At 45.0% G+C, this 57671-nt stretch carries 47 protein-coding genes and 1 CRISPR repeat array (1 of these 48 running past the window's edge); of the genes, 29 read left to right on the forward strand and 18 right to left on the reverse strand.

Features of this window, described 5'->3' with window-relative positions; all coding sequences use genetic code 11:
* From G3R49_RS11490 to hemC, 5 genes are all read right to left on the reverse strand, one after another.
* Positions 1–2444 (reverse strand): retention module-containing protein (locus G3R49_RS11490; protein ID WP_167869757.1); only part of this gene is annotated, 2444 nt, incomplete at its 3' end.
* A gap of 306 nt (positions 2445–2750) precedes the next feature.
* Entirely contained in the window at positions 2751–3917 is a 1167-nt protein-coding gene (locus G3R49_RS11495) for a heme biosynthesis HemY N-terminal domain-containing protein (protein ID WP_167869758.1), read from the reverse strand.
* Complete coding sequence (locus G3R49_RS11500) at positions 3914–5212, reverse strand: uroporphyrinogen-III C-methyltransferase (protein ID WP_167869759.1); 1299 nt, start codon at positions 5210–5212, stop codon at positions 3914–3916. Before G3R49_RS11500 ends, G3R49_RS11495 begins: the two co-directional genes overlap by 4 nt.
* A gap of 60 nt (positions 5213–5272) precedes the next feature.
* Complete coding sequence (locus G3R49_RS11505; protein WP_167869760.1) at positions 5273–5980, reverse strand: uroporphyrinogen-III synthase; 708 nt, start codon at positions 5978–5980, stop codon at positions 5273–5275.
* 9 nt (positions 5981–5989) lie between these two features.
* The gene (gene hemC / locus G3R49_RS11510; RefSeq protein ID WP_167869761.1) at positions 5990–6919 is read right to left on the reverse strand and encodes a hydroxymethylbilane synthase; all 930 of its coding nucleotides are present in this window, start codon (positions 6917–6919) and stop codon (positions 5990–5992) included.
* 240 nt (positions 6920–7159) lie between these two features.
* On the opposite strand from hemC, the gene G3R49_RS11515 reads away from it, so the two are divergent.
* Positions 7160–9610 (forward strand): class I adenylate cyclase, encoded by a 2451-nt coding sequence (locus G3R49_RS11515; RefSeq protein WP_245335354.1) that lies wholly within the window; start codon positions 7160–7162, stop codon positions 9608–9610.
* Positions 9611–9647: 37 nt separating this feature from the next.
* On the opposite strand, the gene cyaY is transcribed toward G3R49_RS11515, so the two are convergent.
* A complete protein-coding gene (gene cyaY, locus G3R49_RS11520) occupies positions 9648–9977 on the reverse strand; it encodes an iron donor protein CyaY (protein WP_130600685.1) in 330 nt (109 codons plus the stop codon).
* A gap of 79 nt (positions 9978–10056) precedes the next feature.
* On the opposite strand from cyaY, the gene G3R49_RS11525 reads away from it, so the two are divergent.
* The 6 genes from G3R49_RS11525 (at position 10057) to G3R49_RS11550 (ending at position 15044) form a co-directional block, all read left to right on the forward strand.
* The gene (locus tag G3R49_RS11525; protein WP_210147203.1) at positions 10057–10221 is read left to right on the forward strand and encodes a lipoprotein; all 165 of its coding nucleotides are present in this window, start codon (positions 10057–10059) and stop codon (positions 10219–10221) included.
* Positions 10222–10289: 68 nt separating this feature from the next.
* A complete protein-coding gene (gene lysA / locus G3R49_RS11530; RefSeq protein WP_167869763.1) occupies positions 10290–11534 on the forward strand; it encodes a diaminopimelate decarboxylase in 1245 nt (414 codons plus the stop codon).
* A 102-nt stretch (positions 11535–11636) separates the two neighbouring features.
* Entirely contained in the window at positions 11637–12464 is an 828-nt protein-coding gene (gene dapF / locus G3R49_RS11535; RefSeq protein WP_130600691.1) for a diaminopimelate epimerase, read from the forward strand.
* Positions 12461–13234, forward strand: a complete 774-nt coding sequence (locus G3R49_RS11540) for a DUF484 family protein (RefSeq protein WP_242620206.1) — start codon at positions 12461–12463, stop codon at positions 13232–13234. The genes dapF and G3R49_RS11540 overlap by 4 nt, the downstream gene beginning before the upstream one ends.
* A 120-nt stretch (positions 13235–13354) precedes the next feature.
* Positions 13355–14239, forward strand: a complete 885-nt coding sequence (gene xerC, locus G3R49_RS11545) for a tyrosine recombinase XerC (protein WP_130600693.1) — start codon at positions 13355–13357, stop codon at positions 14237–14239.
* Positions 14240–14321: 82 nt separating this feature from the next.
* Complete coding sequence (locus tag G3R49_RS11550; protein WP_167869764.1) at positions 14322–15044, forward strand: HAD-IA family hydrolase; 723 nt, start codon at positions 14322–14324, stop codon at positions 15042–15044.
* Between the two features lie 193 nt (positions 15045–15237).
* On the opposite strand, the gene G3R49_RS11555 is transcribed toward G3R49_RS11550, so the two are convergent.
* On the reverse strand, positions 15238–15738 hold the full coding sequence (locus G3R49_RS11555) for a hemerythrin domain-containing protein (RefSeq protein ID WP_167869765.1): 501 nt from the start codon (positions 15736–15738) through the stop codon (positions 15238–15240).
* A 124-nt stretch (positions 15739–15862) separates the two neighbouring features.
* The gene (locus G3R49_RS11560; RefSeq protein ID WP_167869766.1) at positions 15863–17077 is read right to left on the reverse strand and encodes a kelch repeat-containing protein; all 1215 of its coding nucleotides are present in this window, start codon (positions 17075–17077) and stop codon (positions 15863–15865) included.
* A 450-nt stretch (positions 17078–17527) separates the two neighbouring features.
* Between G3R49_RS11560 and G3R49_RS11565 the strand changes: the two genes are divergently transcribed.
* Together G3R49_RS11565 and G3R49_RS11570 are read left to right on the forward strand one after the other, a co-directional pair.
* Positions 17528–19183 (forward strand): PepSY-associated TM helix domain-containing protein, encoded by a 1656-nt coding sequence (locus tag G3R49_RS11565; RefSeq protein ID WP_348633929.1) that lies wholly within the window; start codon positions 17528–17530, stop codon positions 19181–19183.
* Entirely contained in the window at positions 19180–20106 is a 927-nt protein-coding gene (locus G3R49_RS11570) for a LysR family transcriptional regulator (RefSeq protein WP_167869768.1), read from the forward strand. Before G3R49_RS11565 ends, G3R49_RS11570 begins: the two co-directional genes overlap by 4 nt.
* A 265-nt stretch (positions 20107–20371) precedes the next feature.
* Here G3R49_RS11570 and G3R49_RS11575 read toward each other — a convergent pair whose 3' ends face one another.
* The 3 genes from G3R49_RS11575 to G3R49_RS11585 form a co-directional block, all read right to left on the reverse strand.
* A complete protein-coding gene (locus tag G3R49_RS11575; protein ID WP_167869769.1) occupies positions 20372–21244 on the reverse strand; it encodes a radical SAM protein in 873 nt (290 codons plus the stop codon).
* Positions 21245–21903: 659 nt separating this feature from the next.
* Entirely contained in the window at positions 21904–22713 is an 810-nt protein-coding gene (locus tag G3R49_RS11580) for an SDR family NAD(P)-dependent oxidoreductase (protein ID WP_130600705.1), read from the reverse strand.
* 67 nt (positions 22714–22780) lie between these two features.
* A complete protein-coding gene (locus tag G3R49_RS11585; RefSeq protein WP_167869770.1) occupies positions 22781–23083 on the reverse strand; it encodes a DUF1330 domain-containing protein in 303 nt (100 codons plus the stop codon).
* A 334-nt stretch (positions 23084–23417) separates the two neighbouring features.
* Here G3R49_RS11585 and G3R49_RS11590 point away from each other — a divergent pair, with 334 nt between their 5' ends.
* The 7 genes from G3R49_RS11590 (at position 23418) to cas6f (ending at position 32677) form a co-directional block, all read left to right on the forward strand.
* Positions 23418–24239, forward strand: coding sequence for a WYL domain-containing protein (locus G3R49_RS11590; RefSeq protein ID WP_167869771.1), 822 nt, complete (start codon positions 23418–23420; stop codon positions 24237–24239).
* A 127-nt stretch (positions 24240–24366) separates the two neighbouring features.
* Positions 24367–25380, forward strand: a complete 1014-nt coding sequence (cas1f, locus tag G3R49_RS11595) for a type I-F CRISPR-associated endonuclease Cas1f (protein WP_167869772.1) — start codon at positions 24367–24369, stop codon at positions 25378–25380.
* A complete protein-coding gene (cas3f, locus tag G3R49_RS11600; protein WP_167869773.1) occupies positions 25377–28778 on the forward strand; it encodes a type I-F CRISPR-associated helicase Cas3f in 3402 nt (1133 codons plus the stop codon). The genes cas1f and cas3f overlap by 4 nt, the downstream gene beginning before the upstream one ends.
* 15 nt (positions 28779–28793) lie before the next feature.
* The gene (gene csy1, locus G3R49_RS11605) at positions 28794–30053 is read left to right on the forward strand and encodes a type I-F CRISPR-associated protein Csy1 (protein WP_167869774.1); all 1260 of its coding nucleotides are present in this window, start codon (positions 28794–28796) and stop codon (positions 30051–30053) included.
* Positions 30050–30943, forward strand: a complete 894-nt coding sequence (gene csy2, locus G3R49_RS11610; protein WP_167869775.1) for a type I-F CRISPR-associated protein Csy2 — start codon at positions 30050–30052, stop codon at positions 30941–30943. The genes csy1 and csy2 overlap by 4 nt, the downstream gene beginning before the upstream one ends.
* A gap of 61 nt (positions 30944–31004) precedes the next feature.
* A complete protein-coding gene (gene csy3, locus G3R49_RS11615; protein WP_167869776.1) occupies positions 31005–32030 on the forward strand; it encodes a type I-F CRISPR-associated protein Csy3 in 1026 nt (341 codons plus the stop codon).
* A gap of 8 nt (positions 32031–32038) precedes the next feature.
* On the forward strand, positions 32039–32677 hold the full coding sequence (gene cas6f, locus G3R49_RS11620) for a type I-F CRISPR-associated endoribonuclease Cas6/Csy4 (protein ID WP_167869777.1): 639 nt from the start codon (positions 32039–32041) through the stop codon (positions 32675–32677).
* A 141-nt stretch (positions 32678–32818) separates the two neighbouring features.
* A CRISPR array of direct repeats spans positions 32819–35431; the repeat unit is 28 nt; unit sequence GTTAGCCGCCACCCAGGCCGCTTAGAAA.
* Between the two features lie 57 nt (positions 35432–35488).
* Here the strand turns inward: cas6f and G3R49_RS11625 are convergent.
* Positions 35489–36256 carry a methyltransferase domain-containing protein gene (locus G3R49_RS11625; protein WP_167869778.1) on the reverse strand — a complete coding sequence of 256 codons (768 nt, stop codon included), beginning with the start codon at positions 36254–36256 and terminating at the stop codon, positions 35489–35491.
* Positions 36257–36563: 307 nt separating this feature from the next.
* Between G3R49_RS11625 and G3R49_RS11630 the strand changes: the two genes are divergently transcribed.
* On the forward strand, positions 36564–37400 hold the full coding sequence (locus G3R49_RS11630) for a MaoC/PaaZ C-terminal domain-containing protein (RefSeq protein WP_210147210.1): 837 nt from the start codon (positions 36564–36566) through the stop codon (positions 37398–37400).
* Between the two features lie 330 nt (positions 37401–37730).
* Positions 37731–39110: a Na+/H+ antiporter NhaC family protein gene (locus G3R49_RS11635; protein WP_130600711.1), complete on the forward strand. Its 1380-nt coding sequence runs from the start codon at positions 37731–37733 to the stop codon at positions 39108–39110.
* An 84-nt stretch (positions 39111–39194) separates the two neighbouring features.
* Here the strand turns inward: G3R49_RS11635 and G3R49_RS11640 are convergent, their stop codons facing one another.
* Positions 39195–40832, reverse strand: coding sequence for a mechanosensitive ion channel family protein (locus G3R49_RS11640; protein WP_167869780.1), 1638 nt, complete (start codon positions 40830–40832; stop codon positions 39195–39197).
* Positions 40833–40992: 160 nt separating this feature from the next.
* Here G3R49_RS11640 and G3R49_RS11645 point away from each other — a divergent pair, with 160 nt between their 5' ends.
* The gene (locus G3R49_RS11645) at positions 40993–41337 is read left to right on the forward strand and encodes a hypothetical protein (RefSeq protein ID WP_167869781.1); all 345 of its coding nucleotides are present in this window, start codon (positions 40993–40995) and stop codon (positions 41335–41337) included.
* A 156-nt stretch (positions 41338–41493) separates the two neighbouring features.
* On the opposite strand, the gene G3R49_RS20240 is transcribed toward G3R49_RS11645, so the two are convergent.
* Positions 41494–41619 carry a hypothetical protein gene (locus tag G3R49_RS20240; RefSeq protein ID WP_278044714.1) on the reverse strand — a complete coding sequence of 42 codons (126 nt, stop codon included), beginning with the start codon at positions 41617–41619 and terminating at the stop codon, positions 41494–41496.
* Between the two features lie 319 nt (positions 41620–41938).
* On the opposite strand from G3R49_RS20240, the gene G3R49_RS11650 reads away from it, so the two are divergent.
* From G3R49_RS11650 to rraB, 6 genes are all read left to right on the forward strand, one after another.
* A complete protein-coding gene (locus tag G3R49_RS11650) occupies positions 41939–42229 on the forward strand; it encodes a hypothetical protein (protein ID WP_167869782.1) in 291 nt (96 codons plus the stop codon).
* Positions 42230–42378: 149 nt separating this feature from the next.
* Positions 42379–43608, forward strand: coding sequence for a hypothetical protein (locus G3R49_RS11655; RefSeq protein ID WP_167869783.1), 1230 nt, complete (start codon positions 42379–42381; stop codon positions 43606–43608).
* Positions 43592–44497 carry a metal ABC transporter solute-binding protein, Zn/Mn family gene (locus G3R49_RS11660; protein WP_167869931.1) on the forward strand — a complete coding sequence of 302 codons (906 nt, stop codon included), beginning with the start codon at positions 43592–43594 and terminating at the stop codon, positions 44495–44497. The genes G3R49_RS11655 and G3R49_RS11660 overlap by 17 nt, the downstream gene beginning before the upstream one ends.
* On the forward strand, positions 44498–45265 hold the full coding sequence (locus tag G3R49_RS11665) for a metal ABC transporter permease (protein WP_167869784.1): 768 nt from the start codon (positions 44498–44500) through the stop codon (positions 45263–45265).
* Positions 45266–45411: 146 nt separating this feature from the next.
* Entirely contained in the window at positions 45412–46200 is a 789-nt protein-coding gene (locus G3R49_RS11670; protein WP_167869785.1) for a 1-acylglycerol-3-phosphate O-acyltransferase, read from the forward strand.
* Between the two features lie 195 nt (positions 46201–46395).
* Positions 46396–46782 (forward strand): ribonuclease E inhibitor RraB, encoded by a 387-nt coding sequence (rraB, locus tag G3R49_RS11675; RefSeq protein WP_130600727.1) that lies wholly within the window; start codon positions 46396–46398, stop codon positions 46780–46782.
* A gap of 77 nt (positions 46783–46859) precedes the next feature.
* On the opposite strand, the gene G3R49_RS11680 is transcribed toward rraB, so the two are convergent.
* Entirely contained in the window at positions 46860–47831 is a 972-nt protein-coding gene (locus tag G3R49_RS11680; RefSeq protein ID WP_167869786.1) for a sensor domain-containing diguanylate cyclase, read from the reverse strand.
* Positions 47832–47846: 15 nt separating this feature from the next.
* Positions 47847–48842 (reverse strand): response regulator, encoded by a 996-nt coding sequence (locus G3R49_RS11685; RefSeq protein ID WP_130600731.1) that lies wholly within the window; start codon positions 48840–48842, stop codon positions 47847–47849.
* Between the two features lie 415 nt (positions 48843–49257).
* Here G3R49_RS11685 and G3R49_RS11690 point away from each other — a divergent pair, with 415 nt between their 5' ends.
* Positions 49258–50064, forward strand: coding sequence for a crotonase/enoyl-CoA hydratase family protein (locus G3R49_RS11690; protein ID WP_167869787.1), 807 nt, complete (start codon positions 49258–49260; stop codon positions 50062–50064).
* 232 nt (positions 50065–50296) lie between these two features.
* Positions 50297–50800 (forward strand): YqhA family protein, encoded by a 504-nt coding sequence (locus tag G3R49_RS11695; RefSeq protein ID WP_130600735.1) that lies wholly within the window; start codon positions 50297–50299, stop codon positions 50798–50800.
* 36 nt (positions 50801–50836) lie between these two features.
* Here the strand turns inward: G3R49_RS11695 and G3R49_RS11700 are convergent, their stop codons facing one another.
* Positions 50837–51724: a DUF3530 family protein gene (locus G3R49_RS11700; protein WP_167869788.1), complete on the reverse strand. Its 888-nt coding sequence runs from the start codon at positions 51722–51724 to the stop codon at positions 50837–50839.
* 238 nt (positions 51725–51962) lie between these two features.
* The gene (gene rapA, locus G3R49_RS11705; RefSeq protein WP_167869789.1) at positions 51963–54866 is read right to left on the reverse strand and encodes an RNA polymerase-associated protein RapA; all 2904 of its coding nucleotides are present in this window, start codon (positions 54864–54866) and stop codon (positions 51963–51965) included.
* A gap of 371 nt (positions 54867–55237) precedes the next feature.
* On the opposite strand from rapA, the gene G3R49_RS11710 reads away from it, so the two are divergent.
* Both G3R49_RS11710 and G3R49_RS11715 read left to right on the forward strand, forming a co-directional pair.
* Positions 55238–56632 (forward strand): PhoH family protein, encoded by a 1395-nt coding sequence (locus G3R49_RS11710; RefSeq protein ID WP_167869790.1) that lies wholly within the window; start codon positions 55238–55240, stop codon positions 56630–56632.
* 457 nt (positions 56633–57089) lie between these two features.
* Positions 57090–57671: the 5' end (the start) of a response regulator gene (locus tag G3R49_RS11715; RefSeq protein ID WP_130600741.1), read on the forward strand. 3126 nt of this gene lie beyond the right edge of the window; only the first 582 of its 3708 coding nucleotides appear in the window; its start codon is at positions 57090–57092; its stop codon lies beyond the right edge, outside the window.

Here is a 57671-nt window from a genome sequence, read left to right on the forward strand (position 1 = left end):
TCAGTGCCGGCTGCGTAACTATTGCCATCCACTTCGAATGACACGACAGACAGATCTGTGTCGATGTCTGAATCATTATCCAGCACATTGCCTGATGCGACTTCGCCTTCAGCGATAATGTTGCTGTCATCAACAAGATTAGCTGGGTCGTCAACTGGGGTGACTTCAATGGTCAGTGTTGCAGTATCACCGGTATTCGTGGTGTAGGTGATAACTGGCAGTGTGCCGTTCCAGTTTTCATTTGGCGTGAAGGTGTAAGAGCCATCTTCGTTGATAACGAGTACGCCACCATCAAGCGTCACTTCAGTGCCCGTGGTGTAGGTTTCGCCGTTGATTTCAAACGACACTACCGATAAATCGTTATCAACATCTGAATCATTATCCAGCACATTGCCTGATGCGACTTCGCCTTCAGCGATAATGTTGCTGTCATCAACAAGATTAGCTGGGTCGTCAACTGGGGTGACTTCAATGGTCAGTGTTGCAGTATCACCGGTATTCGTGGTGTAGGTGATAACTGGCAGTGTGCCGTTCCAGTTTTCATTTGGCGTGAAGGTGTAAGAGCCATCTTCGTTGATAACCAGTACGCCACCGTCAAGGGTCACTTCAGTGCCTGCTGCGTAGGTTTCGCCGTTGATTTCAAACGACACTACCGATAAATCGTTATCAACATCTGAGTCGTTATCTAACACATTGCCTGATGCGACTTCGCCTTCAGCGATAATGTTGCTGTCATCAACAAGATTAGCTGGGTCGTCAACTGGGGTCACTTCGATGGTCAGTGTCGCAGTATCGCCAGTGTTTGTAGTGTAGGTGATAACTGGTAGTGTGCCGTTCCAGTTCTCATTTGGGGTGAAGGTGTAAGAGCCATCTTCGTTGATAACTAGCACGCCGCCGTCAAGGATGACTTCAGTGCCGGCTGCGTAACTATTGCCATCCACTTCGAATGACACGACAGACAGATCTGTGTCGATGTCTGAGTCGTTATCTAACACATTGCCTGATGCGACTTCGCCTTCAGCGATAATGTTGCTGTCATCAACAAGATTAGCTGGGTCGTCAACTGGGGTGACTTCAATGGTCAATGTTGCAGTATCACCTGCGTTAGTGGTGTAGGTGATAACTGGCAGTGTACCGTTCCAGTTTTCATTTGGCGTGAAGGTGTAAGAGCCATCTTCGTTGATAACTAGCACGCCGCCATCAAGGGTGACTTCAGTGCCTGCTGCGTAGGTTTCGCCGTTAATTTCAAACGACACTACTGATAAATCGTTATCAACATCTGAGTCGTTATCTAACACATTGCCTGATGCGACTTCGCCTTCAGCGATAATGTTGCTGTCATCAACAAGATTAGCTGGGTCGTCAACTGGGGTGACTTCAATGGTCAATGTTGCAGTATCACCTGTGTTAGTGGTGTAGGTGATAACCGGCAGTGTGCCGTTCCAGTTTTCATTTGGGGTGAAGGTGTAAGAGCCATCTTCATTGATAACTAGCACGCCGCCGTCAAGGGTCACTTCACTGCCAGCTGCGTAGGTTTCGCCGTTGATTTCAAACGACACTACCGATAAATCGTTATCAACATCTGAGTCGTTATCTAACACATTGCCTGATGCGACTTCGCCTTCAGCGATAATGTTGCTGTCGTTACTAAGCTCTGACGGGTCGTCAACAGGAGTGACAATGATGATCAGTTCACCTGTCGCTCCAGTGTTAGTTTCGTAACCGATAGGTGGCAGTTCCCCGTTGAAATCTTCATTAGGGGTAAAAATAAAACTGCCATCTTCGTTGATGATGATGGTGCCGCCATCAATCTCAACTTCAGTTCCTGCAGGATAGGTTTCACCGTCAATTTCAAAAGAAACGACGGTGAGTTCTGTGTCAGCGTCTGAGTCATTGTCTAACACATTACCGGTTGCGATTTGGTCTTCAGCAATAGTCACGGTGTCATTGCTAACGATGGTTGGGATATCGTTTTCAATGATGGTCGTGTCTGTCGGCTGAGTGAAAGTTTGGTTGGCAATGCCTTGGGTATCAAAACCTGCTTGGGCTAGGGTTTCTTGAGCGTTACGCTCCAGCGGGCTGTAGCTAGTGCCACCTTGGTTACCAGCAGCAGTCTGGCCAGCGGCCGTTTCAGGTAGGTCGAGAGTTGGGTCTTCACCTGAGGCAATTAAAGCTTGTAGCTCGGCGATTTCTTCTAGCGCAGCTAAATCTTCAAGTGGAGCTGCGTCGCCTGCCTGCGCTGGCACTTCATCATCTGGGAAGTTGAACACTGTGCCATCTTCAAAAGAAATGGTGAAAGATTGGCTATCGTCAAAGGCTAAATTCGAACCCGCTGGGATACTATCTCCCGGAGAAAGTTCAATTGTGCCAAACTCAAGGGCGATAGTTACCGCTCCTTCAGCACTTGATAAAACACCTGCTTTAGACGTCGTTACAGATCCCATTTTTGTTGCTCCCAACCGCAATAAAAAATCAATAATGCTTATAAAAAATCAATGAAAACATGCTCGTATTTCAGCAATGTTATATAGGATGTGATTTTGTATAACTTTAATCTTACAATTTTAACTAAAGATCGGCTTTTGGTCAATTTATTGACTATGGGGGTAAGTGCTGTAAGTAGCTGATTGACTTTATTTTTTGATTGATTTTTGCGATACCCATTAGTACTAACTAAAATGGAGTATTTTTTATGTGGGTATAAAAAAACCTGCTTCAAATCAGCAGGTTTTTTTAAAGTTATGGTTTATTTAGCTTTTTGCCGCTTTTCGATAGCAATACATGGCATTTGCATTATCTCCAAGTTGCTCATGGATTTGCGCTAATGACAGCCAAGCATCTTTGTTCGGGGATAATTCACATACTTTTTTCCAATGCACTTTGGCTTGCTTTATATCGCGAGTTTGCGCGGCGAGTATCGCCATACATTGATGGAATAATGGATTAGCATCTTCTGCATCGGCTTGAGTTTGAAGCTGCTTTCTTACGCTGTCATCTTCAGCATTCGCAATCTTTGGAATTGCAGCCAGTAAAGATTCCGATAGTCCTGATTTTATTGCTTTATTGAGCAGCTTTATCGCCTCAGTCTTGCGCTCGTAGCGGCATAAACCCATCAGGTATAGGGTTAATACTTCCGGGATTTTCTTTTCAGCACTCGATAGCCAATGCCAGCATTTATCTAACTCAGCTTCGCTCTCGCGAGCAGCGTCACCAATCAAAGCGCAGTCAGTTTTCCTAGTAAGTTTGGCTAATGCATCTGGTTCAATAAGCTTACGCTTTTTAAGTATTGGCAATAGTAACTTTAACGCCTGCCAATCCTCTTGCTGCAAGTACAAGTCCTTGGCAAGTAGCAATACGGGGGCTTTACTACGACTGGTGGGGCTGAGCATACTCAAGGTTTCGCGAGCACCAACATAGTCACCTTGTTGAATAAGGTAACGAGTGCGACTGGTATTGACAGCAGTTTGCGCATGAGGATCTTTCGCCGCTCTTGCCAAGTATTCATCACGCTGTTGTGGCTTGTGTTGATGCTGAGCTGCGCGCGCAGCAGCAAACAAGTTTAGGGCTGGAATCTCACCTTTGTCGGCCCCTTTTGCCATGGCTTTTTCTGCTGCTGGCCAATCTTCCTCTGCTAGAGCTAATGCGCCTGAAAGAGTATGCTTTTTAGCAGCGTTTTTGCGCCAGCGTTCTGGCAAATAGCGGCTATGTATCAACAAGTTAAGTAATGCGACAATGATCCATTCAGCGAGCTGAAGTAGGCTATAAAATACAATCAAGCCAATAATGGTAACCACTAAGCTAGTTTCAATTTGATAGTCACCGGCGGCAATGTACACATGACCTAAATTCCCTATCAGCAATGGGCTAGCACACAAGCCAATTAGGATGATAATGACGTAAGCAAGGGTTTTTATCATTGCTCTGTCTCCTCATCAGGGAGGATTTCGCCATAGGTAATGAGTTGTTGTAGCAACTTGGTGGAGTGGAACTTATGTTGAGTCGCGGTTTCAATTTTTAGGGTGCTTAGGGCATCTAAAGACGTTAATGCATCTTGAGTGCGGCTGTCTTGCAAATCGAAGTATTGCTTAATCCAGTTGCTGGCAAATGTTATTGATTGACGATAATTAACTTGATCATAGTTGTACACAGCGAGCTGAGCTTGCAGGAGCTTATTACGAACATTTTCAACCAGATACCATTGCTGTTCAGGTGCCAATAGCGGCTCTAAATCAGTGGTGCGTTTGCGAATGATGATAAAGCTTTCAGTGATCTCTTGCCAGGTTTTCGCTAGGTTTGTTTGCCAGTCTGCTAGGTTGTCGCTGATCTCTGACTCTGTATTTACCTGGTAATCTTTCGCACGGTTAAGCGGCAATTGATCGAGCTGAGCGATGATTGAATCCAGGGTATAAACCGTGCCAACCACGTCAGTAGACTTAATCGATTTAGTGGCTTTAATGTCTTTTACCAATGCCTGACGCAGAGGCATTAACGCAGGATCTCGCATAGACTTAATTCGTTCATCAGCGGCTTCTAGTAAGCCTGCAGCAGTCACTGGATCTCGCTCTAGCCATAACTTTCTGCCAGCCATTCTAACTAAATACTCTGCTTCAGATGCCATCCAATGATTAGGACTGCGACGGGCGACAACTGCCACACGCTCTTTCAATGCCTGAGTTTCTGATTCAAGCTCAGCGAGCTGACCATATGCCTTTGAGTCGTTTTGCTGAAGTTTTTGCAATTGACTGAGTTGCTGCTGAGTCGCATTAAGGGCATTGTTAAGCTGCTTTTGACCTTGATTAATCTGCGCCGCTTGTGCACTTACTTGTTGTTGCAGCTGCATGCTAGCTTCATTTTGTTGTTGCAAGCTCATCCACAACCAAGCTGATAATCCGCCAGCAGCAACTGCAATAATTAGCAGTAAAAATAGACTGAACTTCACGCCAATATGGGTCTTAGCTGCGCTATTTGTCGTCTCTGCTGCAGGGGCACCAGATTCACTTGTTTGAACTGTTTCAGCTTGCGATGGCTGTGGTTCACTTTGCTGAAAAGTTTCCACTTGTTGAGAAGCCTCTTTAGTAGTAGAAGCCTCTGGGCCAGTATCTTTGGTTGAAGATTGAGAAGCAGCTTGCTCTAACTCTGATGCTTGAGCGTTAGATTCAAGTGCTTCGCTCTTGTCATCTTTGGCAGTAGAGTGGGGCTTGTTGTTATCCATGAACTGTCCTTGAAGCAAAATAAGTAATTTGCGGCACAAATAGAACGTCGAGGAGTTTTATTATATATGAGCTAGTATCGCTTGGGTGCTTGCGCCATTAGCATTGGAAATATTGTCTAACCCAAGTTGAAGAGCTTGTTCTTTTACTCGCGTACTTGGAACAATGATATGACATGAGCGCAGCCATGCAAACTGTTCTTTTGTTAATAGATTCACTAAGTTTGCTAAGATCTCGCCACTGGTCACCACGACAGTATCAATCCCAAAGTCAATCCATGCCTTGGCAACTGTAGGTTTCTTATGGTCAATTGCTTTGCGCACGTAGCTTTCCCAGTAGTCAACTTTAGCGCCTCTATGCTTTAACTGCTCTGCCAAGGTTTCACGCCCGCCATTACCGCGAACGATGATGACTGATTTACCCTCAATACTCGCAAGTGAGCTCAAGCTTAGCAGGCCTTCGCTGTCTTGTGCGTCTATCGGTGCTTGTTCAGCTTGGATACCTAAAGCGCTAAGTGCATCAAAGGTTGCCTGACCAACGGCATAATACTGGCAATGGGTGGGAAGTTTACAAAGGTTAGCAGCGTGACTAACAGCGTTGGTGCTGATAAAAATCATTATATCAGCGTGATTGAGGCTTGCTTCAGACGGCACGATGTTTGAGCTAACCACCTCAATAATAGGCGTTACAAGGTGAGCAATACCGCGTTGGGTTAATTGCTCAACCATGGCTTGATTGCGCCCCTCAGGGCGCGTTAGCAAGACTTTCATCTATGGCGATTACTTGTTGTAAACCGCATCTAGAATAGTTTTAGCACCGCGGCTTAGTAGATCATCAGCTAGCTGCTCACCAAGCTCGATAGCTTTGGTTTTATCACCTGCTACGCTGCCTTCTATTACCTGACTACCATCAGGATTACCCACTAAACCACGCAGGGTTAGGGTGTCACCTGAAATTTCAGCGTAAGCACCAATCGGTACCTGACAACCACCCTCAAGGCGAGTATTCATCGCACGCTCTGATAGCACGCGGTAGCGCGTTTCGAGATGCTCAAGTGGTGCAAGTAGCGCTTTAACACGCTCGTCATCGGTGCGACACTCAATTCCGACAGCGCCTTGACCATTAGCTGGAAGAGACTCTTCAGCAGAAATAAAGCTAGCGATACGCTCTTCAAGCTCTAGACGGATAAGGCCGGCAGCAGCAAGAATAATTGCGTCATAGTCGCCGCTGTCTAGCTTAGCTAAGCGAGTACCCACATTGCCACGAAGATCTTTAATTACGAGATCTGGGCGCGATGCGCGAATTTGGCATTGGCGACGTAGGCTAGATGTACCGACTACAGCACCTTGTGGTAACTCATCAATTGATTTGTAAGCATTTGATACAAAAGCGTCACGTGGATCTTCACGCTCACAAATGACTTCAAGACCTAAACCTTCAGGAAACTCAACTGGCACGTCTTTCATAGAGTGAACCGCAATATCGGCGCGGTTTTCAAGCATAGCGACTTCAAGCTCTTTAACGAATAGTCCTTTACCGCCAACTTTTGCTAAAGGTGTGTCAAGAATGACATCACCTTTAGTGCTCATTGGTAATAATTCAACTACAAGGCCTGGGTGAATACGCTCTAGTTCAGCTTTAACAAATTCGGCTTGCCACATAGCTAGCGGGCTCTTGCGGGTCGCAATACGGATCAGGTTTTCAGACATACCAATACATTCCATCAAAATCGGGTAATTTCAATAATGCTAACATTGCCTTAGGCTTCCTGTCACAGGCGCGCAGCAAATGTTTGAAGTCGATGCTGGATAAAAGTGTGATCTTTGTCTCAATTACTGGCGTAATCAAAAATAACTGTTAGGATGATCACAGTTCATTAATATTGTTGATGTAGATCATATTTTGAGCGCTTGTTACTGGCGACTGCAGTTGATAGAAGGAAGCAACAATTGTCCAAGCCTTTGATGTGGGAAAGTTATTCTGACATTGCAGAGCAACTTAATCAGACTCGTTTATCTCGGGTCGAACAAGTTTTGCCTGAACAACAAGCGCGCCTTCTTAAGCTCATCCCGCATTTATTTCAGTATAACCAGGCTTACCTTCCCGGTTTTCATAGTCCAACTACGCCTTTGGGTGTCGCCAATTATTGCCATAGCCAAGAAGCAAGTGACTTGTTTGCGCAATTTAACTGGCCACGAGTATATCAGTCTAGCAAACAGCCCTGGGCGTTTGAGGGAATCTACGCTATGGGCAGCACTGCGAGCTTTGGGCAAAACCCCCAAAGTGATGTGGATGTTTGGTTGGTGCATGCGCAAGAGCTTAGTGAGCTAGATTTAGCCTCAATAGATTACAAAGCAAGGCTTATCAGTCAGTGGTTTGCCGATGCTGGTTTTGAAGTTAACTTTTATTTAGTGCATCCAAAGCAGTTTATAGACGAGCAATATAGCAGCGCGACCCATTCTCTTGGCATTGAGCACAGTGGTTCAAGTCAGCATTGGTTACTGCTTGAAGAGTTTTATCGCACTCACATTCGTTTGGCTGGTAAAACTGTGGCGTGGTGGCAAGATGCTTGTGCAATCAATCAGCCGACAGAACATTTGCTGTTTTTAGGTGAAGTGCTTGCTTTACCTGCTAGCGAGTATTTTGGTGCCTCGCTATGGCAGCTTTATAAGAGTTTGAAAAAGCCGCATAAGGCGCTGCTAAAAGTACTTTTGCTTGAAACCTACACTGCTGATTATCCCAATAACTTTCTTATTACACAGGAAATCTGGCAGCGCTGCCTCGGAGGCGATTTTTCTAGTAATAACGATGCATACCTTTTGCTTTATTTGCGAATTGAAACGTATTTACTTAACAAGCGAGATATCCGACGCCTTGAAATTGTCAGGCGCTGTTTTTATTTAAAGTGTGGTATTCGATTATCAGACAATACTCAAGGTGAGCAGGATTGGCGTAGACAAACAATGCGGTTGATGGTTGATGGTTGGAACTGGCCAGACAGCTTGCTTATTACGTTAGATGACAGTGCCAATTGGCACTCAGGTCAGTTAAAGTGGTTTAATCAGCAGCTTAATGAATTGCTGTTGACTAGCTATAGAACCTTGTTGCAGTTTGCTTCAAAACATGAGCTGAGTGACACCTTGCGTGTAGAAGAATTAGGTTTGCTTGCTCGTAAACTACACGCATTTTTTAGCGAAGATGAACATCAGTTGTTGCCGCTCAATCCATTGTGGAGCCAACAGGTACAAGAGAAGCAATTAACCATAGTCAAGTCTGCTAAACAAAATCAGTATTACTTGTACCGAGAGCATGTTAGCAAATACAGCTTTATGAATGATTCTGCGCTCGCGAAAGCGGATAATGTATGCGCGCTGATGGCATGGGCTGCAATGAATGGTATTGCTACTGAGGATACACGTTGGCTTGAGTTTGAACGCAGTAAAAAGCGCAAAGATAAACTGGGTCAATTATCAAAACAGCTCATTGTACCTATGTCGCTTAAACCAAAAGTCTCTAAGCGTGATTTATGCCAGCCGTGTTACTTTAAAAAAGTGATTGTGGTGGCCAATTTAGAGCAAGACCCAACAGATGCTTGGCGCGGCCAGGAAGTCATGCTTGATTATATGAATGCCACGCCGTTGGCACTTGGGCCGGCAAAAAACAATATGCTAGGTGACGTAAACATCATTTGTCTCAACAGTTGGGGCGAATGGCAAAGTCATCAGTTCGCCCAGGGTGAAGATTTGCTTGAAGCGATTTCTTACGTTGCTCTCGGTATAAAAAGTGCGCCAGAGGACGTTAAGCTAACGGTTATATCCTGTGCCAGTAAGCTCAATAGCCATATTAAATCGCAGCTATCTCAAGTGTTTAATGATTGTCAGTCGTTAATTAAGCAAGTGGGCGTCACCAATACCATGATGTATCCGTTGCAGTTAGGTAAGTCACGCTATGGCTTGTACTTTAATTCACGAGGCATGGTTTATAAAAAACTAGAAGATCAGCCGCTTGCTAAATTCCACAATTACTCTCAGCCAGCTTGCCCTGAATCTGTACTGTTGCCACGCCCGGACCTTGGTGATGATCCTCTATCTAGCTTACCAAGTGTAGTGCTGCAATACATTACTCTTGGTGCAGAGCAGTTCTTCCTGCGCCAACGCGGCGATATTTTGGATGTGTTTTTAGTCGATGAGCACAATCAGCTAATTCATAGTGAGCACTCAGAGCAGTCCATGTCGCAACTAGTGATAGAAAAGAGCCGCGAATATGTGTTTCAGGCACAATCAACTATTGATAAGCACTACTTTAATATGCCGCAGTTTTTCCAGTTAAAACGGGTTGAGGGTGATTTACGAGTGGTGCCATTTGGCATTAGTGAGGAAGATTTGGGCAGCGCATTTTAGTGGGCTGCCCATTTTTAGTCTATTGCTGTTTGCAAGCCTAAAGCGAGAGCACAATACCACTTTGCTTAGTGATTGAATCTAACACAAATGGCATAAACTCTAAGTTATTACGGGTATCTAGCCATTTGCCATCTTCAAAGCCGAAGTGGTAACCGCCAAACTTAGTCGCAATCCAAATTTCATGTAATGGCTCTTGTTTGTTGATCACGATTTGTGAGCGGTCTTCAAACGTTAATTGCAGAACATTACCACTGGCATCAATATCAACATCGGCGTCATCTTCGTCGATGGCATTCTCGATGGCCGTCTCTAAACTTTCGAACATTTCATCAGCGAGTTGATGAAATTCAGTATCTGTCATAGCCATGCATTTCTATCCTTTGCTTTCTGCGTGATGAATGCGATTATAAGGCTATTATGTACTTGATGAACAGATGTTGAGAAAAATGAAACTGCTTTTTGCGATATTGCTTGCTAGTGTGTTGATGACGGCCTGCGGACAAAAAGGTGATTTGTATATTCCTGCAGCACCGGAGGCTAATCAACAAGCTCAGTCAGATGCCGATACGGCTAAAAAAGCGCAAGAAAAATCAGAGCAAACCGAGCAATAAGGTTTATCTTACGCCCGCCAAATTCCACTGTGATGTACCAATAAATAACAACGAGAAGGAGTTGTACCTTGGATTATTTTAGTTACCAACAAAATGCCCTATTTGCTGAAGACTGTCCGGTGGCAGAGCTAGCTAAAAAACATGGTACACCCTTATATATTTATTCTCGCGCAACGTTAGAGCGACACTGGCATGCGTTTGATAGCGCAGTAAAAGATCATCCACACCTCATTTGTTATGCGGTTAAAGCGAACTCCAATATTGCGGTACTTAACGTACTCGCGCGCCTTGGCAGTGGCTTTGATATTGTGTCAGGTGGTGAGTTATCTCGCGTGTTACAAGCGGGTGGTGACCCAGCCAAGGTGGTGTTTTCTGGTGTTGGTAAAACGGTCGCCGAGATGGAACAAGCGCTTAACGTTGGCATTTACTGCTTTAACGTAGAGTCAGCTGCCGAGCTTGAGCAGCTTGACCTAGTTGCAGGGCGTTTAGGTAAAGTCGCGCCTGTGTCACTAAGGGTTAACCCAGATGTAGATGCCGGAACGCACCCCTATATTTCTACCGGACTGAAAGAGAATAAGTTTGGTATTTCAATGGATGAAGCTGAGCAAGTATTTGCTCGCGCAGCCGAGCTTAGCAACCTTGAGGTGAAAGGTGTTGATTGCCATATCGGCTCACAGCTTACTGAAATTCAGCCTTTCCTTGATGCTATGGATAGAATGCTGGCATTGATTGACCGTTTAGCCGAGCAAGGTATTGAGATTAAACACTTTGATGTTGGTGGTGGCTTAGGTGTCACTTATGATGATGAAACGCCGCCGCACCCAGACAAATACGCCGCAGCGCTATTAGAGCGCCTAAATGGCCGACCACTTAAGCTCATCTTTGAGCCAGGGCGAGCCATTGCAGCTAATGCCGGCATTTTTGTTACTCAAGTGCTGTATTTAAAAGAAAATAGCGACAAGCGCTTTGCAATTGTTGATGGCGCAATGAATGACTTAATTCGCCCATCTTTATATAGCGCTTGGCAAAATATTATTGCTGTTGAGCGCAGCGATGCACCAACCTTGACCTATGACGTGGTTGGCCCAGTGTGTGAAACGGGTGACTTCATTGGTAAGCAGCGTGAGTTAGCTGTGCAATCAGGTGATTATTTAGCGGTGCGCTCAAGTGGCGCCTATGGCTTTACCATGGCATCTAATTACAACTCACGCCCACGCGCTGCTGAAGTCATGGTCGATAAAGATAAGCATTATGTTATTCGTGCACGGGAAAATGTAGAGCAGCTATGGCAAGGTGAGCAACTGTTACCATAGCGCCAAGGCAAGCTAAGCGCTAATATGCGTTAATGGCGTAAGCTGAAAGCAGCCGTTAACGCTAACAGCTAAAGAAATCAGTAAATATAAAAGGAAGGCAGATTGATCCACTTTACAAAAATGCACGGTTTGGGTAACGACTTCATGGTAGTTGATGGCGTCACTCAGAATGTGTTTTTTTCGCCAGAGCAAGTTCGCCGTTTAGCTGACCGCAATTTTGGCGTCGGCTTCGACCAACTCTTGCTGGTTGAGCCTCCTTACGACCCAGATTTAGACTTTCACTATCGCATTTTTAATGCTGACGGTAGCGAAGTAGAGCAATGCGGCAATGGCGCTCGCTGTTTTGCCCGCTTTGTACGTAACAAAGGCTTAATTCAAAAGCCCAAAATCCGCGTGAGCACTAGCTCAGGCAAAATCACTTTGCGTATTGAGCGCGATGGCAAGGTAACGGTCAACATGGGCGTGCCTGTAACCGACCCTAATCGCATTCCTTTTAAAGCCAAGCGCACTGAGAAAACCTACCTTTTGCAAACGCCAATGCAAACCTTCTTGTGCGGCGCTATCTCCATGGGTAATCCGCATTGTGTGGTAGAGGTGGATGACATTAGTGAAACTGATGTTGATAGTATTGGCGCAGAGCTAACTAATCATGAGCGCTTTCCAAAGGGCGTAAATGTTGGCTTTATGCAGGTAATTGATCGCGGTCATATTAAGTTAAGGGTGTATGAGCGCGGTGCGGGTGAAACCCTAGCTTGCGGCACAGGCGCTTGCGCAGCCGTGGCGATTGGTCAGCTACAAGGTAAGTTAGACAGGCAGGTAAAAGTAGATTTGCCTGGTGGACAATTAAATATTAGCTGGGATGGCGAAGGTAAACCTTTGTGGATGACAGGACCTGCTGAGCACGTATATGACGGGCATATTCAGCTATGAGTCGGTCAAAATCTCCAGCGGACAAAAGCGATAAACAACAAGATACGGATATGAATAAAAACAGCGCTAACTCCATTATTAGTGAGCAGGCCAAGGACATTAACACTGTGGGCCAGGATTTAACGATTAATCTTGAACAAGGTATTCTCGAGCAAGGCGAGCAGCCATTTGATGAGTTACTGATCCGTGAATATTTGCTCGACAACCCAGATTTTTTCAATCGCTACCCAGAACTATTATTGGCGATGCGCGTACCGCACCATGAGCGCGGAGCGGTGTCATTGGTGGAGCGTCGTCAGCAAATTTTGACTCAGCGCGTCAGCCAACTTGAGGAAGAAATTACCTCGCTGATGAATATCGCCACCCGTAATGAAGCGATATTTGAATTTAATACCAAGCTTTGCTTTGACCTACTTGAATGCCACGACTTAGGTGAGCTGCGTCAGCTGTTATCTCGCAGCTTAAAGGACGAGTTTAACTTCAGTCATGTGCGTTTAATTAGTGTGCGTGATGCTGACAGCGAGCTTGCTAAAATCTGGCGAAACCGTATTCGTGACGACTACTATTTTGGGCGCATTACCCAGTCGGAAGCTAAGCGCTTGTTTGGGGATGAAGTCGGCTCTGTGGCATTAACCCGCTTATCTACGGCGAATGGACAGGTGATTTTTGCTATTGCCAGTAAAGATCCGGCTCACTTTAGGCCAGAAATGGACTCGCTATTGTTTAGCCAAATTAGACGGGTATTAGCGCACATGCTACCTAAGTTATAGTGCCAGTTGATCTTTATCGTGCGTAAAGCCTGCAGTTAATACATTAAAAGTCCAGCATTGCTGGACTTTGTTGTTTTTACAGCATTAAATGACAATACAACATTGCAATCGCTCGCGACTATGGACTGGCAACACGCTTACAAACAATATCTTGAATCAGAACGTCAGTTATCTTCTTACACTGTGCGTAATTACTTATTCGAGCTCGAGCGGGCGCGGGAAATACTGCCTGAGTCAGTGTTGCTAGAGCAAGCTTCTCGTCATGATATTCAAGGTGTTATCGCAAAATTGCACCGAAAAGGGTTAAACCCACGCTCATTGTCTTTATGTTTGTCGGCGCTTAAGCAGTACTTTGCTTTTTTGCTTAAGCGTGAGCAAATCAGCGTGAATCCGGCTGATGACCTCAGCGCACCTAAGCAAGCTAAACCCTTACCAAAAAACATGGATGTCGATGCCGTGAGTCATTTGCTCGACATCGACCAAGACGACCCACTAGCCCTGCGCGATAAAGCCATTATGGAGCTGTTTTACTCCAGCGGCTTACGTTTAGCTGAGCTGGCAGCGCTTGACTGTGGCGATATAGATTTGTCGGCCTGCGAGGTAAAGGTACAGGGTAAGGGTGATAAACAGCGGTTGCTACCGATTGGCAGCAAAGCTATAAGCGCCATAAAAGCCTGGTTAACTAGCCGAGGTTTACTCGCTGTTGTTGAAGGTGAAAATGCCTTATTTCTCAGCCAAAAGGGCACACGTTTATCGCACCGTAGTATTCAAGCTAGGATGAAAAAATGGGGGCAGGAGCAAGCGCTTGGAGTCAAAGTGCACCCGCACAAACTACGCCACTCATTTGCAACTCATATGCTTGAATCCAGTCAAGATTTACGTGCAGTTCAAGAGTTATTAGGCCATGAAAACCTATCGACGACTCAGGTTTATACCAGTTTGGACTTCCAACACCTTGCTAAAGTTTATGACGGTGCTCACCCCAGAGCGCGTAAGCGCAAATAGTGTTTAGTTTGTTGTTTTAGTTTAAGTATGGGCAGCGCCACCTAGAATTTGTCATTTTAGTCCTAACCCTGTGGAGAGTTTAATGCACTTTTACCAAGCGTTACGCCCCTTTAAAGCGATCAGTTTCGATCTTGACGATACCTTGTATAACAACAAGCCGTATATCATCGCCGCTGAATCTGAGCTGCTTAGTTTTTTACAGCACAACTATCCTGAGGTCGCAAGCTGGGAGTTCGGTGACTGGCGTGCATTAAAAATGAAGTTGATTGCGCTAAAGCCTGAGCTTGGACACGACACTGGCGCTGCGCGTTTAGCCACACTCGAGGCTGGATTGCGACAAGCGGGCTGTGATGAAACAAGGGCGATAAAAGGCGCTGAGCAGGGGCTAGCGCATTTTTTGATTCATAGATCTAACTTCAGCGTACCTGAAACTACCCTCGAGCTATTACAAATGCTGGCACAGCGTATGCCTTTAATTGGCATTACTAACGGTAATGTCGATGCCAGTCGCATTGGTCTTGATGATGTACTAGAGTTTGTTGTGCACTCAGGCAATGGCTTAAAGATGAAACCGTGCAGTGATATGTTTGAATACAGTGCCGATCGTTTAGGGATTCGAACTAGTGATTTACTGCATGTTGGCGACAGCTACAGCGCAGATGTACAAGGGGCAAGAGGGGTGAATGCGCAGGCTGCCTGGTTGAACCCTGCTTTTGGCCGTGATGAATCGATGTCAATTGGAAGTGGTCTACTACCAACCTTTAGCTTTTCTGAATTACAGCAACTTGAAACTATTGTGCGTTAGGCTTTTATACCAATTGGGATAAATAAGTGATCAGAGATTACGCAGGGAAAATCGCTTAGAACAAGGCGGAAATTGCAGCTAGCTAGTTGTTCTACCTACAAAGTTTCTAACGAAGTTATAAGCGCTTTTAACCAGTAAGAATGAGCAAATACTTGTGCTAATTGGTATTACAGCTTATGTAACCTTGAAGCTATTAGGACTGCTGCATGGTGCGGCTAAATAGCTCGTCGTTTTCGATAGCAATATGTGCTTGCAGATCAATATCAAACTCTTTTAATGCCTGATAGCAGTTAATCCAAAGCTCACAGGCATGTTCTGGTGCTTGGTAGTTGTTACTTAACTTGCGGATTTTGAGCAGTAACTCACCTGAGTGTTTGTGCTCATGTTCCATATTACTAATTGGATTGCCAATATCGCCAAAGCTGTTATCTAACTTCTCGCCAGCTTCCATCGCTTTAATTGCTGGGAATAAAATACGCTCTTCATTCATCAAGTGAGGCATCATTTCTTCTACTAGCGCCTGAACTGTTAGCTGCAGGGGTTTGAGGTTGGGTTCAATGTGGCCATGCTTTTTTAATAGCAGATTGACAAGTTCCACAATTTTAGGCGCATTAAGGCGAACAAATTGGTGATGAGTTTCCTCAATGTGTTCAATTAGTTCACACAGGCTCATAGATTCAGTGGCATCAGACATAGCTATCCTATAACAGCGGCAAATCTCCAAACGAGATGCTGTATTTTATTTGCCACTTAGGGCTAGCTCAAATTACCGCACGAGTTTTTGTTAGCTAGCTCACAATATGCTGTGCGATATCTTGTCAGATGCAAGATTCGTTAACATCAAGTTTAGTGGTTAAGACTAGGTTGCTGACAGTTTGATTGGCTAGCATACCGCCAATGCGTAGTAGCTGATTTTGATGGCAGATCAGTCCGCGGTGATCCATGCTAGCTTGTTCTACTTTTGTAGGTTTAAGCCACTGTTTAGTCTGGATATCAAACTTGTGTTGCCAAGGGCTTGGCTCGCTCGGCTCGCCGTTATAACCAATGCCTTCATAATTATATGGATTGTCGCTGCCGCCAATAAAGGTAATTATGCCTTGGCGTTGATTTTTAATGCCTGTCGCTGCCATGCGGTAATAAGCAGTCGCTTTGTGGTTTGCTTTACTTGCATGCTCACTTTTATCTAACTGCGCTGTCTTATCTAGCTGCTCTGTTCTATCTACCTGCTTTGTTTTATCTAATTGTTCGCTAAAGTGCGGCAATAGTTGCCAGCTAATACGTAGATGGTTTTGCGGGTTAATTTTGCCGTAAAGGCAAACTGGTGAGGCTTGATAGTTACGGCGTTTTAAAAGATTCGCTTTCACTTTTACGCCATCGCATACCACAAGATGCTCACCAACTATGCCAGCCGCTTGACCAAAAACAGCTGGTGCAGGCATAGGGCTGGCTTGTTGCCAGGTGTCGGTTTGAGTGTCGTACACTTGCACTAGATTAACGTTACCGTCGTTGTGCCAGCCACCAAATAGATACACATAGCGCTGCTGGTACACTGCAGGTGTTGAGTCATCCACAGCCACAGGCATATCGGCAATGCGTTGATAAGTGTCTGAGCTGACATCATAACGATAGTTATCAACCGTGCTTATCTCTTCATGGTTTTTAGCGACCGTATAGCCGCCAAAAAAGTAGGCTTTATCTTTAATACCAATAGCGGTGCTGGCGAGTCTACCTGCCAGTGGCGCGACAAAAGGCACGCTAGTGATTGGTTGCCATCGCTGCGCAGCATCATCGAGTTTTAGCTTCCAGGCGCGGTTATGAACTGCAGTGTAGTCGCGCTTGCTGCCAAGACCGGTAAAGCTGAGTAAGTAGCTGCCATCTTTGGTAGTCACTTTAGCTACGCCGTTATTGGCAACGGCTTCTGGTAGGTTGGCGAAGTTAGGCCCTTTAGCTGCATGTACATGAGGTGCATTTGTGACAAGCGTCAGTGCAATTGCACTCGAAAGTAACGTGGCTGTGATGGCAAAACTTCGCATGATAAGTCCTTTTGTTATAGGGCATGTTGATCTTTCAAGATTATTTTTGCAGCTACTTGTTGGAAATTTATACAAGGCAGCGACTTTGATGTGTGGTGGTTCCACATGATAAGTCGTTAACGCTGTAGAAATGACAACAAGTGCTGCCTGAAAGGTTCGTTTAAAAGCACTTTACTCTTTGTTGTGAGCGAATTCGTGTAGGTGACTAGACGTCATCGCTCACGCCGAGATTAAAGTGCTTTTAATTCGAACAAATTCTAATCAGCAAAGATCAACACGCCCTAGTTTATGCTGACAAGGTATGAACAGCTGAATATGCGGTTATCGCTATAAAAATGCAATAAATTTGCGCGTTTTAATCGTGTAAAACGGTTAAAACTCAAGTATGTTAGCGATTATTATTAGTTAAATATTGTTATCTGTTCGAGATAACGTACCAAGGTTAAAGTCATCACTTCTTTTTCAGCTTCCCAAAGTAACAAAGAGCCTCGCTTTAGGGGCAAACTATATCGGCTTAAAAAGCCCTCGGCGCGCACGGTTCATCGTTATCTGATGTTACTGCTGGCGGTGCCTATGCTGATTTGGGTGGTCACTGGTAGCTACTTTGTATTGATGGATCTAGGTTATATCCGCGGCGATCATTATCAGCGCGCGCAGATTGCACCGATAACCGTAAAACAGCTGCAAACACAAAAGGTGGCGACTGCTGAGCAGCTATTAGCTTTATATCCGAGCTTGCAATATGCAGAGCTGACTGAGCGCGCAGGAGAGCTAGTTTATAAGCTGTATTTGCAAGGTGAATCTCGCTGGCTTCCAAAGGTGGTCAGCGCAAGCAAACCTGATGTGTTACTTGGCAAGATTAGTGTGCAGCAAGCTGCCGTGATTGCTAGTGAATACTTACCCCGTCACTCGGTTGCCAGTGCACCGCCTGGTGAATCCGAACAAAACGATTTTTCAGCCAAATTAATCACAGACAATCCGCCTAGCGAACTCTCGGCGCGCTATTTACCCGTGTGGCGCGTTGATGTTAATGATGCGGTGAATACTAGTTTGTATATTTCAGCCAGCAGCGGTGAGCTAGTGACGCGTCGGCACGAATTTTGGCGTTGGTTCGATTTGTTTTGGAAGTGGCACATCATGGACTATGACCATGGTGAAGAGGTTGATAATCGCTTATTACTGGTTACTGCTGCCACTGCGCTCGTTTCCGTTTTAGCAGGTGTGGTATTACTGTGGCAGCGCCGCAAAGGTTATTTTAGAGCTGATGCCAAAGGTGCGCGGCTGCGAGTATCATCAAGGCGCGTTAAGCATCTAAATCGTCAGCTGCACTACCTAGTTGGCGCAGTTGTTGCGCTGCAACTTGTGATTTGGCTCGCGACCGGGCTTTATTTTAATTTAAGCGATGGGCAAGCGCGAAAAGGCAGCGTCAACCAACAAGCTGTGGCGCATGCGCTAGCCAATAGTCAACCTGATAAAGATAAACTACTAACACCTTTGCAGGCTGCAAAGCAGCTGCAAATATTAACCTCTAACCCCTGGTCAACACTCACGCTAAAACAGATAGGCGCAAACAGTGTGTATGTGTTTGAGCATCAACCGAGTCGTTATATTCATCAGTGTCAGCAGCAAACTATGTTAGATGCAGCAACTGGTGAGCCATTTAGGTTGTCAGAAATTGCGGCAACCAACATAGCATTGGCGAGCTTTAAGGGGGCAGCAAGTCTAGCTGACGTAAGTTTAATGCAAGCGCCTATTGCTGAGTTACCCAAGTTTTGCGATCCGCTTTGGCGCATCACGTTAAATCATGATGTTAAGCCACAACTTGCAGCTAATTCAGCACCATCTGCAGCTAGCGCACAAACGCGAGTGTATGTGCATAGCAAAACAGGGCAGGTAATCGCCCATAAAAATGCTGACTCAGATCTAGCTGATCTCATGTTTAAACTGCACTTTATGGATTATTTGAACCAGGGCAGCTTTAACAATCCCTTCAGTTGGATATTTGCACTTTTGGCGTTAACCTTGTCACTATCTGGCGCTTACTGGGTTGTGGAAAATATCAGGCTGCGCCGTTATCGCTTTAGGCTATGTAGGGAAAGGCTGTGAATATTGAACATTTGAAGCTGTTTGTCCGCATTGCGGCAACGCAAAATATCAGCCTAGCTGGCCAGGAGCTTGGCTTGTCGCCCGCCGTATCGAGCGCCCATATTCACAAGCTTGAAGACAGTCTCGGTGTACGCTTAGTGCATCGCACCACCCGCAAGGTATCGCTGACTGAAGAGGGTGAGTCATTCTTACCCCATGCGGTTGAAGTGCTATCAAGTGTGGAAGCCGCACGCGGCGCTGTAGGTGCAGGTAGTAGCACGCCAACAGGTACGCTGCGTATTTCTGCGCCGGCCTCTTTTGGGCGCTTGCATATTACCCCAGCGCTAAGTGAGTTTTTAAGTCAGTATCCTGAGCTTCATGCAGACTTTCGTTATTCCGACTCCATCATTGATCTGGTAGAAGGCGGCTTTGATGTGGCGATCCGCGATGCGCAATTAAAGGATTCAACTTTAGTTGCAAGAAAGCTTGCCAGCGACAAACGTATTATTTGCGCCGCGCCCAGTTATCTTGCTAAACACGGCACGCCGAAAACGCCGCAAGAGTTATATCAGCACCAGTGCTTGAACCTCATGGGGCTCGAGAATTGGACCTTTGAAACCCCAAGTGGACAAGTCACCATTAAAACCGAAGGCAGATTTAGAAGTGACAATGGTGATGCTATTCGGGATGCCACGGTTGATGGGCTTGGGTTATCACTTAACTCAACCTGGAGTGCTTACCAGCAGTTGCTAAGTGGCGATTTAGTACAAGTATTGGCTGATTATCCGCTGGTATCAGATGCCGCGATTTGGGCGGTTTACCCAAGTTCGCGTTTGATTGCGCCTAAGGTGAGAGCCTTTATCGACTTTTTTGCCCAGTACTATGGCGAAACGCCTTATTGGGATAAACAGCTGGCAGGTCAGGGTGAGCGCATGAGTGATTGATTATCAACCATGTACTAAGAATTAACGAACTTTGATTGCGCAAGACGCCGTTAAATCATCCCTGATGGCTCCGCTTTAGCATCCCTGCTAAAGAGGCTTGCATACTCAAAGCTCATTACTCCCATAAGAAAGCGCGTGATAAATGTTCATGGTCTCGCCCTGGTTGGCAGGTAAATAGTCTAGCCAAATATCGGGCTTAGTTTGGTGTCTAAGTGGGAATAGCTCAAGTTGGCTTACGACCAGCTTGAGCTATGTGTTATTCCTATTACCAAGAGAAGGTTTGAATAACGTTTTGCTGATCTTTAATGTAATGTTCAGCCGCGTGATTCACCCGCTGTAAAAACGTATCTTGCATTTGTGGCAGCAATCCTTTTTGCGGCACTAAATTATTACCGTGATCGCCCCAGTAATAAGTTGGGAAGTCCAAATGCTGCAGTAAGTATTGCTCTTCTGCGAGCACCTGACCTTTAGTCGGCATAATAAACTCACCACTTTTTACCTCCTGCTCCATGATTGTGCCTGGTTGAATCGCCAGTGCCATAGGAGCTATTTCTTCTGGCTGAGTGATATTTAAAATATCGGTCGTCGCCTTAATATGCTCCATTGAACGGTGGCGGCCACCTAAGCCAAAGATAAACGACAATAACACCTTAATGCCGGCTTCTTTTGCCATGGCCATGCCTTCAATAGCTTGCTCCGCGCTCATGTGCTTTTTGATTTTCTCAAGTACAAGCGGATCGCCTGATTCTAATCCTGAGTAAGCCATATCAAGCCCAGCGCTTTTTAGCTCTTTAAGCTCGCTAATGGATTTGCGCCTAAAGTCGTTGAGTCCGCTATAAAGCGAGATGTGCTTCACTTCAGGAAAGGTTTGCTTGAGCTTATCGAACACTTTTAATAAATAGTCTGTGCGCGCCGCCATTACATTGCCGTCAATCAAGAAGATAGATTCCACAAATGGGTGGATGATTCTTGCTTGCTCGATATCTCGCATCACATCGTCAATATCGCGCACCTTAAAACGCTTGTCGTCAAACATGCTGCAAAAAGTGCAGGTATTGATGCTGCAACCTAGTGTGGTTTGGATCAGAATACTTTTGGCCTCTGGCCAAGGTCGATAAACTTTGCCCTCGTAACGCATAATATTGTCTCCAGCATTGCCAGGCCGAGATACCTCATTGTTAAAGATATCTGCCGATTGGCTAATAAAAATTGCCCAGCAAGCGATAAATGAAAAACTGTCGTTTAACTCGCTTTAATCAAGCGCAACTTGATTGAACGAGTTAACGCGAAGTCATGGTATCAATCTCTTTTAGTGTTGATAATTGAGCTGTAAGTGGAATGAGTTTATGGATTCTGTTGATAATCACTTAAAACCCAGCAATCTTAGGAGTTAAGCTGGCAATAAAAAGCACCTAAACCGAATATCGATTTAGGTGCTTTAGGAAACCCGATTGAATGATAGCTGCGATAAAAGTTAGAGAGGTAACTAGCTTAAGCAGTACTAGGGCCTGTAGATCTTTGCTGATTAGAATTTGTTCGAATTAAAAGCACTTTAATCGCGACGCGAGCGATGACGTCTAGTCACCTAAACCTATTGATTTTAACAACAGGGCTCGCAACAAACTAAGCTCTTTGCTAAGGGCGTAGGTGCTTTTAAACGAACCTTTCAGGCAGCGCTTGTTGTCATTTCTACTGCGTTAACGACTTATCATGTGGAACAACCACACATCAAAGTCGTTGCCTTGTATAAATTTCCAACAAGCTGCTGCAAAAATAATCTTGATAGAGCAACAGGCCCTAGCTATAAAAACGCTCAATAACTTCTACAAGGCGTTCATTCTTTGCCATGTCTGTCGCGTCACTATGAGGCGGCGCAAACGCTTCAATATCATTGTCATAGTATTTGCCGTGGGCATCGGCGAACTCATCAGATAATGCAGCACGTACAATAATATCGCCGCCAACGCTTATGTCACTGCCTTGAATACCATAGGCTTCTTTTACCATCTTACTTGCCAGTAGTGACTTAGGGTTAACTGACACCATCATTGGTCCTTTGCCCTTGTATTGCTTGGCAAGCGCGCTGGTCCACATGGTGATAGCAAGCTTGCTTTGGGCGTAAGCTGGGTTGTCGCCTAAACGTTTACTGCCAGCTAGCGCATCATAATCAACGCTTGCCTGCGCCGCTGATGACAAGTTCACTACTCGGCTATTAGTGTTCATTAATGGCAATAACTGCATGGTTAAACGATAGGGCGCTAAGGTATTCACCACAAAGCGAATGTCTAAACCCTCATCTGTTACTGGGTTTGGTGTTTTGAAAATGCCAGCGTTATTAATCAGTACGTCTAATTGTTTTACATGCTGTTTCACATCACTAATCATATTTTCAACAGCCGTCATCGATGATAAATCAGCGATAATTGGTGTGAACTTGGCGTTACTATTAATGCAGCTAAGCTGATTAATCACTTTCTCAACTTTTTCTGGGCTGCGACCATGAACCAGTAGGTGATGACCTTGCTGAGCAAATTGTTTCGCGGCTTCAAAACCAATGCCGTCAGTTGCGCCGGTAAGTAAAATTGTTTTTGGTGCTAAGTTATCCATTAAGTTTTGCCTCTTCGAAAATATGTCTCTTATTGCGAATAGTGTAAATAGGTCTGTGCTATCAGTATTAGGCTAAATCGTCTTTTGCCGCAACTAAGTGGTGATGACTAATCGAGCCTTCTGTGCGTGCTTTTAAGTGCGGCGCGTATTCAGCGTCATTCATAAAGTCGATAGCAGCCTGACGAGTTGGCCACTCAATAATAATCCGCAGTGCTGGCTCTTTGCCTTGTCCTTCAACGCGCTCATGAGTTGACGTACGTGCCAGATACTTACCACCATATTTAGCTACGATTTTATTAGCAGGGCCAATGTAATCCGCAACCCATACATCCGTGGTAGGTGTGACTTCTAAAATAGAGTAGTAGCTCATGGTGCATCCTTAACTGTTGTCGATGTTGATTAGATGGATACAGCTTAGCAGTGAGCAAGAAAATGATAAGAGCGGCAATTAATGAATGACTATATAGATTTTGTTGATAATGAGGCCGACGAACTATTTTGTTATGCAATGTAATACAGTTGTCTTGAGTTGTATTTACATAGAAAAAATGGTTGAAATTTTATATTAAATAGATGATTTTAATGAAAAGTTTGAGCGTAATCGCAAAGAGTTATTAGGGATAGCTTTAATATACTCGCATGATGGCTGCTTTACCTATGTTTGGGGTAAAAAAAGTGGCTTTGACTTAAAGGACTGGGGAATCATGCTTAAAGACAGTGTAAAACTGCGTTTTCTATTTATTGAACTACTCGCTTGGTGGCAAGGATGTGTTCAGAATAAAGACGTAGTGTCGCAGTTTGCTATTAGCCGCCAACAAGCTTATCAAGATTTAAAAGACTACCAAAATACCCATCCAGATAACCTAGTTCATACCCCTCAGGGTTACGTACCTTCTGCTAATTTTTGTGCGCACTATATTTCTCTAGATGTTGAGCAATTTCTGTCGTGGTTTGCAAATAAGCAACTATCAACAGCGATGACCAGTGCAGCAAATGTTGAAGTTTTATCTCCTCCAGGTCGGTACATTTCCGCCAATGTAATGCGCGTGCTTGTTGGTGCAATTAAGCAAAACAAGCGGGTAGAGGTGGGTTATGTTTCCTTGTCAAACCCTGAGTACGATGGTCGGATATTCCATCCCCAAACCTTTGTCTTTGCCTGTCATCGCTGGCACGTGCGTGGTTATTGCGAAAAGTCACAGGGATACCGTGATTTAGTATTGAGTCGCTTTTCAGATGAGGCTGAGCTTCTTGATGAATCGTGCTGGACTCACGCAGACGACGCAGCCTGGAATAAGACGGTGGAAATCATATTGCAGCCCGACTTCCGCTTAAGTGAGCAGCAAGTCGCGGTGTTAATGAAAGATTATAACCTGTCTGAACCTAAGTTGGTTATCTCTACGCGAGCTGCATTAGTGAGCTACCAGTTACAACAGTTGAATATCAAGCCAACCATGGTAGAGATGGAGGCGACAGCGCAACAATGGACAATTGTCAATTTAGCCGACATAAAGCCATGGCTTTTTTGATGTTTATCAAGGAGTCTGTTGGCTTCTATAGCTGTATTGTAAAGTCACTTTACCTGTAAAAAACATCAGTATGGAATGCTGAATCTAAGTCATTAAAGTAGTGGCTTAGTGACATAAGGAGGTTCGTTTGGAAAATTTATCGCCGGCTGATCTAAAAGCAATTTTGCATTCAAAGCGCGCCAAAATTTTCTATCTGGAATACTGCCGCGTGATGCAAAAAGATGGTCGTGTGCTTTATCTGACTGAAGCCAGCAAAGAAAGCCTCTATTTTAATATTCCTATTGCCAATACCACAGTTATTTTACTGGGTAATGGTACGTCGATTACTCAAGCGGCGATGCGTATGCTTGCCCAAGCCGGCGTACTAGTTGGCTTTTGTGGTGGTGGCAGTACGCCGCTTTACATGGGCACAGAGGTTGAGTGGTTTACTCCGCAAAGTGAATATCGCCCCACTGAATATTTGCAAGGCTGGTTAGGCTTTTGGTTTGATGATGACAAACGCCTGCAGTCAGCTAAGCGCTTTCAACAGGCGCGAATAGCCTTTCTTAGTAAGATATGGCAAAAAGATCGCGAATTAAAAGCTGAAGGCTTTAACTTCAAAGAACAAACCATTCAAGACGCGCTAGATAATTTCTATTCTCGCACCGAACTTGCATCAAAACCTCAAGAGCTACTGTTAACTGAGGCGCAGTTAACCAAAGTACTTTATAAACATGCTGCAAATGCCACACAGGCAGATAACTTTAAGCGCCAACATAAGGCCGCGGGCAAGCAAAGCATTGGCAAGGCAAATGACTTTTTAAACCATGGCAACTACCTCGCCTATGGTTTAGCCGCTTGTACCTTGTGGGTTTTGGGCATTCCCCATGGCTTTGCTGTTATGCACGGTAAAACCCGCCGCGGTGCACTGGTGTTTGATGTCGCTGATTTAATTAAAGATGCGCTCGTGTTGCCATGGGCATTTATTTGCGCCAAAGAAAACGCCAGCGAACAAGAGTTTCGCCAACAAGTGCTGCAAGCCTTTACCGACCACAAAGCGCTTGATTTTATGTTTGATACCGTAAAACAAATTGCGTTGCAGGACTTATCGGAAGAGCAAATAACAGAGATAGAAAACGCCCAGCAAGGTGACAGCCTATGATGGTCACCTTCGTCAGTCAGTGCGAGAAAAATGCACTGAAAAAGACCCGCCGAGTGCTGGATGCCTTTGCCAATCGCATTGGTGACAACACCTGGCAAACCCTCATCACCCAAGATGGTTTAGACACAGTACAAAAAATGCTGCGTAAAACCGCCAGTCGAAGTACAGCAGTGAGTTGTCACTGGATCCGTTCACGCAGTCGCAGCCAGTTTTTGTGGGTAGTGGGCAATAAAAACAAGTTTAACTTTGAGGGCTATGTGCCAGTGAATAGTACCGAGCAAGATTTGTTAACTAGCGATGTTGAAAATAACTGGCAATACCTTCCTTTGATCAAAGCGCTAACAGGATTCGCGGCACTGATCCATGATTGGGGTAAGGCTTCAAAGCTGTTTCAAAATAAGCTTAACCCTGAGGTAATGACTAAACATAAAGGCGATCCGCTGAGACACGAGTGGGTATCCTGTATTTTATTTTCCCATTTAGTTTTTATCAATAACGGCGAACAAGAGGATTCAAAATGGTTAAAGGCTCTTATTGAAGCAGGAATTGACGAACAACAACTTACTAAAAGTGCTGCAAATGGTTCATTTTTAGTTGAAAAACTCCCCATTGCCGCCGCATTGATTTATTGGCTGGTGCTATCTCATCACAGGCTACCCTTGCCAAAAAATAAAGATGCTCTGTATGAGCAGCGCAATTTCACTAACCGTTCATTTAATCAATTACTCACTCGGGTGACTAGCGAATGGGGTTATGAAAATCGTTTTGATGATTTTGACAAGCTAAAAACTCAGTGTTTTGAGTTTAGTAATGGTCTACTTTCTAACTCAAATGTCTGGTTAAAACGCTTACAAAATCGAGCGCAAGATTTGATGACTCAGTTGCCGCAATTAGAACAAGCGATAAATGATGGCAGTTGGCAGCTTGTTTTACACCATAGCCGTTTATGTTTAATGCTGGGTGATCATTATTACTCATCGCAAGAAAACGATAGTAATTGGCAGCAGCAAACTAGTTTATTTGCTAATACCGACCGCCAAACCAGAGCATTAAAGCAAAAGCTCGATGAACATTTGTATTATGTAGAGCACTATGCGGTTAATGCGGTAAAAATGCTGCCTTTTATTGAATCTGAGCCACTTTGTGCAACAAATATTGATGCATTGAAACCCAGTGCTGACACTCCTAAGCAATTTAGATGGCAAGATAAAGCGGTCAATAATATTCATATTTGGCGAAGCAATGAACAGACGGATTCAACAGGTTGTTTCATTGTTAATATGGCAAGCACTGGCTGCGGTAAAACCATTGCCAACGCCAAGGTCATGCAGGCGCTATCTGACGATAAACAAAGTTTACGTTATGTGCTGGCGTTAGGGCTAAGAACGCTAACTTTGCAAACTGGGGATGAATATAAAGAGCGGTTAAAGCTGGCGGATAGCGACTTAGCCGTGCTTATAGGTTCAAAATCGACTTATGAATTGCATGTCTCAGGCAAGCGAGTTGATAAAGCTGAACAAGAATCAGCGTTTGATGACGCTGGCTCAGAGTCGGCTGAGCTGTTGCAAGATGAAAATGACCAATTAATTTGGGATGTTACACAAGACGAGCAAGATAGCTGGCAGAACCTATTACCCGAAGAAGAGTTATCAACGGTATTAACTTGCGAGAAAGACCGCAAGTTACTTTATGCGCCAGTGCTGACTTGCACTATTGATCACATTATGGCGGCAACCGAAACCAAGCGCGGTGGCCGTTATATATTGCCAACCTTGCGCTTAATGTCCTCAGATCTTGTTATCGATGAAATTGACGACTTTAGTGGTGATGATTTCATCGCTATTGGTCGTCTGGTGCGCCTTGCAGGAATGTTAGGTCGTAAAGTGATGATATCATCTGCCACCATTCCACCAGATTTGGCACTAGGGTTATTTAATGCCTATCGACAAGGTTGGGCGTTATTTGCCGCGAGCCGTGATTGTAGCGATACAGTCACCAGTATATTTGTAGATGAGTTTGATACTCAAATAGGCTTTGCTGCTAGTACACAAGCAGGTATTGCAGAGTATCAAAACTTGCAGGATAACTTTTTAGCAGCACGGGTCGGTAAGCTGAAAAAGCAAGCTGTAAAGCGCAAAGCACTCATTCATCCATGTGATAAAACTGCCGAGTTTTCCCTAGAGCAGCAATATTTTACTCATATTCAACAAGCAATAATCAATAACCACCAACTTCATCACACTCAAGATCAGCAAACCCAAAAGCGAGTGTCCTTTGGTGTTGTTCGCATGGCAAATATTGCTCCTTGTGTTGCACTTACCAAGTACCTACTCAGCTGTGATTGGCCTAATGATATCGATGTGCGCTGTATGGCATATCACAGTCAGCAGGTGATGCTGCTTCGCCATGAACAGGAAAAGCACTTAGATGGTGTACTAAAGCGCAAAGAGCAACTTGGCCAACAACCACAAGCTTTTGAAAACCCTACTATTAGAGAGCATTTAACAGCTAGTACTAAAGCTAATGTGATTTTCATTCTAGTAGCGACACCTGTTGAAGAAGTTGGGCGAGATCATGACTTTGACTGGGCAGTCATCGAACCGTCGTCTCAACGCTCACTTATTCAGATGGCTGGACGGGTGAGAAGACACAGGGAAGGAGAGGTCGATAAGCCAAATATTGCCCTAATGCAATATAACTTAAAGGGCTTTCTAGGCAGCGATAAGGCGGTTTTTGTTCAGCCCGGTTATGAAACGAATGAGTTCAAATTGCATAGTCATGATCTTACTCAGTTAGTAGATGTTAAAGGCTTACTTAAAGGTGTTAACGCCATAGCGCGGATCACCAAACCTGAAAAAGTTCGCTGTCAACATAGCCTTGCCGATCTGGAACACTTTATTACTGCCCGTACTTTCGGAATTGAAGAAATTGGCAAAGATGCCAGTGCAGCAAAGCCTGCAGTTAAAAAGGATCGTTTCGCTCGCCGTAAACCTGCCGTAAAACCAATTAGATGGTATGAGCATTTGCACGGTCATATCAGCCAGTTGTGGCAATTTACCGCGTTGCCGCAAACTTTTAAGCGCTTTAGAAATAGTGCGCCGAGTGTTCAAGTCACCCTAGTTGAGAGCAGAGGACGTCTAAGGTTTTGCCTGCGGGATGATGGTGGTGAGTTTAATTCAATAGAGAAAACACTCGGCATTGAACACTACGAATTAACTCGCGACCAGCAATCAAGGCTATGGCTTAAACGCGATTACAGCGCACTGCTAACTCAGTACGCCACAGAAAATACCAGCGAATACATAACTGCACTCAAGTTTGGGGAGCTGAGCTTTACCTACTATGAGGGCAGCGAGAGTTACCGTTATAACGACCAATTAGGTTTGGTTAAAGTTTAATAAAGGAGGATTAAGATGCTAGATCCTGCAATAAAAAATTTCTTTGATGAGCGCAAGGCTGCTTGGCTCAAGAAGAATATTAAAGCGTCTATGGACGATCAACAGCAAAAAGCTTTATCAATCGAGTGTGACGAGTTGTTTGCGCTAAATCTTTGGCTGCCCAATGCAGCTAAAAGAGCTGGGCAGATCTCTATTGCCACTCACCCTTGCACTTTTAGTCACCCAAGTGCGCGTAAAAATAAAAATGGTTATGTCACATCTGTGATAGCGCAAGCCCCGCAAGCGAATGATGGCTTTTTACGCTCGGGAAATTTAGCCGTTGAAGCTGATGCACTTGGCAATGCCGCTGCGTTAGATGTTTACAAATTTCTGATGCTGAAAATGGACGATGGCAACAGTTTGCTGTCGCATATTGAACAGCAAACAGAGTTAGCCAATGACTTGTTAATGCAAGGTGATACCGATGCTAAAGAGCTTAGGGCAGGCTTCTTAGCTATGGTCGCATCAAGTAGTGATATAGTTTCTAGCTCTAAAATCAAGCAAGTATATTTTCCTGTTGCCGAGGGAGAATACCATTTGCTTTCCGTGTTAACTCACTCAGGTCATTTATTTGAACAACGTAAGCGCTTAGATAAACTGCGCTTTTCTGATGAAGTGAAAGCGGCAAGACAAGCGCGTAAAAACAACGAACTTCATGACAACGGCTATAGCGAAATCTATGGTTTAACCACTATTGGTTATGGTGGCACCAAGCCGCAAAATATTAGTGTACTGAATAACCAAAATGCGGGTAAAGCCCATTTACTGGCTTCTGTTCCACCCAATTTAAAGCCACGTTCAGTTCGCCTACCAAAAACAAACTTCTTCAAAGACACCTTTACCCCGTGGTTGCAAAAAGAGGCTTTTGCAGGCTTACACCGAATTTTCTGTATTGAGCGAAAAACATTCGATATACGCCAAGGGTTAGACACGCGTTATCAAGCTTATGTTGATGCGGTCATCCTGAAAATGTGGCAAGTGCGCAACTTCTTAGTCGATTATCAAGGTCAGCCATCCGAGCATTTAAAAGCCGAACATAAAACCTGGCTGTATCCCGAGTTTGAAGAGCAGCGTCAGATGCAAGATGAGTGGCTAGAGGTTGTTGTACGAGATATTGCTCGCTCATTGAGTCAAGGCTATCAAAAAGTCATCGGTGACAAGGCTTTTGTGCTCGCCGATGAAGAATTATTTCAGATAGAAAAAACGGTAATTAACAATAAGGAGGCGCTGCGATGAATGTACTAGTTTTACCACGATTAAAAGTGCATAACGCCAATGCGCTTTCTAGTCCTTTTACCATTGGCTTCCCCGCAATGACCGCATGGCTTGGCTTTGTTCATGCGTTAGAGCGCAAATTAAACCAAAAAGGTTATCAAGGCTTGATTCTCGATAGCGTTGGCGTGATCAGCCACGATTTTAATTTGCAAACCCATAAAGGTGAGGGCGACTTTGTTCATTCAATTATTGGCACCGCAAACCCGTTAGATAAGGACGGTTCACGCTCAGCCTTTATTGAAGAAGGGCGTTGCCATTTAGAAGCGTCGTTAGTGATTAACTATGAGGATGATGGCAAACAAGTTACCCAAGAAAATCGCTTAGCGTTTATCGAAGTTGCCACCAAGTTGCTGTCAACTATGAAATTGGCTGGCGGCGATATTCTTAGTTTTAAAACGCCTTTTATAAAGTGGGTAAATGAGCCGCACGAACAACAGACTTTATTGAATAGCTTAATGCCAGGTTATGCATTAATCGAACGCCGAGATCTGATGATTGAAGCGATGAGTGACGGCAAAGATGCACTAGATGCCATGCTCAGTTACTTAACCGTTAATCATAGCTGCCAGCAAGACGAAAATGGTGATGTTAGCTGGCATACCGAGCGAAAAGCATCGGGCTGGATTGTGCCGATAGCGACAGGCTTTCAAGGCATATCTGAATTAGGCAGCGCAAAAAATCAACGAGACCCTGATACTCCACATCGTTTTGCAGAAAGCGTTGTAACGCTTGGCGAGTTTGTTATGGCGCATAAGATTGCATCTTTAGATGCATTGCTTTGGCATTACTTTCCTGACTCAGAAAACAAACTTTATCTTTGTCAGCAAGCTAGTTCATTGACTGATGAATAAGTTTTTGAAAACAAATAAATACGAAATTAGATAACGATAAAATTTTAAAAGGAATAATCACATGGCTAAAAATCAAGACACAGCATCAGTACTAGCATTTGAGAAGAAATTGGTACCATCAGACGGCTATATGTTTGGTACTAACTGGGATAACCGTGACGAGCAAACTGCATTAATCCTCAATGAAAAATCCTTGCGTGGCACCATTTCTAACCGCCTTAAAGCGGCTATTCAAAAAGACCCCGCTAAGCTTAACGCAGAGGTTGAAAAAGCTAACTTACAAACCGTTGATGCATGTGCGCTAGAGCCACATCAGGATACGTTAAAGTTAAAATTTACCTTAAAAGTATTAGGTGGCTTAGCTCAGCCGTCTGCTTGTAATAACGTACTGTTCAAACAAAGTTATAGCGCGGCGGTAAAAGCTTATGGTGAAAAATATGGCTTTAAAGAACTGGCAAAGCGTTATGCCACTAACTTAGCTAATGCCCGTTTCTTGTGGCGTAACCGTGTTGGCGCAGAAGAGATTGAAGTACAGGTGAAGGCGCACAATAAAGATAATGAGCAAAGTTGGACATTCGATGCAACGCAATTCTCTACTAAGCACTTTGATCACAACGATCAGCAGCTCGATAGCCTAGCAGAGCGAATCGCTCAGGCGTTAGCGAGTGATTCAGATTTCTTAATGCTAGAAATTAACTGCTTTGCCAAAGTAGGCTTGGCGCAAGAGGTTTATCCAAGTGAAGAGTTAGTACTTGATAAAGGCAAAGGAAACAAAAGTAAGATTTTATATGCCGTAAACGATAATGCCGCTATGCACTCGCAAAAAGTCGGTAACGCGCTGCGCTCGATTGATACTTGGTATCCAGAATATGCTGACGAACAAGCTAGTGCAGGAGCGATTGCGATTGAACCTTACGGTGCAGTTACCAACTTAGGTAAAGCGTTCCGTACGCCTAAAGATAAGCAAGATTTTTATTCATTCTTTGATAAATGGGCACGAGGTACTGAATTAGAGCGTGCTGAAGATGAGCATTATGTTGCCGCTGTTCTTATCAGAGGTGGTGTATTTGGTGAAAGTGATAAGTAGGCGGAGCTATGAATTACTATCAAGAAATCACCTTACTGCCCGATGCTGAAATATCTTTAGGCTTTATTTGGCAAAAGGTTTTTCAACAGGTGCATATCGCGCTTGTAGACAACAAAAATGCTGATAATACCTCAAGTGTAGCGGTTGGTTTTCCTCAATATCGCAAAGCGAAATTTCCGCTGGGCAGTAAGCTTCGACTATTTGCTGAAAGTGAACAAGATCTTGAAAAGCTAAACATAACCAAGTGGTTATCTCGCCTAGAAGATTATGCGCATATAAAAGCAATCAAAGCGGTTCCTGATGAAACACAGTATGTCAGTTTTGTTCGTAAATCGGTGAAAAGTGCCGCGCGTATTGAGAAAGACATGCAAGATAAAGTGAGACTTAGGGCTAAGCATACGGGGGAATCAATCGAGCAATGTATTGCAGTGCTTGAAAAAACAAAGCCCGATGTTAAACGAGAACTGCCATTTATATTTTTGCATAGTCAGGAAACTAAACAGCGTTCACCAAATGCGAAAAGTAAATTCCCACTTTTTATTGAGTTGAAGTCGACTAAACAGCAGCAATCAGGTGTTTTTGACTGTTACGGGCTAAGTGCAAAAAATGTGAATGGCGGACAAAACGCAACGGTTCCACATTTTTAACCCTTTTTGACCTTATTTTTTGCTCTTTAATAATTTGCAAATAAAAACAATAGGTTATATTGGTGTGCTTTTTATATGGTGAAAACTTGGTTTTTTGCCTAAAACCGCCGATATAGCCTATTTTCGTGTTAGAATTTTATTGTTAGCCGCCACCCAGGCCGCTTAGAAAATTTGGCATTCACTATGCCGCTTTTCCACCTTGTTAGCCGCCACCCAGGCCGCTTAGAAAAATCCCGCGTTTTACTGACTATCGTGGTCGATGTTAGCCGCCACCCAGGCCGCTTAGAAACATACAAAAAATGGAGCTGCTCAGCTGGGTGTAGTTAGCCGCCACCCAGGCCGCTTAGAAAAGACTCGTCACTGCGGAACGTTATGCGCAAGCGTTAGCCGCCACCCAGGCCGCTTAGAAACGTAACGAGAGCAAAGCGGCCAGCATCATTATGTTAGCCGCCACCCAGGCCGCTTAGAAACAACGAACCCATGTCATCCATCGACACGTTGTGTTAGCCGCCACCCAGGCCGCTTAGAAAAAATCGGCAGGGTTGGAAATGACTTCGCACAAGTTAGCCGCCACCCAGGCCGCTTAGAAAAGATGAAAATGAAGCCAACACCGCTTTTTGGTGTTAGCCGCCACCCAGGCCGCTTAGAAACAAAACATGGTCTGCCCATACGGGCGTCTAAGGTTAGCCGCCACCCAGGCCGCTTAGAAAAGCATGGCTTTGGCCTTGGTGTTCAATGTTGGGTTAGCCGCCACCCAGGCCGCTTAGAAAGACCATATCTCGGCTATGTACTACGACCCAATGTTAGCCGCCACCCAGGCCGCTTAGAAAAGCACCGCTTTTTGGTCGGCGGTGTAGCACATGTTAGCCGCCACCCAGGCCGCTTAGAAATATAAACTGGCAACAAAAAAGCCTGTAACCAAGTTAGCCGCCACCCAGGCCGCTTAGAAACGATGGCTGCGGCGAAGTGAACAACGTTTTCAGTTAGCCGCCACCCAGGCCGCTTAGAAATTGACCTTGAAAATTCGTGCTTTGGTGACGAAGTTAGCCGCCACCCAGGCCGCTTAGAAAAACAACCGCCAAGTGTCGCCCATTCTGAATAGGTTAGCCGCCACCCAGGCCGCTTAGAAATATAGTTACGATTCAACTGGCGATGGTGAAATGTTAGCCGCCACCCAGGCCGCTTAGAAAATGACAGCTGAGTATCAAGAAGATGTTGACGGGTTAGCCGCCACCCAGGCCGCTTAGAAAACTAACTGAGTTTTTCTCGTACTCAATATGAGGTTAGCCGCCACCCAGGCCGCTTAGAAAATTATCCTGTCTTTACCTATAGACTTTCTGACGTTAGCCGCCACCCAGGCCGCTTAGAAAATGCGCCTTAGCAGTCTACGACTATCTTTTTAGTTAGCCGCCACCCAGGCCGCTTAGAAATTGCTAGTTGGGCGACCGTGGCGGGTTTTAGAGTTAGCCGCCACCCAGGCCGCTTAGAAATTGTCTTTCAAGTCATTAAGCTGGTGCAATACGTTAGCCGCCACCCAGGCCGCTTAGAAATTTACGGTGGTGTGCTTCATCATTGCTTGCTAGTTAGCCGCCACCCAGGCCGCTTAGAAATAGTATGTTGTCGCAGGCTTCTAGGTAGTGCTGTTAGCCGCCACCCAGGCCGCTTAGAAACCAGTAAAGGATATTTAGATACGATAACTAATGTTAGCCGCCACCCAGGCCGCTTAGAAACAGTGAGTCTAAAACATCCATCTGAGATCGAAGTTAGCCGCCACCCAGGCCGCTTAAAAAAGCATCAAGCGCTTGCAGTTGCGCTAAGGTAAGTTAGCCGCCACCCAGGCCGCTTAGAAAATACCACGGAGTACCAATTCAATTCTAAGTTTGTTAGCCGCCACCCAGGCCGCTTAGAAAAAGCAGGTTACGGCGCCGAAGGTGCTGATATTGTTAGCCGCCACCCAGGCCGCTTAGAAAGCTGTATAATAACGTGACCTTGTAGCCTGCTTGTTAGCCGCCACCCAGGCTGCTTAGAAACACCATGATTAGACATGAAAAGTACCTCCAACAGTTAGCCGCCACCCAGGCCGCTTAGAAAGTCAACAAGCAATTCTAAAAGCGTCACTGTATGTTAGCCGCCACCCAGGCCGCTTAGAAATTGCAAAACGCTATTATTAACGCTTTTTTCGCGTTAGCCGCCACCCAGGCCGCTTAGAAATCTGTTCGATTTTGCCTCGATAGAGAGCTAGTGTTAGCCGCCACCCAGGCCGCTTAGAAAGAGCAATGGCTTTGTGGCGCATTTAATTCGTTGTTAGCCGCCACCCAGGCCGCTTAGAAATTTTGGAATGTTGTCGATTTCATTAATACCGGGTTAGCCGCCATCTAGGCGGCTTAGAAATGTAGCTTTTCGCCCTGCTAGACATCTTTTAGGTTAGCTGCCACCCAGGCTGCTTAGAAATAATCTGCCACATACGCGGCTTGCAACATAAAGTCAGCCGCCACCTAGATGGCTTAGAAAAACAGGGATTTATGTGCAAGTACAACAAACTTGTTAGCCGCCCCTCAGGCTGCTTAGAAAGTCTGGCGTTTCTACTTCTTTGCTTTTGCTTTTTTTTTAGCTGCCACCCAGGCCGCTTAGAAATCTTTATGTTTAAGCATCGATAGATGCGAATAGTTAGCCGCCACCCAGGTGGCTTATAAAGCGCTTTTTGAAGCTGTAGTTTTTCGTCCTGCGTCAGCCGCCACTCAGGCGGCTTAGCAACCAAGTGTGCGCGTAAAGTAATTATTTTACGCGTACACTTGAGCCAGTTTAACTAACTCAGCGCGCAATAAAGTGTACGTATCGGCCTAGTGACAGGTAAGGCTCGCGTTGCGAGTATTTCAGCTCCATTTCAATTAGCTGATTTTTGTCAAAGTTCACCGGCAGGCTTTGTTTGAGGTAGTCGTTAATCACTCGCACCCCTGATTGACATACTAGCTCCATTTGCCAGTCGTTAAACCATTGGCGTACGTCGTTTATGTATAGCGGGTAGTTGGGTGTCAGGCCGATCTTCTTTTTCACCTTTAGCCCTTTGGCGACATAGTCGAGGTTACCTGAAACTAGACTGTGAAATCTTAGTGCTTCTTTGTTGTAGAACATCAGCGAGAACAAACCATTGGGTTTGATGAACTGCCTTAAACCATCAAGTGTCGCCTGGGCATCTTGCAGCCACTCGGCTACTGCGTGGCACATGACTAAGTCAAATTGCCCAAGCTCAGCGACTGATAAATCTTGAATCGCGCTATGCACTAACGTGATATCAAGTTGGCTATCGGATGCGGCGATTTGCGCTTTTGCTTGTTCAAGCATGTTTTCAGAAATGTCACACAGCACAATTTCATGACCTAACTTGGCGAGCTTTTGACTGAGATAACCAAAGCCGCCGCCAGCATCAAGAATACGTAGTTTAGGCTTGCTGAGTGATTCAATTGCAGGGATCAGGTCGCGCCACAGCACAGCAGCGCGGATCTCGCCTTTAGTTGTGCCATAGATATTCTTGGTGAATTTTTGGGTGAACTTGTCAAAGTTTTGGTCTTGCGCGCTCATTACTGTCGATATGCTGCTTATAAATTAGGGCGCTATTGTCGCATTTAGCCGATTAAAGCCCAAGTGTGGGATGGATTTATCTGAGCTGATGTTGATGTCATCTTATGTTGATAAAACACTCGATTTTCAATGCGCTAGTAAAAACAACGTTTTAGCTGGGTTTAGTTAGCGAGTTATATTGAGTTTAAGCTGAGTTAGACCGATTTTATCCTCTCGGGTATAATGGCGCGCTAATTTACTTTTTGCCCTCGTGGAATTGGATAGGTGTAATACATTGAGTCACGACTTTTCTATCGCATTAAAATCGATGCCATCTTTGTTTACTTTGTATCGCAAGATCTTTTTTAGTCGTAAGCCTGGCTGGGATCAACAGCCATTGCCAACCTTGGTGGTCAAAGCGCCAGAAGTGGCGTTGTCGGCTGAGAAAGTCAAGCTTTACGCTAAGGTGTGTGAGTTTGATTTTGATGGGCAAATTATTCCGCCAACTTATCTTTATGTATTGGCGTTTCGTCTGCATGCGACCATTTTCACCCATAAGGCGATTACCTTTCCGCTGATCGGAATGATCCATCTTAAAAACAGTATTACTGTGCATCGTCCGGTGAAGCTTGATGAAAAACTTACCGTGCAGTGTGAGTTAACTGAGTCGCGCACCACAGATTCAGGGTTAGAGTTCGATTTAGTGTCTAAGGTATATGCGGGTGATGAGCTAGTGTGGCAGGCGCTTTCGACTTACTTATACCGTATTGAAGGTAAAAAGCGTACTCGCCCGCCGAGAGCCTCAGCTATGGCGTGGGAAAATGTGCAGCAATGGCAATTGTCTGAAGATTTAGGTCGCCAATACGCAAAAGCGTCGGGCGATTACAACTTAATCCATTTACACCCAGTATTGTCAAAGCGCTTTGGTTTTGAAAAAGTGCTGGCTCATGGCATGTGGTCTAAGGCTCGCTCAATGGCGCATTTGATGCAGTTTGTTGGTGACAAGCCATTCACCTTAGACGTTGAGTTTAAGCTACCGGTATTTATGCCATCTGAGGTGACGTTTGCTTTTGAAAGCATTGAAGGCGGTAAGTGTTTTGAGATGCGCGATGCTAAAGGCCGTCGTCCACACCTTAAAGGTGAGCTTAAATATTTGAACGATTAGTAATTACGACTGATTAGTTAATAGTTTTAAAGCCCGAAGTTAACTTCGGGCTTTTTTATGGCCGATTTTTGAAGTCGCTGCAAGTTTATTCACAATTGCTGAATAAGCAAACTAATCACATGCGTTAAATTTTTTGCTCAAGTTGGACAAAATTTTATTGACTCGCGTGCGATTCAACATTAATTTTCAGCTTTAATTTAACCCCTAATTTTTAGTCGGTTTTAACTTCGCTTTACCGACATTTATATACTCAATATGGACTGCTGCTCTTTGCTGCCAATTAACACTTGAAAGGTAAGCTGTCCGTTAAAACAATAAGGATAAATATCAATGGCAGAGCCATCTTCCATTAGCCTTATTCCACCTGTGGTGGTGTTGTTACTGGCAGTGACATTAAGGCGACCTATTTTGTCACTGATCATTGGTGCAGTTGTTGGCTTACTTTTGTTATCGCCAGGTGAGGTGTTAACCAATTTTTCTGACATTTCGCTTAGTGTGATGGCCGATGAAACCATAGGTTGGTTGATTTTGGTTTGTGGTACGTTCGGAGCACTCATTGCGTTATTAGTGCGCACCGGCGGCGCATTTTCATTTGGTAAGCATGCACTTAGAGTTGCCAAAGGGCCTAAGTCATCACTGCTAATGACCTATGTATTAGGTGTAGCGATTTTTATCGATGATTACCTAAATGCGCTTACCGTGGGTGAAACCATGAAGCGGGTGACAGACAAGTTTAAAATCTCCCGTGAAATGCTCGCCTATGTAGTTGACTCAACGGCTGCGCCAATTTGTGTGCTGGTGCCACTTTCTACTTGGGCTGTGTTTTTTGGTGGCTTGCTGGTGGACAACGGAATCGCTGAGCAGGGGCAGGGGATAAGCGCTTATATGCAGGCTATTCCTTACATGCTTTATGCTTGGGTTGCAGTGTTTATGGTGCCTTTGGTTGTCTTAGGTATCATCCCTGTATTTGGGCCGATGAAAAAGGCGCAGCAGCGAGCGCAAGCTGGCAATAATATTCCGGTTGAGCAAGATAGTGACGTTAGCACGGCAGATGACTATGCAGTTAAGGCCATTGAAGATGAGTTTGCTGGCGCTGAACGTCAGGGCAAATTGCATAACTTTTTAGTGCCGATTTTAATGCTGATTGGCTTTACCGTGTATTTTGATATCGATGTATGGCTCGGTTTGATTGCCACCATGGGCTTAACCATTCCATATTATGCGGTGCAGCGTTTGATGCCATTGTCTGAAATGATGGACCAAATGATCGACGGCTTTAAAAGTATGTTGCCGGCAATTGGTACTGTGGTGGCAGCGTTTATCTTTAAAGATGTGTGCGACAAGTTGCTATTGCCGCAATTCGTGATTGATAGCTTAAGCCCATATATGACAGCACAACTGTTACCTGCTGTGGTGTTTGTAGCGATGGCGATTTTGGCGTTTGCCACAGGCTCTAGTTGGGGAATTTTTGCGGTATCAATCCCGATTGTGATGCCTTTATCACATGCGGTAGGCGCAGACACACCACTGGTTATTGGCGCGTTATTGTCAGCATCATCTTTTGGTAGTCAGGCTTGTTTCTACTCAGACTCTACGGTACTGGCGGCGCAAGGTGCAGGTTGTAACTTGGTGAGCCACGCGGTAACGCAATTGCCTTATACCCTAATTGCAGCGGCGATTACCTTTGTCGGATTTATCGCACTAGCTTAAACACTGTTAGAACATATTAAAAAGCCAGCAAGCTTAATCACTTGCTGGCTTTTTGTTTTCGCAGTTTTTACTGGGTGCTGGTGATTATTCTTCTGCAGTTTGATACACATGCACATCGCGCTGTGGAAACGGAATGCTAATGCCTTCTTCATCAAAGCGCAGTTTCACTGAGCGAGTGATGTCCCAATATACTTCCCAGTAATCCGCAGGCTTTACCCATGGGCGCACAACAAAGTCCACCGAAGATGAGTTTAAGGTGTGCAGTTTCACCATAGGCTCAGGTTCAGCGCAGACTAACTCATGCTTGCTGACGATGTCCTTTAGTACTTCTTCAGCGTGTTCTATGTTGTCGCTGTAGCTAATGCCAAATACCATATCAACGCGGCGCAGACGCTCAACAGTAATATTGTTGATGGTGTCGCCCCAAATCTTATTATTCGGGATGATCAATCTTTGGTTATCTAAGGTCTTAATGGTGGTTGAAACCAGGCTCATGTGGCTAACCTTACCAGTTACACCTGCAGCGTTAATCAAATCGCCGACATCATAAGGGCGGTAGATTAAGATCATCATGCCGGAGGCAAAATTAGATAACGTATCTTGCAGCGCAAAACCAATAATTACACCCGCGATACCAAAACCGGCTAGCAATGGGCCTAACTCGAAACCGAGTTGGGATAAGGCGACTAATAAACCCAATGCATACACGGTTTTGCTAGATAGCGAGATAAAGAAGTCTTGTAGCAGCTGGCTAAAGTTAAGCTTAGATGCGCGAACCGTTTTACTCACAATGCGATTAACCAGTTTTGCTAGCATGCCGCTCAACACTAATATCAACACAAAGATGAATACTTTAAATGTCAGCTCGGGGCCGTGTTCAATCGCTTGAGTGGCAATGACATCACCCCATTGTTTAACCAGACTAGAAACTAGACTGATATTTAACACGTCTTTGGTGATGTCGCCTGACACATTAAACAGGGTTTGCCTGATTTGTGTGGTGTCCTGGCCTAGGTTATCCAGTAATTCAGCGCTTACGCTAAGGCTGCTAGAGCTTTGTGCAAGGCGGTTTTTAAAGGCGACAACCAAGGCTTTTTGCTCTGCACTAGCATCAGCACCGGCGTTTGCGACATCATCTACTGCTTCTTTTAATTGGGTCTGGGTGTAATTTGCTAGGCTTTCTTGGCGATCTGCGCGCAGGCTTAATAGCTCGGTTAATTGCTGTTTGCGCTGGCTAACATCTATGGCTAATTTTTCTGCCCAAATTATGGTTTGGTGTTGAGCCTGTAAAAAGTGATCGCGCATATACTGGCGGTCGATAAGCTCATCAATGATTTTCTGGTCATCTTTGCCGCCCAGGCTTTGTTGTAGGTGACTGATTTTATTATCCAGATAGTCAGAGGTGAGATCTAAAAACTCAAACTGTCTCATCACCAAGGGTTTAACATAGGCAACATCAAGCGGCTCAGCGTTGATGAGGGTTTTGATTTCTTCTCGTAGTAAATAAGTTTTGTTTTTAATGCGGTACTCGGTGAAATCAATCATTTCACCTTTGGCTTTACCTAGCGCTTTGAGGTCGTTTGCTATTGCACGCTCAAGGTGAGCAATACGCTGCTTGTCAGTAACTTGTGTTTGCTCAGCGGCGCTGTCGTTAGCACTGACTTGCGCGCAGATGCTAAAGCAAACCATGAGTAACAATGACGTTATTATTGGTCTTAGCATGATGATGTCCCTATAAATAATATGCTCGCCTATCATAGGGCGAATATTGCGCAGGAGCTAGCGAATTTAGGTGCAACATAAAGCACAGTTAACTGTATATGCATCCCGGGTTTTGCTACACTCTCGCGCGAATTTTCTATCGGCGAAACTGGAGCCAGACATGCAGTTAAAATGCAGCCATTGTCATAAATCGTTTTTACCTACCGAAATAAAAGACCATCGTGGTAAAGGCTTAAAAATGCATATCGCTTGTCCACATTGTCAGGCATGGCTCGCGCGTCATATGGGGTACACGCTGGCGAAATTATTGGCGTTTTATGGTGGTATCATTGCGTTGATCTGCAGCTTTGTGATGGACGATACTTCTCAAGTCACCACCCCTCTGATGATTATTGCTGCCATCATAATGATTGGCTGTCATATTATGGATCATTTGGTATTGGTTGAAGCTCCAACTGAAGATGCCAAAGACGATGATGGATCGAGAAAGGCTGCAAACGACTAACGCAAAGCTCGGTTTTTTATCAAAGCTTGGTTTTAGAAGTTATGCTGCAAGAATCAACAAAAACGGCGTTATCACAAGGTGATAACGCCGTTTTTATGAAGGAGACCAAACGCTAGCGGTGATGAGTTCTAACGTTCAGTCGGAAAATGGTGTGGTTTAATCTAGTACCTGAACCTGGCTTTCAAGCGCAGCTTCAACATAATAAATGCCGCCTAAAACTAAAATACCTAAGCCTACGATGGTAATAATCACGCCTAGGTTGTCTTTAATAAATTTGCTCATAGACTTGCTCCCCTTAACAATGGTGCGTTGTTGAACAGCTTGCCAGTTCAACAAATGTGGCAGTCTACTCAATCAAAATATCGCGATGTTTCTCTGTTGTGGTCAACCTCAACTCTTACGTAAAGTATAGAATTCACTCCTTAAAGATAGATTAAAAATATCTAATTCAAGCGCGGATTGCCTTGTGTAACAATAAATCGTCTAAATAATGACAAATTGTTATGTTGCAACGTATTTTGTCACACTCTTTTGGTTGCAATAGTTTAGCCATCTTTTAAAATGTGTGACTAAAATCACCTCAAATTGTTACTAATCGGTAATGAAACTTAGCGCGCTTATCCGACAAACCATTGCATTGTGGCTAACCGCCATGGTGATGTGCATGTCATTTGCGGTTGCTGCCCATGATGAAAGCCATCATGACGATGAGTTAACTCCCCATTGCGAAGTGTGCTGCAGCGCAATTCAGCTATCTCAAGTTTTGCATCATGCTACGCCAAGTATTGTTATTGTCCCTCAAAGTTTCGAGCCTCTCGAGCAACAAGTTTATTTAACCCTTCTAAGTTCAACGACCGCGTATTTTGGTCGTGCCCCTCCTTTCAATGGCTAGTTTTAGTCATTGATTTATCCCATTGCTTTGCCGCTTTGACTGTGGCGGGCAGCTAATAATAAAAGGCTCAGGAATTAAGAGCCTAACCATAATTATTAATTTGTCCTCATTGATGAAGACAAAACTACTTGTTGTATTTGGAGATACAGATGTCATTAACTACTCGCGTTTCACTTGTTGCACTGTCATGTGCGTTTGCTACAGCTGCACAAGCTAACACTGGTACTTTATCTAACCCTAACATCAGCGCTGTTTTAGATGGCTACTACCAAACTGGCGAGCGCCCAATGGCCGAGCGTGCTGAAGGCTTTGGTTTAGGTGAAACTGAATTGGCTATCAGCGCTAATATTGATGATAGCTTTTACGGTAAAGTGACGGCGATTCTTGAGCACCACGACGGTGAAACAGAATTGCTACTTGAAGAAGCCTTTATTCAAACGCTTGCATTGCCAGGTGGCTTGTCAGTTCGTGGTGGTCGTTTCCTGTCAGACATTGGTTACTTGAACAACCAACACAAGCACACAGATAGCTTCACAGACCGCCCTGTTGTATACCGCTCATTCCTAGGTAACCACTACTTTGATGATGGTATCCGCCTAAATTATGTTGCGCCAACAGATCTATACTGGACTATGGGCGTAGAGGCATTTGCAGGCGACAAGATGCGCGCTGCAGATGAACATGGCGAGCGCGACTTTAAAACCGTTGGCGTGTACACGGCTTACACTAAGTTTGGCGGTGACATTGGCCAAGAAAGCTCATGGCAGCTAGGTTTAAGCTACTTACGTAACGAAAACGGCGTTAGCTACCTAGAAGAACATGAAGAACATGAAGAGCATGAAGAGCATGGACATGATGACCACGGTCACAGCCACAGTGCTGCTTACACAGGTAAGAACATGTTTGTTGCCGACTTCACCTTTAAGTGGGCGCCAGATGGCAACTACAAGTACCAAAACCTAACCTTAAGTGGTGAGTACTTCCGTGTAACTGATATTTTCGCTGAAGGCATGCATGAAGAGCATGAAGAAGAACACGAGCACGAAGAGCATGAAGAAGAGCATCATGAGCATGAGGTTGACTTTGACGCATATAACACTGGCTGGTACTTAAGTGGTGTATATAAGTTCTCACCAAGCTGGTCTGCTGGTGTACGTTACGGCCAAGTTGATCTACATGAAGCTCACGAAGATCACCTAGACAAGCTCAAGCTTAAAGAAACTGAAGTGATGGTTGCTTATCACCCAAGCCACTTCTCAGTGATCCGTTTGCAGTACACTAAGCAAGACGGTGTTAACCACTTTGGCATTGAAGATGACAACATCTTCACATTGCAATACAACATGACGCTAGGAGCACATGGTGCGCATCAATTCTAAGCTAAAAGCAATCACAGCCGCTGCTGCAATTGCCTTCTCTTCTCAGGCACAAGCAGAGCTTAACGTTTTTGCTTGCGAGCCTGAGTATGCTTCGCTGACTAAAGAGCTAGCGCCAGATGCTGATATTTATACGGCAACCACAGCGATGCAAGATCCGCATCAGGTGCAGGCTCGTCCGAGCCTTATCGCCAAAATGCGTCAAGCCGATCTTGTCGTGTGTGCTGGTGCAGACCTAGAAGTAGGTTGGCTGCCAATGCTGTTGATGAAGGCATCTAACGCTAAGGTTCGCTCAACTGAACAAGGTTTGTTTTATGCTGCTGAGCATACGATGACCCTTGATCAGCTTGATGAGGTCGACCGTTCTATGGGGGATGTGCATGCGCTGGGTAACCCGCATATGCATTTTGACCCTTATCGTATGGTTGATGTGGCCAATGCGCTTGCGGCGAAATTGGCACAGGTTGATGCTGACAACGCTGCTAAGTATCAGGCTGCGTTAGCTGACTTTAAAGCGCGTTGGAAGCAGGCTATTCCTAAATGGGAAGCTAAAGCCGCGCCGTTAAAAGGTAAAAAGTTAATTGCTTATCACACCAATTATCGTTACTTGTTTAACTGGTTAGGCATAGATCAGGTTGCTGATTTGGAGCCAAAACCGGGTTTAGCGCCTACCAGCTCGCATCTTGCGAGTTTGCTTAAGCGTGCTGAGCAAGGCGATATTATGGCGGTGGTTATTGCTTCTTACCAAAGTGACCGTGGTGCTAAATGGCTAGGCGAGCGCGCTAACCTTAAGGTTGAGCGTTTACCTATGACAATTGGCGGTAATGAGCAAAGCAAAGACCTGTTCAGTTTATACGATAGCGTTATATCTCAACTTCTTGAGGTGCAGTAAGTGCTAGATTTCGAGCTCTTAAGTATTTTATTGCCGGCCTTTGCGGCTGGCTTATTGGTACTATCAACCCATGTGGTGCTTGGGCAGCAAGTATTAAAGCGTGGCATCATCTTTATTGATTTAGCCATTGCCCAAATTGCTGCTGTCGGTGCCATTGTGGCGCATATAAATCATGATCTTGAGCAAGTTGCTTATGCAAATGTGTGGATGCCCGCACTGTTTGCATTTGCTGGTGCTGGCATTATTTCATGGTTATCAGGGCGCTTTGAGGAAGAGCTCGAAGCCTTTATTGGTTGCTTTTATGTATTGAGCGCGGTGGCAGCCATGTTACTGCTTGCTAACGACCCACATGGTGGCGAGTTACTCAAGCAGTTGATGGACGGACAAATTTTGTGGGCGAGCTGGCCACAATTAGTGTTCCCAGGGCTCGTGTACGCCGCTATTTTAGCTTTGCTGATAGCGCGTCCTGGCTTACTTGAAGGCAAGCTGTTTTACTTTTTATTCGCTATCGTCATTACCTTATCGGTAGAACTCGTTGGTGTGTACTTGGTATTCAGCACATTAATTTTGCCAGCATTGGCACTAAACCAATATAAAGGCAACGGGCGCTTAGGTTGGGCATACTTGGTCGGTATTATTGGCTATAGCCTAGGTTTGTTGGTTTCTGCACAATATGATTTACCAAGTGGTGCCTCTATTGTTGCATGTTTGGCCATCAGTGCAATCATTTGCCGATTACTGGTAAGTTACTCAAGTAAAAAGAGTTAATTTACTGGTTTAAATTTTTGTAAATCTAAATAGCCTATTGCCAGGGATCAGCGATAGGCTTTTTTCAGCGTACAGGTGTAAACTTGTTGTTGAGTCGCTAAGCTCACGTGGTTATACTGTCGCCAATTCTACTGCAGGAGTATGTTGTGCTGCTAATTATCCGATCCCTGATCCTTGGGCTGTTGTTAGTCCTCGCGTTTATCTTTTCTATGGTCCTTTGCATCATTCGTCCTATGCATCGCGATAATGTGCATATTATTGCTCGTGTGTTTTCAGCCGCAGCGCCAGTACTTGGCGTTAAAGTGGTGAAGCGTTTTGCTACAACCACTGAGCATTCAGATACCGAGGCGACGCAAACGGTTGAGTCTGTGGTTGAGCAAAAGCAGCCAAAGATTTTCCTTGCGAATCATCAAAACAACTTCGATTTATTTACACTAACCAGATTGGTGCCAAAATCTACCGTGAGTCTAGGCAAGAAAAGCTTGGCTTGGATGCCGTTATTTGGACAAATTTACTGGTTGTCTGGCAACATTCTTATTGATCGAAAAAACCGCCACAGTGCGTTTGAAACCATGGCAAACACAGTTAAGAAGATGAAAGATAAGTTGCTGTCGGTGTGGATTTTCCCTGAAGGTACCCGTTCACGCGGCCGTGGTTTACTGCCATTCAAAGTGGGTGCATTCCATACTGCTATTGCTGCACAGGCGCCGATTATTCCGGTGATTGCCTCGTGCCAGAATCATATCAACCTAAACCGCTGGAACAATGGCGTAGTGATTGTTGAAATGATGCAGCCTATTTTAACCAAAGGCTTAGATAAAGCGGATGTGAAAGAGCTGTGCCAAAAAGTGCACGATAAAATGTCTGAGCGTTTGGCTACCTTGAATCAGGAAGCCAAAGCCATGATGCAGCCTAAGCAAGGCGCTACCAGCTAGGTTCTCTTAGTTAGAGCTGGTGCTTTAAGCTAGCTGTATATTGCTACACGATTTTGATTAAGCCGCTGAAACTTCAGCGGCTTAATTATTTGGGCTTAGGGCGCAGCACGTTGTCCAAAATATCATTAACTCGCCACGGCGACATAAGGTATAATCTGCCCACTTTAAGCCAGTTTATTTATTACGGAGTGTTTCATGTCTATCGAACGTCAACTACAAGAGCAGCTAGCGGAAAACCGCGAAATTGTCAGCGCGCTACTTGATGATGGCTCAGCGCCAGATGCTGAATACACTATCGAGCACCACTTTTCGTCAACTAACTTTGACCGTTTAGAAAAGGCGGCAGTTGATGCCTTTAAACTGGGTTATGAAGTGAATGACGCTGAAGAAATGGAACTAGAAGACGGCTCAATCATCTACTGTTTTGATGCTATTGCTCACCATGAACTAAAAGTTGAGCTACTTGATGAAGCGGCGAAACAACTACTTGAACTTGCAGCTAAGCAAAAAGTCGATTACGACGGCTGGGGCACTTACTTCATGGGTGATGAAGAGTTCGAAGAAGACGAGCAGCTACACTAGTCACTCACAGTGATTCAGATATAAAAACGCCCCAAACTGCTTGGGGCGTTTTTGTTGTGTTGTATGTGAGTGCTCGCCTATTCGTCGCTACCTTCCACATAAATACGTGAGCAGTTACGACCACCTTGTTTGGCTTGATAAAGTGCTTTATCAGCGCCTGATAGCCAGTTAGAAGTGTTTACCACTCCATCATTTAGCTCGTTAATACCTAGGCTTACCGTTACGCTAATTTTGCGATTGTCGTGAATGATCTCAGATGCTTCAATTTTCTGACGTAAACGCTCAGTAAAGTTAAGCGCGTCTTCTGCAGATGTTTTGGCTAACACAATTGCAAACTCTTCACCGCCATAGCGGCCTGCACAATCGGTCTCACGCAGTGACTGCTTGAGAATATGGGCGATGTTTTGAATCACTTTGTCACCGGCAGGGTGGCCGTACTTATCATTCACTTGCTTGAAGTGGTCGATATCGAGCATCACTAAGGTAGCTGAGTCCTGATAGCGAGCAAAGCGCTCAAACTCGCGCTCCATACAGTGTTGCCAGTGGCGGCGATTATGTAGCTGAGTTAAGCCGTCTGTTTGGCTTAGCTGCTCAAGTTGCTCGTTGGCAGTTTTAAGTTGTAGCTTGTTAATCGCAATATCAGTCACGTCATAAATAATAATACTGATATGGGTAATCTTACCTGTGAGTGACGCCAGAGGCAGCAGAGTGATGTTTTGGTACATAGCATCTGCGCGGCCTGTGATAGGGCGGTAGTTTTTAAACTTAAACACATACGGGCGCTGTTCCCAGCTGATAAAGGTGCGGTTTTTAAGTAAAAATACCGACTCCATTTTTTGCTTTAGCCAGCTTTCAGGCAGATCGGGGAATTGCTCGAACAGGTTTTTGCCTTTAATCGAGTTTGGCGACACGCCGCTGTGGTTTTCCATAAAACCATTCCACAGCTGAATATTGTAATTAGCATCGAGTACCACTAAGCCGACTTCAATGGTTTGCACCATATCGATTAGCCAATGCAGCTCATTCATTGCACTTTGGTCATTTGACATCGCTATAGTCCGGCCTTAATCAAGTAGGTACCCAAGCTTGTAATTTAGCGTTGGGATTGAGTCTTCAGTAAATAGCAATAACAGGTCGCATTGGATGTTGTAATCTTCAATGCGATAGTTGATTTCCATCGCTAAGGTACGTTGCCATTTGTCTGAGTTGTCGTGGATTAAATCATTCACTGTGCAGTGACGGCCCAATACCACTGGGTGGCTTTGGCTGAACTTCATGTCTAATTGTTCAGAAATACCATTTAAGAACGCGCCGATCAGCACATTACCTGTGTCGATCATCACTTCCATTTCAGTGGTTGGATTCTCAGGATTAGACAGCCCCATCAGTTTCGCCATGTCTTCAAAGCTTGAGTCATGGAACAATAATAATGCTTCACCTGCGACGCCTGCGCCGATAAAACCCTGACACAAAGCCGAGACGGTATCGTTTTCTTCTGTTGCCTTTAGCGCCATGGTGAGCTCGCTCACCTCGAGCACATTAACATTAGGGATCGGTAACAGTACGAATACATCGAGCAGTTTTGCCAATAAATCAGCCGCGCGCCCCATAGCCACGTTAGCAATTTCCTGACAGGCATCGCGCATGTCAACTTTAACTAATGGTTTTTCATCTTCGGGGGCTTTTTGCGCAAGCGTGAGGATGCCGTATTCTTGCAGAATATGGCTAATGGCATCTGCACTAACGGGTTTTTGAATAAAGTCTAATGCCCCAAGCGCTTTAACCCGCTCATGGGCTTTAATTTGGATATCGCCGGAAACCACGATAATCAGGGCTGGAAGATCTTCTTGCTGCACAGTTTGCAGCACTTCGTAGCCGTCCATGACTGGCATGTTGAGATCGAGAAATACAATCTCACCTTTACCGGCGCGGATCACTTCTAAACCTTCAGCACCATTTGTCGCAAATGACACCTCAACATCCCATTCTTTGGGTAAGGTACGTGCCATTTGTTTACGTGCTAAGGCCGAGTCATCACATATCAATACTGGGATGGTCATGTTGACTGGTTATCCTTGTCGCTCTAAAAACGTTTGAAATCGAGAATGATGACTAGCTAAAACACTCAGTTATTGAGTTTTTATCAATCCGATATTGCTAGGAGCAGAGCGGTTTAATTAATTTATTCTGACGACACTGGCTTGTACTACTTGCTCAAAAGTACTGCTAGTTATTTTGTACTGCTGAAGGCTACAAATTAAAAATACATTTTGGATCAATTGTAGCCGCTTTTACCCACAACCTTGTGTGCAGCCGTTTTATTATTCCTGTGTCAGGCACTTGAACCCTGCATTCTAAGCCCTTTTGCGAGCTATTAGTATGACAGATAACAATATTTCGACATGTTATAACTAATTGCTACATACACCAAATGTGTTAGTCTAAAAACTGGACTGACCAGTAAAGGAATATTTCATGGAGAGAAACATTGTCAAGGTAACGATTGAAGATAGCATTGCGTTTGTCGAGCTTAATCGCCCGGATAAGTACAACGCGCTTAACTTTGAGATGTTTAAAGCAATTGATAAAACCATTAAAAAACTGGCCAAACAGCGCGGCGTGGCAGCAGTGATCCTTTCTGGTAGTAATGCGAACTTCTGCTCGGGTATCGATATAAAAGCGGTATCAAAATCGCCGATGCAAATGGTTAAGCTGTTGTTTAAGTGGCTGCCGGGAAATGCCAATCTTGCTCAACGAGTATCGATAGGTTGGCAGCGCTTGCCAATTCCAGTCATCGCAGTAATTGAAGGCGTTTGTTATGGCGGCGGTACGCAAATTGCGCTAGGCGCTGACTTTCGCATCGCTGCACCAGATGCTAAGTTGTCGATTATGGAGGCGCGTTGGGGCTTAGTGCCTGACATGGCAGGTCTCGCCGGGCTAAGACAAATTATGAACAAAGATAAAGCCATGCGTTTGAGTCTGCTGGCTGAAGTGATTGAAGCTAATGAGGCTAAAGAACACGGCTTAGTCACTGAAGTCGTTGCAGACCCACACGCCCATGCGCTTAATCTTGCTAAGCAAATTGCTAATATGTCGCCCGACGCCAATGCCGCTATCAAACTCAGCATTAATTACAGTTGGAGCGGCAGCGTACGCCGTTTGTTAAGCCGTGAGTCATTGAGTCAGGTGAAGATTTTATTGGGCAAAAACTGGCGTATTGCAGGGGTTAGACAAACCAAGAACCCTGAAAAGCAATACAAGCCGAGGCAGTCTGGCTGGTAAATTTGCTTTTAGATAACAGTGAATTGTAAAGCGATGGCGATTAGCCATCGCTTTTTAGTTTTTGTTTTAGGCTATCTACAGCAGAAGGTAATAGGTTCATTATTGTCAATTGGCTCAGCTAAGCCGTGATCTTAGTAACATTTTGCTAACTAAGGTGTTTTTAGATTCATATTTGTCATTGTTTCTTGTTATATTGCCGCCTCAAATTTTCAGTTAATAATGGATTAGTACGATGCAAGCGTTTTTCGAGCGAATGCTGTGGGGTAGTCGTTTAACAGTTTTGTTTGGCGTGATGGCTTGTGCCATGGGTGCTGTCGCGATTTTTGTGATGGGGTTGTTTGATCTTATCCACTTATTCGATTTATTGATTAAGTACATGATGTCGGCGAGTCATGCTGTGCGTAATGAACTGGTCATGGTAGTGGTTGAGCTGCTAGATACCTTCTTGCTTGGTGCTGTGATGCTGATTTTCTCGTTCGGGTTATACGAGTTATTTATCAGTAATATTGATGCGGCGGAAAAGAGTGAAACTGGCGGCAAAATTTTAGTGATCAACAACATCGACTCGCTAAAGAGCAAGTTAGGTAAAGTCATCCTAATGATGCTAGTGATTAAAGTATTTTCTTACTTTAACGAGATGAAGCCAGAAAGCATGCTTGACCTTCTTTATATGGGCGTCGTTGTGGTGCTGGTTGCTGGGGCGTTAATGCTAACCAAAGATAAACCAAAGCCATAAGCAATCGTATTTAGCATTGACCCTTAAAACGGCGGCCTAATAGGTCGCCGTTCTTCTTGAAAAACCGCGAATGTAATTTAGCGCTTCCTGCCAGCCTGTTTCTGTAGTGATATTCAAATCTAGTTGATGTTGGCTGTAGTAACGCACAGGCTTGATTTGGTTCTTCATATTGCGCTCTTGAGCTTGCTCTTGCGAGATAGGGTGGCCATCGCGTGACTGTAAATCAAGTATTGGCATCGATAAAATTTGTAGCTGCTGTGCAACTGACAGCATTTCTTTGCCTGACACCATTTCTTGCTCAAATGCGCGATACGGGTTGATGACGACTAGGGTATCGGGCGTCGGAATTTTCCTTTGATACAGCAGCTGGGTGACAATTGCCGCGCTGTCATCAAGAGCAATAATCATGCGCTTTCCTGGATAAGGCTTAACTATTTCTGCGAGTTGGTTGATGGTCTCAGTTAGTTGTGAGTGCTGAAAGTTTTGCTGCTCAAGCAGTTGGTCGCTATCAAATTTGGGCGTCGCTTGTGTGGTATCGAGACTTAGCTGATTTTTGCCAGCTTTACTGACTTCATCTGCAGCTGTGGCAAAGTTAGGGTAATACAAGCCAATAGTGGGAGTGACACTCACCGTCGCCCAGCCATGTTGATTTAGGTGAGTGCGCAAGTAGCCAGCCACACCAGCAGCTTGCGCATTGGCATTTGAGCGGCCAACGATTATGGCAGCGCCTAACCTTAGTTTGCCTTGCCAGGGGCGCACTAATACGGTCGAAGGCTTGTTGTCTATGGTGATTTGCTTAACTTCATCAGCATTAACCTTGTGAATACTGGCACTAGCACCTTGATGGAATAGGACTAATGCAACAAAGCTTAATGCTTGGAATATAACTCTTTGATAGTTGTGATGCTTGGTGAAACTCAGCAAAGCATGCCTCATGTCTGTTAACACGTGTGCGGGCGATGCAATAAGTGTATCGCTTTTATCAGGAAAATCGTATCGCTAGCAACTCATTCGGTGATTTATACCGCTTTTTGAGCTATTCCGTACCCATTGCAAACAGCTTTTGAATACAAAAAGGCCTCGCATTGCAGAGCTGCGAGGCCTTTGAAAGATTGACTAGTCGCTAAGGTTAGAAGTTAGCCTGTAAGTCTTAGAGCAGGACTTACGCGTGACTAACTAACACCATACGAATGGCGTCTAGCTGCAATTGGCTGTCATCCATATAAGCACTTAGCTCGGCCATTTGATTACGGATAAAGTCGAGCTCTTCATCACGAATATTCGGGTTAACCGCTTTTAGTGCCTCAAGACGCTCAAGCTCGCCTGTTAACTGCTCAGTCATGGCGTGACGCGAGTTATCAACTAATTGTGCCAGCGCCTGCTCAGCATGCTCTTGGGCCTGAGTAAATAGTGGGTGCAGAATTGGCTGTGAAGCATTAACTAGCTTGCTAGCGATATGACGGTTTACCGCGCTTAGCTGCTTATCAAAGCTGTCGTAATCGACTTTGTCTGCCATGTTGTTGCCATTTTTATCCAGTAATACGCGGATAGGGGTAGGCGGCAAGTAGCGGTATAGACCGCTTGATTTCGGCGCAGATGCATCAGCCATGTAGATAAGCTCTAAGAACACAGTGCCAGCAGGCAGAGCTTTGTTCTTTAAGATTGCGACGCTAGTGGTGCCGGTTTCTGAGCTGGTGATTAGATCAAGACCAGTTTGCACTAGCGGGTGTTCTTGCGAGATAAACGCAATATCGTCACGTGACAGCGCAGTATCTCGGTCAAAAGTGACGGTAATGCCATCTTCAGGTAGACCAGGGTAAGTAGGGAACATCATGTGCTCAGTTGGGCGCAAAATGATTGAGTTTTCACCTCTATCTTCTTGTTCCACACCTAAAATGTCCCACAAACGGATCACTGAGCCAATAAGGCCGGTGTCGTTATCGCGCTCTGCTAGACGGTAGATAAGCGCGTTAGCGCGCTCGCCGCCATGAGAGTTAATTTCTAGCAGTTTATCGCGGCCTTGTTCCATGGCTTGTTTAAGCTCTTTGTAGCGTGTTTGCGTGTGGTTTAGCAGCAGTGTCATGGCTTCTTCGTCATCCGACTGGATAACGTCAAGCAGCTGTTCACTAAACTCGTTAAATAGCACGTGACCACTTGGGCAAGTTAGCTCAAAGGCGTTTAGGCCTTCATGATACCAACGCATAATGCGCTCTTGAGCTGTGTCTTTTAAGTATGGCAGGTGAATTTCAATGTCATTCTTCTGGCCAATACGGTCAAGGCGACCAATACGCTGCTCAAGTAAATCTGGGTTTAGCGGCAAATCGAACAACACCAGATGGCTAGCAAACTGGAAGTTACGACCTTCAGAGCCAATCTCTGAGCAAATAAGTGCCTGAGCGCCCCCTTCTTCTTGGGCGAAGAAAGCGCCAGCTTTGTCGCGCTCTATAATCGACATGCCTTCGTGGAATACCGTGGCAAGAATACCTTCACGGGTGCGCAACGCCTCTTCAAGGCTCAGTGCGGTTTCTGCCTGACTGGCAATAATTAACACTTTTTTGCTGCGGTGTTCTTTAAGGAAATCAATCAACCAGTCAACACGCGGGTCGAACTTCCACCATTGAGTGTTAGCATCAAATGCTTGGAACATTTTCTCTGGGCTGAGTGCTTGCTGAGCATTCTGCAGAGGTGTTTTATGATCGCTCATCATTGCACTGACGCGCGCCGCGGTTAGGTATTGGTCTGGCATTGTTTGACCGTGGGCGTGGAAGTGACGCTTAGGGAAGCCTTTAACCGAGGCGCGGCTATTACGATACAATACGCGGCCTGTGCCGTGGCGGTCTAGTAGCTCTTGTAGTAGTTCTTCTCGGGCACTTTGCTGCTGCTCCTCATCAATATCATCAGCCTGAATAAGATTGATGCTTGGCATGATGTCTTTTTCAGACAATAGCTCAGTTAGGCTGTTGATCACGCCATCGTTTAGCTTGTTGCCGCTATCAAGTGCTTCCGCTGCATCGGCGACATCTTTGTAGCTTTCTTCCTCAGCTGAGAAGGCTTCATAGTCATAAAAACGGTCTGGGTCTAACAGACGTAGACGGGCAAAGTGGCTTTGGTGACCTAGTTGATCTGGAGTAGCTGTTAGCAGCAGCACACCTGGGACCGCCTGGCTCAAGGCTTCTACTACTTGATAAGCGCGGCTTGGCTTGTCTTCAGACCATTCAAGGTGATGCGCTTCGTCGACCACCATTAAGTCCCAATCGGCATCAATGGCTTGCTCTAAACGGCGCTTTTTGCGCAGCAGTTCGAGCGAACAGATGACCAGTTGTTCGGTGTAGAAAGGGTTGTCGTTGTCAGCAAATGCTTCAACACAGCGGTCTTCATCAAATACTGAAAAACGCAGGTTAAAGCGGCGCAGCATTTCCACTAACCACTGGTGGCGTAATGTGTCTGGCACAATAACCAGTACGCGCTCAGCACGGCCTGTAAGCAGTTGTTGGTGGATGATTAAACCCGCTTCGATGGTTTTACCTAAACCGACTTCGTCAGCCAGTAATACACGCGGTGCATAACGGCGACCTACTTCATGGGCGATCCATTGTTGGTGAGCAATCAACCCGACGCGCGGGCCTTGCTGGCCTAGCAGATCTGAAGTCGCCAATTGATGACGCAACTTTTGGCATTGGTAGCGAATACCAAAACGCTCTAAACGGTCGATTTGACCCGCAAATAAGCGATCTTGCGGCTTGTTGAAGCGAATGTTGTGGTTAAGCATGGTTTCACGCAGACTTACCGTTTCTTGGGTTTCGTTGTGAGTACCGTGGTAAATAACTAGCTTGTCTGACTCTTCAACTTCAGCCACTGTCATGGTCCAACCTTCGCCACTCTCAATCGAGTCGCCTGGATTGAATATCACTCGGGTTAGCGGTGCTTCATCGCGAGAAAACATGCGGTTCTCGCCGGTGGCAGGAAACATCACGGTCACCATGCGACCTTCAATTTGTACAACGGTACCTAATCCAAGCTCAGATTCAGTATCACTAATCCAGCGCTGACCAAGGGCAAATGGCATCTTCAACAACTCTCTTAATAGCGGGCAAATAAAAAAGGGGGCGTATGTTAAACCAAAGCAGTCTAGATTGAAATTCTAGCATTGATAAAAGCTGTGATTGTGGCTTTTATTGAAAACATAAATTATCTAAGACACAAAAATGTCATAGCTAGATATTAGTGTGGATTTATTGCCATAACAAAGGAACTCAATAGATTAAAAGCTGAGCAAACACAGTTTTGAACTCCTAGCTTAATCGGACTTTTTAATGTTAAATGAAGTTAGCGCTAGATTTTTCTTGCCCATGACTAACCTCAACCTAGGAGCTTGCTACACCGACAATGTCATAAAAATAGCCATAAAAATAGCCCAATAAACACTGTGGAGGCACCATGAAGCAAAACGACAAGAAGTTGTTTGTACTGGATACCAATGTGTTACTGCACGAGCCATTAGCGATTTACTCGTTTAAAGAACATGATGTGATTGTTCCGATGACAGTGCTAGAAGAGCTTGACACCATTAAGGATAGAAAGCGCGATGTCAGCCGCGACGCCCGAGTCGCCATTAGGGCCTTAGAAGACATTTTAGGAGGCTCCATCACCCCGGAGCAAATTGTCAGCGGCGTGCCACTGCCTGTGCGTCCAGGTAGAACCGACGCCAGTGGTACGTTATCCATCTTCCCCGACCATCAACTAGAATTTGACAGCCACTCTCTCCCCGACGACAACAACGACAACCGCATCATCAACTCTGCCTACTACCTACAGCAACAATATCAACCTCGCCAAGTCGTGCTGGTTACCAAAGACATCAATATGCGCCTTAAAGCTAAAGGTGCAGGCATTGAACGGGTAGAGGATTACCGCACCGACCAATTAATCGATGATATTCGTTTCCTTGCTAAGGGCTTTTACGAGGTTGAAGGGGACTTTTGGCAGCATGTCGATGATGTGACCAGCGAGCGCCAGGGGCGGCACACTGTGCATCAAGTGCCAAGAGAGCACTTTGGCAATGAACCGTTTTATATCAACCAGTATTTGATAGACCAAGACACTGAGTTTTGCGGCAGGATCAGCGCTAAATCTGAAAGCAGTATCGACATCGTCGATCGCGGTCGTGATCGTCTAGAAAACTACGAAGCCTGGGGCGTGAAACCGAAAAATGTTTATCAAGGCATGGCGCTTGATGCCTTGCTTGACCCAGATATCGAACTGGTCATTCTAACTGGACCTGCTGGTTGCGGTAAAACCTTGTTGGCAATGGCAGCAGCCCTTGAGTTAGTGGTTGAGCGTAAACGCTACGATAAAGTTATTGTGACCCGTAATACTCCTGAGATTGCCGAGTCGATTGGTTTTTTACCAGGTACAGAAGAAGAGAAAATGGCGCCTTGGCTGGCGGCTATTACCGATACGCTTGAGGTGCTGCACAAAAACGATGTCAACCCTACTGGCAGTGTTAATTACATTATGGAGAAGGCTAATATTCAGTTTAAGTCGATTAACTTTATGCGCGGCCGCTCGATTCAAAACTCTGTAGTGATCCTCGATGAATGCCAAAACTTAACCGCATCGCAAATTAAAACCTTAATTACCCGTATGGGTGAGGGCTCAAAGCTTATTTGTAGCGGCAACTTGGCGCAAATTGACTCAACCTACTTAACTGCAGTGACCTCAGGGCTGACTTATATTGTTGAACGTTTTAAAGATTTTGAGGGTAGTGCCAACGTGTATCTAAATGGCGTGGTACGCTCTCGTTTAGCTGAGTTTGCTGAAGAGCATTTATAAGTGTTGTTATATCGAGTAGGCGCTGTTGCAGCGCCTTCAATCTAGATTCAAACCGTACAATCAAGCAGTGAGCTACGTAGCCTAGATAGTAACTTGGATTAGAGACGGTAACTTGGATTAGAGACAGTGACTTGGATTCGGTTAGTAACATGGCAGTTAAACTAGGTAGTCAGCTGGCTACACACAAGGGTTAATAGCTTGTGTCAAATTGACACAGGTCGCTCAGCACAAGCGCAATCGCGTTACTTAAGCGATACCGCGCTCAACAACTGCGTCTCAAATCGCACAACAAACTGATTAATTAGTCTAATTTACCCTTGATTAGGGTGCGTTTATTGCTAACTTCTTGATACTATTCCTGCGATGATTTTTGTATGCGCGTTCTATACTTATCTGGCTTATTTATTTTTATGCTAGACCAGCATGACTGGCTTTGTGCGCTTTCCAAGGTTGCTAAATGAATCCGAACGAATCTGAATTACAGTTAAAAGCTCCAATTCAAAAGAATTATAACCGGGCTGTATTTTACACCTACATAGGTGTAATTGTGATGGCGTTGCTTACTGCGGTGGTGTTTTTTGAGAGACAGAAAACCCAGCAAATTGAGCTGCGCGAAGATCAAATTGCCCGTCACGTACTGCAAATTGACTTATTGTTAGAGTCGAGTATTCGTGCGGTGAAGAGCTTACGCAATGTGGCTGTCGACCATTTACGTTTGGGCGAACTTGTGCGCAAAGAGCGCTTACCTCAGTATGAAAAGTTTAATGAAGATGGCCAATTCTTCACCCTCGAGCCAAGTTACGCCAAATCAGGTGAGCCTTTTACTAACATGGGGCGCATTACCGGTACTGGCTCCCTTGATGGTCGCAGTGAGCAGTTTTATCAAGAGCTAGAAATGCTGTTCGAGCTGTCGTTATCTTTCCCGGTGGCGAAAGAAGCAGCGCCAAAAGCGTCATCGATTTACTACATCTCTAAACGCCGCATGATGTCGCTATACCCTTGGGCTACTGAGGAGCAAAGATTTAGAGAAGAGTTACTC

It is taken from the genome of Shewanella sp. WXL01, assembly GCF_012263345.1.
GTDB classification, from domain to species: Bacteria; Pseudomonadota; Gammaproteobacteria; order Enterobacterales; family Shewanellaceae; genus Shewanella; species Shewanella maritima.

Coding starts and splice junctions, on each gene's coding strand:
- G3R49_RS11495 (WP_167869758.1), bottom strand. CDS start 3,917: ATGATAAAAACCCTTGCTTACGTCATTATCATCCTAATTGGCTTGTGT.
- G3R49_RS11500 (WP_167869759.1), bottom strand. CDS start 5,212: ATGGATAACAACAAGCCCCACTCTACTGCCAAAGATGACAAGAGCGAA.
- G3R49_RS11505 (WP_167869760.1), bottom strand. CDS start 5,980: ATGAAAGTCTTGCTAACGCGCCCTGAGGGGCGCAATCAAGCCATGGTT.
- hemC (WP_167869761.1), bottom strand. CDS start 6,919: ATGTCTGAAAACCTGATCCGTATTGCGACCCGCAAGAGCCCGCTAGCT.
- cyaY (WP_130600685.1), bottom strand. CDS start 9,977: ATGGCTATGACAGATACTGAATTTCATCAACTCGCTGATGAAATGTTC.
- G3R49_RS11525 (WP_210147203.1), top strand. CDS start 10,057: ATGAAACTGCTTTTTGCGATATTGCTTGCTAGTGTGTTGATGACGGCC.
- G3R49_RS11540 (WP_242620206.1), top strand. CDS start 12,461: ATGAGTCGGTCAAAATCTCCAGCGGACAAAAGCGATAAACAACAAGAT.
- xerC (WP_130600693.1), top strand. CDS start 13,355: ATGGACTGGCAACACGCTTACAAACAATATCTTGAATCAGAACGTCAG.
- G3R49_RS11550 (WP_167869764.1), top strand. CDS start 14,322: ATGCACTTTTACCAAGCGTTACGCCCCTTTAAAGCGATCAGTTTCGAT.
- G3R49_RS11555 (WP_167869765.1), bottom strand. CDS start 15,738: ATGTCTGATGCCACTGAATCTATGAGCCTGTGTGAACTAATTGAACAC.
- G3R49_RS11560 (WP_167869766.1), bottom strand. CDS start 17,077: ATGCGAAGTTTTGCCATCACAGCCACGTTACTTTCGAGTGCAATTGCA.
- G3R49_RS11575 (WP_167869769.1), bottom strand. CDS start 21,244: ATGCGTTACGAGGGCAAAGTTTATCGACCTTGGCCAGAGGCCAAAAGT.
- G3R49_RS11580 (WP_130600705.1), bottom strand. CDS start 22,713: ATGGATAACTTAGCACCAAAAACAATTTTACTTACCGGCGCAACTGAC.
- G3R49_RS11585 (WP_167869770.1), bottom strand. CDS start 23,083: ATGAGCTACTACTCTATTTTAGAAGTCACACCTACCACGGATGTATGG.
- G3R49_RS11590 (WP_167869771.1), top strand. CDS start 23,418: ATGCTTAAAGACAGTGTAAAACTGCGTTTTCTATTTATTGAACTACTC.
- cas3f (WP_167869773.1), top strand. CDS start 25,377: ATGATGGTCACCTTCGTCAGTCAGTGCGAGAAAAATGCACTGAAAAAG.
- csy1 (WP_167869774.1), top strand. CDS start 28,794: ATGCTAGATCCTGCAATAAAAAATTTCTTTGATGAGCGCAAGGCTGCT.
- csy2 (WP_167869775.1), top strand. CDS start 30,050: ATGAATGTACTAGTTTTACCACGATTAAAAGTGCATAACGCCAATGCG.
- csy3 (WP_167869776.1), top strand. CDS start 31,005: ATGGCTAAAAATCAAGACACAGCATCAGTACTAGCATTTGAGAAGAAA.
- cas6f (WP_167869777.1), top strand. CDS start 32,039: ATGAATTACTATCAAGAAATCACCTTACTGCCCGATGCTGAAATATCT.
- G3R49_RS11625 (WP_167869778.1), bottom strand. CDS start 36,256: ATGAGCGCGCAAGACCAAAACTTTGACAAGTTCACCCAAAAATTCACC.
- G3R49_RS11630 (WP_210147210.1), top strand. CDS start 36,564: ATGCCATCTTTGTTTACTTTGTATCGCAAGATCTTTTTTAGTCGTAAG.
- G3R49_RS11635 (WP_130600711.1), top strand. CDS start 37,731: ATGGCAGAGCCATCTTCCATTAGCCTTATTCCACCTGTGGTGGTGTTG.
- G3R49_RS11640 (WP_167869780.1), bottom strand. CDS start 40,832: ATGCTAAGACCAATAATAACGTCATTGTTACTCATGGTTTGCTTTAGC.
- G3R49_RS11645 (WP_167869781.1), top strand. CDS start 40,993: ATGCAGTTAAAATGCAGCCATTGTCATAAATCGTTTTTACCTACCGAA.
- G3R49_RS20240 (WP_278044714.1), bottom strand. CDS start 41,619: ATGAGCAAATTTATTAAAGACAACCTAGGCGTGATTATTACCATCGTA.
- G3R49_RS11650 (WP_167869782.1), top strand. CDS start 41,939: ATGAAACTTAGCGCGCTTATCCGACAAACCATTGCATTGTGGCTAACC.
- G3R49_RS11655 (WP_167869783.1), top strand. CDS start 42,379: ATGTCATTAACTACTCGCGTTTCACTTGTTGCACTGTCATGTGCGTTT.
- rraB (WP_130600727.1), top strand. CDS start 46,396: ATGTCTATCGAACGTCAACTACAAGAGCAGCTAGCGGAAAACCGCGAA.
- G3R49_RS11680 (WP_167869786.1), bottom strand. CDS start 47,831: ATGTCAAATGACCAAAGTGCAATGAATGAGCTGCATTGGCTAATCGAT.
- G3R49_RS11685 (WP_130600731.1), bottom strand. CDS start 48,842: ATGACCATCCCAGTATTGATATGTGATGACTCGGCCTTAGCACGTAAA.
- G3R49_RS11690 (WP_167869787.1), top strand. CDS start 49,258: ATGGAGAGAAACATTGTCAAGGTAACGATTGAAGATAGCATTGCGTTT.
- G3R49_RS11695 (WP_130600735.1), top strand. CDS start 50,297: ATGCAAGCGTTTTTCGAGCGAATGCTGTGGGGTAGTCGTTTAACAGTT.
- rapA (WP_167869789.1), bottom strand. CDS start 54,866: ATGCCATTTGCCCTTGGTCAGCGCTGGATTAGTGATACTGAATCTGAG.
- G3R49_RS11710 (WP_167869790.1), top strand. CDS start 55,238: ATGAAGCAAAACGACAAGAAGTTGTTTGTACTGGATACCAATGTGTTA.